At 31.5% G+C, this 50112-nt stretch carries 42 protein-coding genes and 1 rRNA gene (1 of these 43 cut by a window edge); 12 read left to right on the top strand and 31 right to left on the bottom strand.

The window, feature by feature from the left end; genetic code table 11:
- The 9 genes from Q4Q39_RS19555 to Q4Q39_RS19515 form a co-directional block, all read right to left on the bottom strand.
- Positions 1-308 (bottom strand): 16S ribosomal RNA (locus tag Q4Q39_RS19555); the annotation flags it as partial.
- 978 nt (positions 309-1286) lie between these two features.
- Positions 1287-3257, bottom strand: coding sequence for a putative porin (locus tag Q4Q39_RS19550; RefSeq protein WP_303284273.1), 1971 nt, complete (start codon positions 3255-3257; stop codon positions 1287-1289).
- 178 nt (positions 3258-3435) lie between these two features.
- Positions 3436-4836 (bottom strand): DUF4302 domain-containing protein, encoded by a 1401-nt coding sequence (locus Q4Q39_RS19545; RefSeq protein WP_303284272.1) that lies wholly within the window; start codon positions 4834-4836, stop codon positions 3436-3438.
- 11 nt (positions 4837-4847) lie between these two features.
- On the bottom strand, positions 4848-5705 hold the full coding sequence (locus tag Q4Q39_RS19540) for a substrate import-associated zinc metallohydrolase lipoprotein (RefSeq protein ID WP_303284271.1): 858 nt from the start codon (positions 5703-5705) through the stop codon (positions 4848-4850).
- A 27-nt stretch (positions 5706-5732) separates the two neighbouring features.
- Positions 5733-7238 carry a RagB/SusD family nutrient uptake outer membrane protein gene (locus Q4Q39_RS19535; RefSeq protein WP_303284270.1) on the bottom strand — a complete coding sequence of 502 codons (1506 nt, stop codon included), beginning with the start codon at positions 7236-7238 and terminating at the stop codon, positions 5733-5735.
- An 11-nt stretch (positions 7239-7249) separates the two neighbouring features.
- On the bottom strand, positions 7250-10861 hold the full coding sequence (locus tag Q4Q39_RS19530) for a SusC/RagA family TonB-linked outer membrane protein (protein ID WP_303284269.1): 3612 nt from the start codon (positions 10859-10861) through the stop codon (positions 7250-7252).
- A gap of 153 nt (positions 10862-11014) precedes the next feature.
- A complete protein-coding gene (locus tag Q4Q39_RS19525; protein WP_303284267.1) occupies positions 11015-12223 on the bottom strand; it encodes a FecR family protein in 1209 nt (402 codons plus the stop codon).
- A gap of 203 nt (positions 12224-12426) precedes the next feature.
- Positions 12427-12570 (bottom strand): hypothetical protein, encoded by a 144-nt coding sequence (locus Q4Q39_RS19520; RefSeq protein WP_303284266.1) that lies wholly within the window; start codon positions 12568-12570, stop codon positions 12427-12429.
- A 613-nt stretch (positions 12571-13183) separates the two neighbouring features.
- Positions 13184-13798 carry an RNA polymerase sigma factor gene (locus tag Q4Q39_RS19515; RefSeq protein ID WP_303284265.1) on the bottom strand — a complete coding sequence of 205 codons (615 nt, stop codon included), beginning with the start codon at positions 13796-13798 and terminating at the stop codon, positions 13184-13186.
- 560 nt (positions 13799-14358) lie between these two features.
- Here Q4Q39_RS19515 and rnhB point away from each other — a divergent pair.
- The 4 genes from rnhB to Q4Q39_RS19495 all read left to right on the top strand — a co-directional run bounded on the left by rnhB (position 14359) and on the right by Q4Q39_RS19495 (position 19389).
- Complete coding sequence (gene rnhB / locus Q4Q39_RS19510) at positions 14359-14961, top strand: ribonuclease HII (RefSeq protein WP_303284264.1); 603 nt, start codon at positions 14359-14361, stop codon at positions 14959-14961.
- A 155-nt stretch (positions 14962-15116) separates the two neighbouring features.
- The gene (locus Q4Q39_RS19505; RefSeq protein WP_303284263.1) at positions 15117-17462 is read left to right on the top strand and encodes a ribonuclease HII; all 2346 of its coding nucleotides are present in this window, start codon (positions 15117-15119) and stop codon (positions 17460-17462) included.
- Positions 17463-17827: 365 nt separating this feature from the next.
- Positions 17828-18877: a nucleoid-associated protein gene (locus tag Q4Q39_RS19500; protein ID WP_303284261.1), complete on the top strand. Its 1050-nt coding sequence runs from the start codon at positions 17828-17830 to the stop codon at positions 18875-18877.
- Positions 18878-19020: 143 nt separating this feature from the next.
- Positions 19021-19389 carry a hypothetical protein gene (locus tag Q4Q39_RS19495; protein WP_303284260.1) on the top strand — a complete coding sequence of 123 codons (369 nt, stop codon included), beginning with the start codon at positions 19021-19023 and terminating at the stop codon, positions 19387-19389.
- Here Q4Q39_RS19495 and lipB read toward each other — a convergent pair.
- From lipB to Q4Q39_RS19480, 3 genes are read right to left on the bottom strand one after another with little or no spacing between them, the layout of a single operon-like run.
- A complete protein-coding gene (gene lipB, locus Q4Q39_RS19490) occupies positions 19386-20084 on the bottom strand; it encodes a lipoyl(octanoyl) transferase LipB (RefSeq protein WP_303284259.1) in 699 nt (232 codons plus the stop codon). The genes Q4Q39_RS19495 and lipB overlap by 4 nt on opposite strands.
- Positions 20085-20088: 4 nt before the next feature.
- Complete coding sequence (locus Q4Q39_RS19485; RefSeq protein ID WP_303284258.1) at positions 20089-20847, bottom strand: hypothetical protein; 759 nt, start codon at positions 20845-20847, stop codon at positions 20089-20091.
- Positions 20848-20892: 45 nt separating this feature from the next.
- Positions 20893-21051, bottom strand: a complete 159-nt coding sequence (locus Q4Q39_RS19480; protein ID WP_303284257.1) for a YqaE/Pmp3 family membrane protein — start codon at positions 21049-21051, stop codon at positions 20893-20895.
- Between the two features lie 252 nt (positions 21052-21303).
- Here Q4Q39_RS19480 and lysS point away from each other — a divergent pair, with 252 nt between their 5' ends.
- Together lysS and Q4Q39_RS19470 are read left to right on the top strand one after the other, a co-directional pair.
- The gene (gene lysS, locus Q4Q39_RS19475) at positions 21304-22995 is read left to right on the top strand and encodes a lysine--tRNA ligase (RefSeq protein ID WP_303284255.1); all 1692 of its coding nucleotides are present in this window, start codon (positions 21304-21306) and stop codon (positions 22993-22995) included.
- 408 nt (positions 22996-23403) lie between these two features.
- A complete protein-coding gene (locus Q4Q39_RS19470) occupies positions 23404-25881 on the top strand; it encodes a TonB-dependent receptor (protein ID WP_303284254.1) in 2478 nt (825 codons plus the stop codon).
- On the opposite strand, the gene Q4Q39_RS19465 is transcribed toward Q4Q39_RS19470, so the two are convergent.
- From Q4Q39_RS19465 to yiaA, 8 genes are all read right to left on the bottom strand, one after another.
- Positions 25878-26591, bottom strand: coding sequence for an alpha/beta hydrolase (locus tag Q4Q39_RS19465; RefSeq protein WP_303284253.1), 714 nt, complete (start codon positions 26589-26591; stop codon positions 25878-25880). The genes Q4Q39_RS19470 and Q4Q39_RS19465 overlap by 4 nt on opposite strands.
- A gap of 70 nt (positions 26592-26661) precedes the next feature.
- Complete coding sequence (locus tag Q4Q39_RS19460) at positions 26662-27540, bottom strand: alpha/beta hydrolase (RefSeq protein WP_303284252.1); 879 nt, start codon at positions 27538-27540, stop codon at positions 26662-26664.
- 44 nt (positions 27541-27584) lie between these two features.
- Entirely contained in the window at positions 27585-28163 is a 579-nt protein-coding gene (locus Q4Q39_RS19455) for a GDYXXLXY domain-containing protein (RefSeq protein WP_303284251.1), read from the bottom strand.
- 4 nt (positions 28164-28167) lie between these two features.
- Entirely contained in the window at positions 28168-28818 is a 651-nt protein-coding gene (locus tag Q4Q39_RS19450) for a DUF2459 domain-containing protein (RefSeq protein ID WP_303284250.1), read from the bottom strand.
- Positions 28819-28820: 2 nt separating this feature from the next.
- The gene (locus tag Q4Q39_RS19445; RefSeq protein ID WP_303284249.1) at positions 28821-30098 is read right to left on the bottom strand and encodes a DUF2157 domain-containing protein; all 1278 of its coding nucleotides are present in this window, start codon (positions 30096-30098) and stop codon (positions 28821-28823) included.
- A gap of 5 nt (positions 30099-30103) precedes the next feature.
- Positions 30104-30799 (bottom strand): CPBP family intramembrane glutamic endopeptidase, encoded by a 696-nt coding sequence (locus Q4Q39_RS19440; RefSeq protein WP_303284248.1) that lies wholly within the window; start codon positions 30797-30799, stop codon positions 30104-30106.
- Positions 30800-30813: 14 nt separating this feature from the next.
- Positions 30814-31164 (bottom strand): hypothetical protein, encoded by a 351-nt coding sequence (locus Q4Q39_RS19435; RefSeq protein WP_303284247.1) that lies wholly within the window; start codon positions 31162-31164, stop codon positions 30814-30816.
- Between the two features lie 118 nt (positions 31165-31282).
- Complete coding sequence (gene yiaA, locus Q4Q39_RS19430) at positions 31283-31765, bottom strand: inner membrane protein YiaA (RefSeq protein ID WP_303284246.1); 483 nt, start codon at positions 31763-31765, stop codon at positions 31283-31285.
- A 156-nt stretch (positions 31766-31921) separates the two neighbouring features.
- Here yiaA and Q4Q39_RS19425 point away from each other — a divergent pair, with 156 nt between their 5' ends.
- From Q4Q39_RS19425 to Q4Q39_RS19415, 3 genes are all read left to right on the top strand, one after another.
- Positions 31922-33442: a hypothetical protein gene (locus tag Q4Q39_RS19425; protein WP_303284245.1), complete on the top strand. Its 1521-nt coding sequence runs from the start codon at positions 31922-31924 to the stop codon at positions 33440-33442.
- Between the two features lie 35 nt (positions 33443-33477).
- A complete protein-coding gene (locus tag Q4Q39_RS19420; protein WP_303284244.1) occupies positions 33478-34695 on the top strand; it encodes a hypothetical protein in 1218 nt (405 codons plus the stop codon).
- A 142-nt stretch (positions 34696-34837) separates the two neighbouring features.
- The gene (locus Q4Q39_RS19415; RefSeq protein WP_303284243.1) at positions 34838-35287 is read left to right on the top strand and encodes a DUF4890 domain-containing protein; all 450 of its coding nucleotides are present in this window, start codon (positions 34838-34840) and stop codon (positions 35285-35287) included.
- 86 nt (positions 35288-35373) lie between these two features.
- On the opposite strand, the gene hemL is transcribed toward Q4Q39_RS19415, so the two are convergent.
- Genes hemL through Q4Q39_RS19395 form a run of 4 tightly spaced genes read right to left on the bottom strand, consistent with a single transcriptional unit; the run spans position 35374 to position 38714 of the window.
- Positions 35374-36660 (bottom strand): glutamate-1-semialdehyde 2,1-aminomutase, encoded by a 1287-nt coding sequence (gene hemL, locus Q4Q39_RS19410; RefSeq protein ID WP_303284242.1) that lies wholly within the window; start codon positions 36658-36660, stop codon positions 35374-35376.
- A gap of 18 nt (positions 36661-36678) precedes the next feature.
- Complete coding sequence (locus tag Q4Q39_RS19405) at positions 36679-37482, bottom strand: glucosaminidase domain-containing protein (RefSeq protein WP_303284241.1); 804 nt, start codon at positions 37480-37482, stop codon at positions 36679-36681.
- Positions 37475-38386 carry a 1-aminocyclopropane-1-carboxylate deaminase/D-cysteine desulfhydrase gene (locus Q4Q39_RS19400; protein WP_303284240.1) on the bottom strand — a complete coding sequence of 304 codons (912 nt, stop codon included), beginning with the start codon at positions 38384-38386 and terminating at the stop codon, positions 37475-37477. Before Q4Q39_RS19400 ends, Q4Q39_RS19405 begins: the two co-directional genes overlap by 8 nt.
- Positions 38376-38714, bottom strand: a complete 339-nt coding sequence (locus tag Q4Q39_RS19395) for a hypothetical protein (RefSeq protein WP_303284239.1) — start codon at positions 38712-38714, stop codon at positions 38376-38378. Before Q4Q39_RS19395 ends, Q4Q39_RS19400 begins: the two co-directional genes overlap by 11 nt.
- Before the next feature lie 97 nt (positions 38715-38811).
- Here Q4Q39_RS19395 and Q4Q39_RS19390 point away from each other — a divergent pair, with 97 nt between their 5' ends.
- Positions 38812-38964, top strand: a complete 153-nt coding sequence (locus Q4Q39_RS19390; RefSeq protein ID WP_303284238.1) for a C1orf53 family protein — start codon at positions 38812-38814, stop codon at positions 38962-38964.
- Positions 38965-39091: 127 nt separating this feature from the next.
- Complete coding sequence (locus Q4Q39_RS19385; protein ID WP_303284237.1) at positions 39092-39661, top strand: DUF4136 domain-containing protein; 570 nt, start codon at positions 39092-39094, stop codon at positions 39659-39661.
- 37 nt (positions 39662-39698) lie between these two features.
- Here the strand turns inward: Q4Q39_RS19385 and Q4Q39_RS19380 are convergent, their stop codons facing one another.
- Complete coding sequence (locus Q4Q39_RS19380) at positions 39699-40802, bottom strand: bestrophin family protein (RefSeq protein ID WP_303284236.1); 1104 nt, start codon at positions 40800-40802, stop codon at positions 39699-39701.
- Between the two features lie 131 nt (positions 40803-40933).
- Between Q4Q39_RS19380 and Q4Q39_RS19375 the strand changes: the two genes are divergently transcribed.
- Entirely contained in the window at positions 40934-42691 is a 1758-nt protein-coding gene (locus tag Q4Q39_RS19375; RefSeq protein ID WP_303284235.1) for an aromatic amino acid hydroxylase, read from the top strand.
- Positions 42692-42698: 7 nt separating this feature from the next.
- On the opposite strand, the gene Q4Q39_RS19370 is transcribed toward Q4Q39_RS19375, so the two are convergent.
- The 6 genes from Q4Q39_RS19370 to alaS all read right to left on the bottom strand — a co-directional run.
- Positions 42699-43451, bottom strand: coding sequence for an enoyl-CoA hydratase/isomerase family protein (locus Q4Q39_RS19370; RefSeq protein ID WP_303284234.1), 753 nt, complete (start codon positions 43449-43451; stop codon positions 42699-42701).
- A gap of 122 nt (positions 43452-43573) precedes the next feature.
- Positions 43574-44512, bottom strand: coding sequence for a pyridoxal-phosphate dependent enzyme (locus Q4Q39_RS19365; RefSeq protein ID WP_303284233.1), 939 nt, complete (start codon positions 44510-44512; stop codon positions 43574-43576).
- Positions 44513-44521: 9 nt separating this feature from the next.
- Positions 44522-45136, bottom strand: coding sequence for a DUF4230 domain-containing protein (locus tag Q4Q39_RS19360; RefSeq protein WP_303284232.1), 615 nt, complete (start codon positions 45134-45136; stop codon positions 44522-44524).
- A gap of 472 nt (positions 45137-45608) precedes the next feature.
- Positions 45609-46574, bottom strand: coding sequence for a GSCFA domain-containing protein (locus Q4Q39_RS19355; protein WP_303284231.1), 966 nt, complete (start codon positions 46572-46574; stop codon positions 45609-45611).
- 68 nt (positions 46575-46642) lie between these two features.
- On the bottom strand, positions 46643-47038 hold the full coding sequence (locus Q4Q39_RS19350; RefSeq protein ID WP_303284229.1) for a GxxExxY protein: 396 nt from the start codon (positions 47036-47038) through the stop codon (positions 46643-46645).
- A 551-nt stretch (positions 47039-47589) separates the two neighbouring features.
- Positions 47590-50112: the 3' portion of an alanine--tRNA ligase gene (gene alaS, locus Q4Q39_RS19345; RefSeq protein ID WP_303284228.1), read on the bottom strand. The gene runs 93 nt beyond the window's last position; only the last 2523 of its 2616 coding nucleotides appear in the window; the start codon falls outside the window, past its right edge; its stop codon occupies positions 47590-47592.

Raw genomic sequence — 50112 nt, 5'->3', positions numbered from 1 at the left:
GGGGATCCCCCTCTCAGGGCCCCTATCTATCGCTGTCTTGGTGTGCCGTTACCACACCAACTAACTAATAGAACGCATACTCATCTTATACCGTGACCTTTATTGCGGGCATGATGCCATGTCTGCAAACCATGGGGTATTAATCTTCATTTCTAAAGGCTATCCCCCAGTATAAGGTAGATTGTATACGCGTTACGCACCCGTGCGCCGGTCGTCATCTGGTGCAAGCACCAATGTTACCCCTCGACTTGCATGTGTTAGGCCTGCCGCTAGCGTTCATCCTGAGCCAGGATCAAACTCTTCATCGTTAATTTTTGTGTGTCCGTTATATTATAGATACAACAGACAGCTTTTAACGACCAATAGGGATTTCTAGTACTCAAAATGGTCTATTCTCTTTGTTCGATTCCAACCGTTTCCAGTTGAAATCTTACGCTGTCAATTCAATATGTTTATGAACTTTTTTTGTCTTCTCTAATCTCGTTTCCTCGTTTAGCGGGTGCAAATATAAAACCCTTTTTTTATTCTCACAATACTTTTTGATTTTTTTTTCGGAAAATATCGAACTCTTTTTTCTTCTTAAAATACCAATGGACTTATGAACTTTTTGCCTCAGGACTACTGCCCGTTTTAGCGGCTGCAAACATACAACCTTTTTTGTTCCCACAATGCCTTTTTTGATCTTTTTTTGAAAAAAAATTTTAAGCCTTTTTCCCTACTCCAAACCTCAATGTTTTTATGAACTTTTTGCCTCAGGGCCACTGCCCGTTTTAGCGGCTGCAAACATACAACCTTTTTTCTTCTCTAAAAGCCTTTTCTAAACTTTTTTTAATTTGTTTTTCTTTGCCTTTAATGAACGTCGCTTAACTCCCAATTCTTACTGTATTAGCCGCTAAGCGGGTGCAAAGATACTACTCACAATGACATATCCTAGCCTTTTTTTGATATTCTTTCTGTATTCTTTTTTATACCCTGAACTACAAGACTTTATAACCGCCTTTTTTATGCCCCTGTTTTCGTTTTTTACACATCAGATGGAACATGCTCATTCTTATAACATGTCCTTATTATTATACCTACTCTTTTTGACCCCTTATTTGACTAATACATCTCTATAATCTTATCCTTTTAATTACTCTTATTAAAATGACTACTTCCGGGAATGAAATTATACCTGTGTATTCTTAAATCGTACTAAAAATTAAGGCATTGTTAAGCCTCCTCATAAAGTGAGTAATGAAAAAGTCTCCTTACCTTAGAAAGGAAATCGTTAAAATATCTAAATTTTATAAAAAGAAATTCCAAACGACACCAAAGCGAATTGTAAAATCTCTATACGGATAGTTTGGTGCTGAATAAAAATCATAACCAGTGAAGGATGAATTAAAGTGTTCTGCTTTTAAATAGATTCTGGTTTGTCTAATTTTTGCATTTATAAAGAAATCTAAACGTGGAAACTCACCATACTCTCTTTCGGTTTGCACATAAAATTCGGCTAATAACGGATTATAAGCATTCATGTAATACTTAGTAAAATAATTAAGGGTCACTCCAGTTTGTAAGAACATGGCCTTTTTAAATAAATGACTAGAGAAGTACAGAGTACTACGCAACGTAAATTCTGGGACATTTAAGGTGCTGTCTTTATCTTTTACGTTCTGATATAATATGGTATTATTTAAGGCCAACTTACCTACTTTTATCTCCCTTTCTAATTTAACTCTTAAATAATTTATTGTATTGCTATTTTGAAATGCTTGTACCTGATTACTTGTTTCATCCTTTTTAAAATAAACGTAATCACTAATTGTAGAATAATCGGCTGAGATATTTGCTATTTTCTTAGATTTTAATTGAAATGCTAACTGTTCTGTTTCTATATTATTAAAATTGTTTCTCCAATTATAATTTATATAATCACTTTGATATAATAATGTATTATAGTTTGGTGCCTTTGAGCTATGCTGTATCGATGCTGTAGCCGATATATCATCGTTGAGTTTGAAAGTTGCTTTTCCTTTTATAAAATTACCATCGAAGTCACCAGAAATATTTATACCTAACTCGCCATCTAAATCGAAACCTTTGTATCGTTTATGATATTTCCCCCCGGCAGAATAAATATCTCCTTTTAATCTGTTGGTTATTGTGTTTCCATTTAATACCACCAGCTTATCATATCCATAATTATAATTATTGTTAGTTATATTAAATTGCAAATCACCAATAATATTATTACTATAATTTAATTGTATTTGATTATAAAAATTTTCTAAAGTTGCTCGGTCTTTAATACCTGTAGTCTTAAATGAATCCCCAAAAAAGGTATTTGAACTAGATTGATCATATTGATAGTATTTATCTTCAAACGAAATTACATGACCTATGCTTAGTTTGTTTTTAGATAATGAGTCTTTGCTTCTAATAATTTTATAATTATGCTCTAAATGAAAGCGCTTACCTCTTAATATACTTTCAGCATTTTCAAAGTTTGGTCCAAATATAGAACGGTCCAGAAATTCTTCATCTCCTTCTTCAAATTTTATAAGGTCTTCGTCTTTAAGTCCTCCATTTTCTTGGTTGAGCAAATCTTGTGTCACCATATGACCTCTAACATTATAACGATTATTTTTAGTTTTATAGTTTGCTGTAAACCTGAAATTCCCTGTACTTGTTAATATGTGTTGATATTTCCCTATAGATCGCAATCCTTTATACGCTATTGAAAAATTGAATTGTGGTGATGTATTTACTGTAAAGAATGAATCTGCTAATTGACCTTGTTCGAAAGCACTTTTATAAAATAGTTCTGTTAGCGGAGTAGGTACACGGTAATAATTAATATTTTTTATCTCCATGTAATTAAAATGCCTAGCACGTGCACCAAAACTTGGCATTGTGCTCGTATTTTGAAAATCGTGTGTTAAACTATTATATGTTTGTCCTAGATTTGAAAATGGTATTAAACCAAAATTATCCCTCCTTAAGTAATTAAACTTATATTCTTTTTGAATTGTTAAGGTCGTATCTACAAAAGTCGTATCATTTTCATGAGATATTATTAAGTAATCTTGAATTTTGGCTTTCGCTTTTTTAAAGTCTTTAGGGGCTATTTTTTTTTGACTTCCTCTAATTGAATCTAACTCTTTAGAACCTATTGCTTTTGGCGACTTTATTTTTGAATTAGGAGGAGTCACTTGAGCATCCAATTGATTAAAAAAGCAAATTAAAAAAAGGGCAAAAAATAGTTTCTTCATAATTATATATAAACGCTGCAAATGTAAATACAAAATATGATAACGTGGAAAAATGGGAAAATTATATTTTAATTTTACCATATTTTTCGAACAAAAAAACCCTACACTTACTTCTTGTAAGTGCAGGGTTTGATTATTACTAGTTATTTCTTGATACTTGTATTATCAAATAATTTTATTAAAAAAACAATCCATAAGCTCTAAGCGATTGGTTATCCAAACTAGTAAAAGCTCCTGCAGCATTAGTATAACTATTTATACTTCCTCTGAATGACCCTTCATTAGTGTAAAGTAATCCTTGAGCACCACCGAAAAAGTCTATTAAAGGTTGTACGTCTGCTTCAAAAAATGCGTCGTTAGGGCCTGCAAATGGTCCTTGATAGTCTAAAAACAATGTATTATCTTGAATATTAGCTAAATGACAATAATTTGCTCTAAAATTATTACCGCCACCATCTTGCAACCACACAGCTAAATTAGTACAGTTACCATCAAAATCTAAGAAAACTGCAAAAAAAGCAAATCTTAATGTTCCTGGACCAAATCGATTATCTAAATTAGTATTAATTTGATCTAAGACCTGTTCTTGAAAACAAGGACTTAATAATGCATTTGTTCCGTCTGCTGTATCGTAAAAATATGTTAAACCAGGTAACTCTAAAATATCTTCTCCTGTAGGAGCAGACAGCGACGTTTGAAATATTCTTGCAGTAGCGCCATTTGCAGTTGCTACATATTGAACTTCAGGTATACTGGAGTCTAAGATAAAATCTTTGAAGCTATTATCTCCAACCTCTAATGCAGGGCTAATTGATATTGCTTGCTCTCCTCCAATTAACGTAAAAGCTGCTCCAAGACTTTGCCTTGAACTAACACCATCTGCATTTGTAGTTTCTGCATCAAAGAAAATATTATTTGGATCGTAGTTCAAAATATAATTAATGGTTTCTCCTCCGCTATTTATTTCCATCACAAGGTTATCGTACACGGATGCAGTTGCACAATCAACATCTGTAAAAGCCTGTCTATTAGCATAAGTGATATCTGCACTAGCAACACTTTCTATATCAAAATTTGTAAAACCTGAAGGAGAAATGACAAAAACACCATCGCTACGTATATCTTTAAAAGTAATGACACCATTTTCCTCACCTGCATATTGAAATGAATTACTCCCAAAAAAAGTATTAAATCCTGCCGCTCCATCTTGGACTAAATCTGTTATATGTCTCGAGCCAGTTGTAAACACTAATTCTGCCGAAGTAGTTCCTGTAACAATATCGTATCTAGTGTCTGTAAGATCCGTAGTGTTTTTGAAATCTGATGTTATTTTAACTCTAAGGTTCTCAGTAAAATTCATGTGAAAGTTAATTCCTCCAACAACATCATCATTTGGAAAGTAAACACCCGAAAAACCTTGTGTTTGTGATAACAATAACGTTCTTAATTCACTTATTTCTTTTTCTATTCTCACCGTTGGTGAATCGTCAAATATTTCTTCAGTTCTATCTACTTCACAGGAGTTTAAAACTAGTGTTAGCGTTAACAAACTGAATATGTAATTAATTATTTTTTTCATTTTTATTTTTTTTAGTCTAAACTATCTAAAAGTGCTTGATACGATAATTCCTGTAATTCATAAAGGTCTATACCAAAATTCTCTTGAAAATACGCTAGCACTATTCCTAACTTTTCTCTTATAATCGCCTGTCCAGATGGGCTAGCGTTATCAATAATTGCTTCAAAATTTACTCTAGAATTTGTCAGCATAGTCGCTATAATTTCAACAAAATCTTCACCCTCTTGACTTGATGCATAAGGTGTTATAAAACCCATATCTAATGCATTTTGTGCAGACAAATTAAACCACTGAGCAGTATAATCAGCAGGTGTAATTAAACCAAAATCATCAGTAAAAGGAAATTTTTGGTTTAAAATATGTGCATATTCATGATGCAACGTTTGTAAAGGTCTTCTAATACTATTCTCATCAGAGTAATCCAAAAAGTCTAAATTAAAAAATGTAATTCTAGTCCCAGCTTCAGCAATACCTAATGTTATTGTTGGACTGTTTGGATTAAAATTAAACCCTCCTGAATATACTATTTGGCGTGGCGTAATTTTTGCTATAAAATCTTTACCCCCTAATTCGTTATAAGGGTCAATCCAAGCTCTTTTTATTGTTTCAGACCATCGTTGCACATTATCTTCTCGCACAGGATATAAAAATCTAGCAATATCCGTATTACTTGCTCCCCATAAATATGATATTTCAATATTATAAGGCGAAACAAAATTAGACCTTAACCATATATCTAAATCTGATAGAATTGGTGTACTTGCATCTATTTGGCTTTCTTGTATTCTATCAGAAGAGTCGCTACATGAACTTATTAGCAAAGCAACTAATACAAGATTTGCCCATATTATATTTTTTATGTTTTTCATTTTAATCATTTTAAAAGTTTAACAAGACTATCTTGGGTTGGGTAAAATACCTCTAGATTGAGCCTCTGTTGGGATTTGTAATGCCCTTCTATTATCACCTTTAGGCAGAGTTAATGTTTCTGTAACACTTGGTGTCACTTGTCTTTCGTGTTCAACTACTATATCGTGCCTTTTTACATCGAACCAACGTAAGCCTTCATTATAAAATACGGATCGTTTAGTTTCTAAAATGACATTTACAAAGGGTAATGCATCTGCTGGTATTTGATAAAATGGTGTGTAAAAATTTGAGTCAGCTCCAAAATTCGCTGTAATATCATCAGTAGATAATACTGCTGCACTGGTATATCCCTCAGACTTTACGGACAATAATGTATTTAAATCATCAGCTGCTAGTTGAAATTCTCCAAGCATCGCATAAGCTTCTGCCCTATTAAACAGCGTTTCATCTGTTGTTAAAATTGGCGTTTGCACAAAAGGAAGCCCTATCCCAGCTGCTTGGTTTGTTGTTCTGAAATATTCATCATATTTCGGAACGTTGAAAAACAAATCTTGACCAAACACTTGTTCTGACCATGCCAATCCAGCAGCATTACCATTGAAAAAAAGTTCTCTGGCCAGATCACCACTTAATTGAAAACGTAAAGAAAAGTGATTTCTATTATACACTGAGGAACCTACTGTAATTAAAAGATTTGCAGGTTCTATAGTTGAAGAAAATCTAAAAGCTCTTTCGCTATAACTTAAACCTGCCCCTCTGTATTCATTCGCATAGTCTCTAAGGTCATTTATACCTGATCCAGACAAAACTTTATTACTGTGATCTATTACCTTTTGCCATTCTCCAATAACTAGATAGAAGCGAGAAGCAAATGCATTAGCTGCTTTAGAAGTAAAGTGAAATTTTGCTATTCTAGCATCCTGATAATCATTATCGTTCCCAGTATACTTGAGTCCTTCTACTAAATCAGCCTCAATACTATCATAAACTTCTTGCAGGGTATTTCTTTCATATTGAGGTAGCAATGTAATTTCTGGTTCTGTTATATATGGAATTCCTAAATCTGTTGAAGCTGTTGAAGGATTGTAGGCTTTAGCAAAAATATTTACTAGCATAAAGTGTGCGTAGGCTCTAGCTATAAGTGCTTCTCCTCTTTGTACAACATCTACTTGTCCCAATTCATCTAGAGAAGCTAAAGCCTGGTTTGCTTGAGATATAGCTTCATAAGCCTCATTCCAATAAAAGGTTGGGGTGTCTTCATCATCATCAAAAAAATTGCTCCATTCATACATCAAATCATTTAAGCGGGTTTGATCAGCAGAGAAACTTTTATCATCCGCGTTGTCGGACATTGGTTCTAAAAAAGGCGTATATAAAGCTTGTGGGTAAGCATTAACTAAAAGCTCGCTTATTTTTTCTAAAGAATCTATCTCAGTTCTATTGTCTGGAGATTCGTCTAATATGTCATCACATGATACTAAAGCTAAAACTAACGTAATGACAGATATTTTTATTAAATTATATTTTTTCATAATTCTTCTTATTAAAATCCAACATTAACTGTAAACGTATATAATCTAGTAATTGGGAATGCAACACCACCAGACCTTATAAATTCTGGATCCTGTCCGGCCAATTTTTTATCAGAATAAAACAGAAATGGATTTGTAGTTTGTAAACTTAACCTTAAGCGACTCATCCCTAACTTTTGCACAACGTTATTATCCAATGAATATCCAAGGGTAATATTTTTCATTCTAATAAAATCTCCATCAGCTATACGTTCTGTAGAGTAATTGTATGCATTATATATCTGTCTAGAATCCGTTACCCCACGTCTTTGTATAAGTTGTCTTGATGGAATCGCTGGTATAGTAGTGATATTTTCATCTCCAGGGGTTAACCATCTATTGAGAAATTCAGTAGGAAAGACTGATAAATCGGAATAAGTAGATGAGTATGCTGGATCTAATCTAATTTTATTACCTGCGGAAAACGAAATAAAGAAACTAAAATCCCAATTTTTGTATTTGAAATTATTAGCAAAACCACCAGTAACACTAGGTAAGGTTGGCCCTTCATATTTAAGATAAGACAGAGGATCATCGGTTGACTGAAAATCTATACCACCATCTGGCAAAGTAAATGTAGGGTATCCATCACTGTCTAATCCTTCAAAATTATATGAAAATAATGAATTAGGAGCAAAACCTACTGCATTACCAAACTGTCCTCCTGTAATTAAATCAAATACATTGGGCTCTTGCTGTAATTCTGTGATTTCCTGATCAAGTACTGATATATTAAAACCGGAATTCCATTTAAATTCATCGTTTGATACATTTACCGTATTAAGCTGAAATTCTATCCCTTTAGTTTCTAAAGAAGAGAAATTTCCTAATTTTATGGATTCTCCACCAATTCCAGAAGTTGTTATAAAATCTATTAAATCTTTACCATCTCTCAAATAAGCATCAACATTCATAGCTATTCTGTTATTGAATAAACCAATATCTAGTCCTAAGTTATATTCTATTTGCTTTTCCCAGGTTAGTTCTGAGTTTTGTAGATCTATTATATCAATGGCATTTTCTCTATCTGATATAAGACCTCTATCGGTAACTTGATTTCTAAATATAGCTTCATTGTTAGAAGCTGTATTAGCAATTAAAGCAGATAAACCATAAGAGCCTCTTAGTACTAAATTATTAATAATGCCTGAGTTATCTATAAAATTTTCCCTATGCACGTTCCATCTTCCAGAAACGGTATATGTTGGTAACCATCTAGTACCGTCAGATTTACCAGCTCTATTAGATCCTTCATAATTCCCTGAAAGATTCAAAACATATTTCTTGTCATAATCGTAAGTTGCATTGGCAAAAAACGTAATCTCCCTGTTTCTAGTTTCTTGAAAACCAAAATAATCATCTCCTTCTAGAACTACTTTTCTTATGATATCCGGGTCTGTAAAAACGGTCCCTCCTCTTGAGAATTGGTAACCATAACCCGTATTAAATCCAGCAGATCGATCTGTATGCCTATATTCCTGACCTCCATAAAGTGTCAATCCATGTATATCATCTTTAAACCTCCTCTTATATTCTAAAGTATTCCTAAAAGTATATGTAGTAATTGTATTTCTATTACTTCTTAAAATGCCACCAACTGGCAACACGACTCTTGGACTTGAATTTGGAAGTTCTGGATCTTGAAACAAAAATGTGTTTGCATCTCTTACTAATGTATTTTCATTTGCTCTGTAAGCCTCAGCTGCATTTGAAAACTCTGTAGTAGAATGATCACTTGTTGAATTTGCATAACGCGCTGTTCCTAAAAAGGAATATTCAAGATGATCATTTATCTTGTAATCTAATTGCGCTTGAAAACGAACATCGTTAACATTTAATTCAACAGAATTATTTTCTATTTCTTGTAAAATATTGAATGGCGCCCAATTGTTTCGAACAAATTCTAAATCACCATTATTATCTCTTGGACGTATTGCTCTACTTGTATTAAGAGCATAATTAAACGGATTTGTATCAAATTCTCTATTGAATGAACCAAAAAAGTTATCTGATTCTCTATCTAAGGTCCCTGGTGCATTTTGATTTCTTATAGAAGCATTTAACTGCGTAGTTACTTTTAAGTTGTCATCATCTCCTAAATAGAACGTGTTCCTTAAATTACCTGTTAGCCTTCTTACTCTATTAGCTATAGTCCAACCTGGATCTGTAAAATAACCTATGGAAGCATACGTAGTACTTTTTTCGCCACCTGCAGAAAAACTCATCGTATGTGTTTGGGTAGGTGTTGGCCTAAACAACTCTTTGAACCAATTTGTATTTGCCAATTCGTATTGTTGTAAAAAACGAGCTCTAGATTCTGGCGTGTTTTCTAATCCAAACTGCCCAGACGTTTCGTTGTAAGCATCTATAGCTCTATACATTAAATTATATATGCCTCCACTTCTTCCATTTATAACGTCTGTATTTGTTATCTGCCCTACTTGCTCGCTAGCTAATTGTCTGTAAATTGAAACTGTTTCTTGCGAATCCAAAAGGTTATACTCATTGTAATTAGGAATGGCTCTAACAGCATATTCTGAAGTATAATTAAAAGCTGGTTTTTGATTTCTCTTACCAGACTTTGTAGTGATCACCACAACTCCATTTAAGGCTCTTGCACCATATTGAGCACTTGCAGAAGCATCTCTTAAGATCTCAAAACTCTGTATATCATTAGCATTTAATCCTGCTAAAGCAGAACTTAATAAACTATTAAGATCACCAGCAACCAAGTCTTGGAATGATATATCAACAATTTCTTCTTGTATCGCGCCATCTACAACCCAAATAGGTTTTGTGTCTCCTAAAATAGAAGATGACCCCCTTATGGTAATTCTAGGTGCTGCACCAAAAGTTCCTGTTACGTTTTGAACACTCACACCAGCAGCTCTACCTTCTAAACTTCTTGTTAAATCTGGGACTGCATCTAGTTTAATATCAGCTGCTTTAATAGTTTGTGATGCTCCTGTAAATAGTTCTCTATCTACATTTTGATACCCAGTGATTACCACCTCGTCCAAATCTTCTGGGTTCTCTTCCAAAACAATATCAATAACATCATTTGAACCTACTGTAACATATTTAGTTTGCATCCCTACGAAACTAACCTTAAGAATGTCTCCTTCGCTAGCATTAATAGAATAAATACCATTAAAATCTGTTTGAGCTCCTCTGGCTGTTCCTTCTATAATTATATTAACACCTGGTAATGGCATATCATCAGTTGCGGAAGTAACTGTTCCCGAAATTTGACGCTGTGAAATAAGCTTAAGAATTTCTTCCTTTTTATTTAAAATTACTTGGCGCTCATTTACTGAGTAACTAAGCCTTTTGCTATTTATAACTCTATCTAAAACTTTATAAATAGATTTGTTTTTAATTTTAATACTACCTAAAGCTTTTTTTAGTTCAGGTAATACTTCATCATTGTAAATAAATACGAATTCGCTTTGATTTTCTATAGATTCAATCATACTCATTAATGTGGCCTCTTTTATTTCTATTCTCAATTTTTTGCTTTGAGAATATGAATTTGAAAAAGAATACAATGAAAATAGCACTAAAAAGACTGTTAGACTCTTCATTACGAATAGAGTTTTATTTCTAAAATCCAAGAAGAAATCATAGAAACGTTGGTTATTTTTCATAAATTTGAATTAGTTTTTAATTAAACATTAGCTGCTCTCTTATAGCAGTTTATTTTAGTCAGAGGATGTTGGCGCATTCTCTGATTTTTTTTACTTCAATACATATTTTTTATCATTTATTATTTCGAATTTAAATTCTGTTGTAATCGTTAAATTTTCAAGTGTTTGCTCAATTTTATCGTTTAGGTCTAACTTCCCGCTTACATTTATATTTTTTGCATCTGGTAAGTTTTCAAAAACTATTTTTACATTATAAAAACGTTCAATTTTTCTAACAATATTTATTATAGATTCGCTTTCAAAATATAAAAGCCCTGAGGTCCATAATGTATAGTTATCTGTATTAACATCTTCTACATCAATACTTTCATTATTTTTATTCCACGTAGCTAATTGACCTGGTTTTAAAATTGTTTTTTGCGTTCTAAATATATTTTTCTCTGAAACAACGACCTTACCTTCTGTTAAAACCGTTAAAATATCTGAGTCTATTGGATAAGCAGATACATTAAATTTTGTACCAAGTACTTCTACTGATACTTTATCTTCAATAGTTTTTACAATAAAAGGTTTCTCTTTATTTGATGCAACTTCAAAAAATGCTTCTCCCGAAAGAAAAACCGTCCTATCATTAGATTTAAATTTTTTAGGGAATATGAATTTTGTACCAGCATTAAGATGAACTATAGAACCGTCTGACAATATTACTTTACTTCGTTTCCCAAAAGGTACAATTAATTTATTAAAAAGTAGTATTTTACCTTCATTTTCTGTATCAACACTTATTGTGTCTTTCTCATTTATGATAATATTGCCTTGTCTAGTATATTCAATTAGAGATTTTTTTTCATCTAGTAATAACGGTTCCGCAGATCCAAAAATTAATTGTGTATTTGCATTCACTACAGAGTCTAAAGATATTTCACTTATGGGATCAAAATTGAAATCATTGGAGTTTTTAAAACCTTTATTTATAAAAACATTGACTCCTATTATTGCTAATATTAATATTGCTACATATTTATATGCTCTTTTATATAGGTTAAACACCTTGCTTGGTTTCTTTTTGCTATCAATTTTAGTTAGAAGTTTAATAAATATTTCTTCCTTTTCTTTTTCTGAAAGTTTAACGTCTTCAGGTTTTATGTTTCCTAAAATTTCTTTTAAGGCATAAATTATTTCTTTTTCTTTTGGGTTTTTAAGGATATAATCTTGCCAAAAACCAGTTGTTTCTGGTGTTGGATTATATACCCAGCTTAAAAAAGAATCATCTTCTATATATTTAGAATAAAGCTCCATAATTTTACTTTTATTTTTTATAGGGGAAGAAGTCACGTTTTTGTGGACACTTTTCTACATGTTTTTTTAAAAAAACTTCAACGATTATAAAAAAACACAGTGATTATGGGAGTTTTTTATTTAAATTATTAAATAAAAACTTATAAAACACACTAAACCTTGCTTGAAATACAATGTTAGATATTGAACTCATTTAGACTTTTTCAATTTGCTAAAAAATTGCTGTTTTCAGCTCTGTTTTTGCCTTTTTTTCCTTTCGTATCTCTGCTATGCAACTCAAAAAAGTCTTCAACATAGGCTAAAATTTCTAATTTTCGCTTAAATCCAAAAAGTCTAAATGAGTTCATTAGTAATTTACAAGGGATCAAGATTAATTGTTGTGTTTATAATTAATTCAAAATTTCGCATTTTAAATTAATTATACTGTTTAATGATTTACTTTTCTTTGCTCGTCCAAAGAAAAGTAACAAAAGAAAGGACACCCCTTCGTAGGAATTTCTTCTTTTGCTGTCGCTCAAGAAGAACCAAGCCCAAAATTTTGCGTCGCTCCATCGCTCTACCCAATGCTATGCTCCTGGTTTTCAAAATTTTGTTCTTTATTCTTACCAAGGGTCTGGGCTAGCCTCTTTGGTCTGTTCTTAACGATTATCTTAAAGCCTTGTAGAACGCAAGAAGAAGGATAATACCAGAGTGCTTTTAATCGTAAACAGCAAGACACCGTCTTTGCGAGGACGATAGGACGAAGCAATCTGTTTAATAAAGAACCCTTGGAGGTATTTATAAATAATATAAGGCTTATTAAGAGAAAGTAAAATACAGAATACGGATCACACACAACTTTTGTGCATGATCCTTTACAAGAATGAATGTTTAGAGCAATGATTTACTAAAACCAACAATTTTTAATGCAGAATAATAAAAGTTTGTTAACTCAATACCATTAATTCAAAGGAACTCTTTTCAATTAATCGCTACTAAAAGAGAATAAACACTTATATGTGTCATGTTATTTAAGTCAAGGGTTTTTCGTAGTTTTTTTATAGCCCTATAAACCTGTTTACGTACAGAGTCATGATTAATATCTGTTATTTCAGAAATCTCAATATAATTGAATCCTTTAGTAAATCTTAAATATAGAATTTCTTGCTGCTTAGGAGTTAGTTCTTTAGTTATCTTTGCAACGAGTTCTTTTTGATGTTTTTTAACCTCCTTGTTAATAGTTTTAGTCTCTATATTATACTCTGTAAAAAAAGACAGGTTTTCAACTTCTGGCAAACTACTTTTCTTTCTTTCTTTTTTTAACTCGCGAAACATGGTACGTTTGAGCGCTTTGAATAAATAAAACTTAGCATTTCTAGGCATAGAAATTTGCTGTCTATGCTCATAAATATCTAAAAAAACATCTTGAATACAATCTTTCACAAAATTCTTATTTGAATTTAGTTTCATACCATATGAAAACAAGGCGTCTACATTTGAATTGTAGATAGATGTAAAGGCTGTTTTATCTCCATTTACAAATTCAATCCAAATTCTTTCAAATTCTTTTTGTGTCGTTTCGCTTTCTATACTCATTAGTTATAACAATATGGATATGTTTCAGATTAGTCTAATCCATATATTAGTCGATACATTTTTTTCCTTTTTCAACTAAAAAGGTTAAGATAAATTATTAAACACTTTATTTTAAACAAGTTTAAATATTTAACCAATACAACCAAGTTTAATTTATTTGAAGATTTTTAACGCTCAACTTTAAACAATTTAATAAAAAATATTTAAAATAAAGAAAGCCAGCAATAACTGCTGGCTTTCTTTTAAATATTTTAGTCATCCTAATTAAAAGATGAGCTTAGAATATTTATTTTGAGTTAGTCGGCTGCAAACATCTTAATATTATATTAAAAAAACAAAAAAACTAATAAAAAAAGCTACAAATCATCATTAGCTCATGTTTTTAACATTATAAAATATTTATTACATTAATACATTTAATGAATTATTATCAAAATAATATCAAAAAAAAGAGTATTTAATAATACTTGTTGTTAATTTCATGTAAAAACGAATAAATTTATTAGGCATGCATAATAATTATTACGTAAAATTATAAATTTGACAATATTTCCATTCAAATGTTATTAATAAATCATTCCAATTATTCTTTAGAATGTGGTACAGATGAAGCTGGACGCGGTTGTTTAGCTGGTCCGGTTACTGCTGCAGCCGTTATCTTGCCTAAGAAATTTGAAAACTCCATACTAAATGATTCTAAACAGCTTAGTGAAAGCAAAAGAGACATTTTAAAACCAATTATAGAAACGCAAGCTTTAACTTTTGGTGTTGCACATGTATTTCAAGAAGAAATTGATAGTATAAATATTTTGAATGCTTCTATTTTAGCTATGCATAAATCTATAGATCTACTAGCAAAAATACCAGAATTTATAATCGTTGATGGCAATAAATTCAAACCTTATAACGATATTCCTTTTGAAACCATTATAAAAGGAGATGGAAAATATTTAAGTATAGCTGCAGCATCCGTTTTAGCAAAAACACATCGTGATCTGTACATGAATACTATTCATGAAGAATATCCAATGTATAATTGGAGACAGAATAAAGGATATCCTACCAAGGAACACCGAGCTGCTATAAAAAAGTATGGTATTACAAAATATCACCGAAAGTCGTTTAGGCTACTGCCCGAACAATTAAAATTAGACATTCAATGAGTTACTTACCGTATTTATATGTCCTATAAAATGAAAAATATGTAGGTTTGTAAAAATTAATTCATTTTATGAGAGTTTTTTGTTTTTCCCTCCTTTTTATATTGTTTTATAACTGCTCAAATACAAAGAAAAGTCGCTCCGAACTTATCGCCTTTGTGCCAGAAAACACATCTATAGTACTAAAGGCTTCGAATTTTGAAGGCCTAAAAAGCAGCATTAACAATAGTGATTTTTTACAAAAAATTTCTAAAACAGATTCATACAAAAATTTAGAAAAAACATTAAATAACTTAACTTATTTAAAACCTAATGGTAATATATTAGTTTGTTTTTCGAAAGATTTAAAAGATAGTTTGCAATATTCAATTATAACAAAACACCATCATCAATTATTTGAAACTGATTCATTGCCAAACTATATTGAGGAAACACTTACATATAAAAACAAAACAATAACAAAATCCACTTTAAATAATAGCATATTTTATAGTACCGTTATAGACAGTGTCTTTTTCGCGTCTTCTTCAAAAAGTATTGTTGATACTTCATTTAATAATACTGTAATAGATCTAGAACTAGAGAAAATATATAACATAACCAGTAATGACAAAACGGTCTCTGCTATTCTAAAGCCTAACAATACGTTTTTAAAATCATTTTTTATTGAAGATTCGATTTCTTTAAAAACATTCACTAATTATACAGCTGTAGATGTTAGTATAAATCAGGATGACATTATTTTTAATGGCATCACAAGAGCCTTGGATTCGTCTAAAAGTTTAATCAATATTTTCAAGAATACTATACCTCAAGAAAATCAAACTCATACGATCACCCCTTCTAATAGTGATGGTTTTATGAGTTTTACTTTTAACGACTTTAAAATATTTGAGACTAATTTAGCAAAGTTTAATAATAAAGATTCAATAACCAATAAGACGACACTTTTTAATGATGTTATTGAAATTGGAATAATTTATCAAGGTAAAAATCATGCTATAGCATTAAACTCTATGGATGTTATTGCTACCAAAGACGCTCTTTTAAGCGAAGAAAACAAGATTGATTCTTATAGAGGTATTGATATTTTTAGCTTTAGCACTCCACGCTTATTCACTGAGACATTTACTCCTTTAATATCATACAAAAACGCTAATAAATACTGTATACTAGATCATTTTTTCGTGTTTGCAGATAGTACCGATATGCTACAAAACATTATTGCTAATTATCAAAATAAAACAACCCTAAATAATAGAACTTATTTTAAAGATATAAAAAACCACTTAAGTGATGCTTCATCATTAATTCATGTGGTAAATGCTGCTGTTTTAAAGACTATTTTAAACAAGAATCTTGAAGGGGGGACAAATTATAAGCTGAATAATTACAACACATCTGCATTACAATTTATTTATGAAACAAATTTCGCACATGTAAATGGTATTATAAAAAAGAGTAAATCTAGAGCATCATTAAATTCTGTGTCTGAAGAACTAAATATTAAATTAAACGCAGACATATTAACCAATCCTCATTTTGTAAAAAATCATATTACCAAACAAAAAGAAATCGTTGTACAGGATGTAAACAATAACCTTTATTTAATTTCTAACAAAGGAAAAATTCTTTGGAGAAAACAAATACAGGGTGCAATATTAGGATCTATTGAGCAAATTGACACTTATAAAAATGGAAGGTTACAACTTGCTTTTGCGACTTCAAACGCGGTTTATGTTATTGATAGAAATGGTAAGGATGTAGCCTCCTTTCCAATGAAATTTAACGGTGAAATTACCCAACCCCTATCTGTTTTCGATTATGATAAAAATAAAGATTACAGGTTACTAGTAACTCAAGGCAGCACTGTTTTGATGTATAATGCTAAAGGACAAACTGTAAATGGATTTACATTTAGATCTGCAAACAATACTATAATTTGTCAACCTAAACATTTTAGAATTGGTACAAAAGATTATATTTCATTTAAAACTAAAAGCAAACTTTATATTTTAGATAGAACTGGAAAAACTAGAGTCACTCCAAAAACATCTAGCACATATTCTAATAAGCCTATTTATCTATACAAAAACAACTTTGCAACCACCACCGCGAACGGAGATTTAGTAACTGTAGACACAAGAGGTAATGTGGCTATTAAAAATTTAAATTTATCCGATAAGCATCAATTAGCAACGACAAGTAAAACGCTAGTCGTGTTAGACGAAAATAAATTATCTATAAAAAGTAAGACTATAGAGCTTGATTATGGTGAGTATTCAATCCCTCGCCTATTTTATATTAACGACAAAATTTATGTGGCTGTTACTGATAAACAAGCACATAAAATTTACCTTTATGATAGTCAAGCTAAATTACTACCTAATTTTCCTGTATATGGAAACTCCTTAATAACATTAGATAATATTGATAAAGATAAAAATCTTGAATTTGTGAGTAAAGGAGAAAACAGTTCTATCATTTTATACCAAATCAACTAGCTTGTAGTTAAATTCTTAAAGTATTTAATTATTAGTTCATATATAAGCATAAACCTTATAAAATTTTTGTATATGAAAAACTAATTTTTATCTTTAAGGCAGCTATTAATCAATTATTTACAATAAAAATTTCAAAAATTTTTATGATACTTCTTAAATGGATATTAAGTAAAAATGAATATTTAAGAATTAACTAACAATAAAAATTCCATCAATGGGTGTATCCCTAATTTGATGAATTTAAAATATAACGGTAACCAAATCTGAAGTCCCCAGGTCTTGAACGTCAAAGCAAATGCTTTGGCGTTCTTTTTTTCGATTAATTCTAATTATTTTAATAGTATTGCATACTTAATAAACAACACATGATTTCAAGAAAAAACGCCTCAATTTCAAAATTCATTATTCATAAAGTTGGAAACAAGTTTAACGACACTAAAAATGCTTTTTCTGAGAATACGGTCGATTTTGACGAAGCTAGTTACGATTTAATGCTCCCTTTTTTACTCCGTCCTTTTGGTAACGTTGTACAAAGTTATAGGTTTAATCATCATGCCAGCATTGCTTTAAACGAGATAAATAGCTATTGTACACAACTATTTAAAGATGAAGAAGCTTTTATAGATGTTTCTAAGCATATAGTAACTCATTTATTCGAGCAATCTACTTCGTCCAATATAAAAACTGGTGATGTTTTAGTGGTCATGTTTGAAGGTATTGAATATCAAGACATGACGACCAATGCTATTGGTGTTTTTAAGATAGAGAGTAAAGTTAATTTCTTTCAAACCTATTTAGAAAATAAGACTTATGATGTCTTGGTACAAAAAGGGATCAGTTCTAAAAAGGTGGATAAAGGTTGCTTAATTTTAAACCAAAGTGATACGGAAGGTAACATTATTTTAAGTGTAGATAATAATAGTTATGATGCGCAGTATTGGATCAATCAGTTTTTAAATATAAAATATGCTGATGATTCCAATAATCACACCCAACAATATATTGAGCTTTGTAAAGAATTCTCAACAGAAGTTTTAAAAACCAGCTACGGAGCTCAAGAGCATAATACTTTTTTAGCAAAGACTATTGATTTCTTTAAGGAAAATGAAGTTGTAAATGTAGAACGTTTTAAGGAAGATATTTTTGAAGGTGAAAAACAAATAAGACAGTTTGAAGATTATAAAAAAGAGTATGAGGGTGAGCAAAATTTAGTTATCAGAAATCAATTTGATGTTGCGGAACGCGTGGTCAATAAAGAAAAGAAAAAGATTAAAACCGATATTAAATTAGACACCAACATACAAATAAAACTAGATATTGATGCCCCTGATGCGTCCACAGAATATTTAGAACGCGGTTATGATAATGAGAAAAAAATGCATTATTATAAAGTGTTTTTTAATTCAGAGGATTAACCGGATTGTTATTTAAAAATTATTGATTAGTCGGAAGGTTAAAATCTTGGATTCACTACCACAATATTTAAAAAAGCTTTACGCTTACGCAACCATTCAGATTTTTCTTCATCTATTAGACACTTAATATAATGTGACTCATTATGAAGAAATCTCTTTTATTCGTCATACTTTTATTATTCACTTTTTTTTCATGTAAAAGTGATGACGATTTTAATAATACTTGCAATGTTTCAAACCCCATCGAAGAGTTAGGGTGGTTAAAGGAAGCCATTGAAGAATTAGAACAATCTAGTTTAGCTCAAACTGGAGAAGCATATGTTTCTCAAGCACATTATAGGTTTAATACTATATTTATTTTTGGTAATTGCTGTGCACTTTGTAATAGTGTCCTTTCAGTTTATAATTGTGAGGGAAAGATATTAGGCTATATAGGCGACGATACTTTTAAACATAGTCTTTTAGATAAATCCGTTATAATATGGAAACCTGAAAACTTTATTTGTGACTAAAGAAACTCAGCCTCAAAAAGGTTTGTAAAATGATTTAGAAGTTTTTCTTTTACCTCAGCCATAGGGACTTCTTTTACACCAAGCTCCACATTTAGAGAGGTTACAGCTTTACCACGAATACCACAAGGTATAATATTATCGAAATACCCTAAATTGGCATTTACATTTAGTGCAAAACCATGCATGGTCACCCAACGACTGGCTCGAACACCCATAGCACAAATTTTGCGAGCAAATGGTGTATCCACATCTAACCAGACACCTGTTTCTCCTTTACTACGCTCCGCTTTTAAACCATATTCATCAAGAGTTAAGATAATCATTTCCTCTAAAAAACGAAGGTATTTATGTATGTCTGTAAAAAAGTTTTCTAAGTCTAGAATGGGATATCCTACAACTTGCCCCGGACCGTGATAGGTAATATCGCCACCACGGTTAATTTTATAAAAAGTCGCTCCTTTTTCGGTGAGTTGTTCTTCATTTAAAAGCAGATTAGACAAATCGCCACTTTTACCCAAGGTGTAAACATGCGGATGCTCTACAAACAAAAAGTGATTCTTTGTTTGTAAAGCTGCTTCCTCTCGCCTGTTTTTAATTTTGGTATCTACTATGGCTTTAAATAACGTCTCCTGGTAATCCCAAGTTTGTTTGTAATCTTTAAAACCTAAGTCTTGCAGCTCAATTTGTCTATTCAAAATACTAATCTTCTAATACAACATCTATATTCAAAGCTTCAGGGTTTGATAAATATTCCATAAAACCAAACTCAACTGTAAAGCTTTTTTTATCTGCACTAAACATGGCCTTTTCGTTTGATACAGATTTAATTGGCTTAGGAAAGTGATAGTTTAATTTATACATAGAAGATCCAAACATAACCGCCATCTCTCCTAAACTATCTGCTGCTTTTTTATAAGCTTCTTTGTCAATTATTTTGGCAACACGCTTAAATGTTTTTCCATCAAAATCATACTCTAACGTCGTACTTTTACCAAGTTCAGGGGACGAGAACGGATTAGCAGGACTATTAGATTGCTTACCTTTCTTTCCTTGCTCTAAATCACTAAAGCTATTCATTGCTTTAAACATATCCTGAAGTTCACTTACTTCTTTAAAATCTGTAAACATATCAAACTTCATTTCTGAAGTTTTTGGGTTCATTACCATATGCATGTTAAAAGGTTCTAAATTTTTTAATTTTAATTGCTTTTCCTCTGGTAATTTAGAAATACTATCTCGCTTTAAATCGAACAACTCTTTAAAACTAAAGGTTGAATCTATTGCTTCTTCTTGGGTTTCTCCCATTTTATCTCCTGCCATTTGCATAAGCTGAGTTCCGTCAAAAGAAAATTCCATTCTTCCTGTACCATCTTCATTTATATAAATATTTTCAGAAAATTGGCAGCTAGTAAAACCAATAGAAATGACAATTACGATAAGGGTGTACAATCTGTTCATGTTGATTAAATTTTGGGTTATAATTCAGGAAGCAAAGATACACTTTTATCTATTTGGATTATTAAGAATAACAAGCGCCGCAATAACACCAGGTACCCAGCCACAAAGCCATAATAAAAAAACAATAAAAATGGAACCACAGCCCTTATCGATAATGGCTAAAGGTGGGCAAATAATAGACAGTAAAACTCTCCAGATACTCATACTTTGATTTATTTATAATACTGAAATAGGTTCAGTACAGATTGATGATTTAATTATTTGACGTTGTCGTTTCTATTTTGTTACAATTTACGTTATTCATCTCAAAGAAAACCCTTTTATCCTCTGCTAGACAGAGACGTTTTAATAGATAACCTAACCATAGCGATGCTAAAAAAATCGTAAATCAATAATCGTAAAACGCAAATCAAATGATTATCTTTGTGCCTTTAAAATTCACTCAGTATTTAAAATATGTCGCAATTATCAGAGCAAGAGCTTGTAAGAAGAGAAAAGTTAACAAAGTTACGTGCATTAGGTATTAATCCATACCCTGCAGATTTATATCCAGTAAACCATACCTCCAAACAGGTAAAAGATCAGTTTGAAAATGGTAAACAGGTTGTTATTGCTGGTAGATTAATGATGATAAAGGTACAAGGAAAAGCAAGCTTTGCACAATTACAGGATGCCGAAGGAAAAATACAAGTGTATTTTAATCGTGATGAAATCTGTCTTGGAGAAGACAAAGAGAAATACAACGAGGTTTTTAAAAAGCTTATAGATTTTGGTGATTTTATAGGTATTGAAGGCGAATTATTTACAACTCAAGTAGGAGAAAAAACAGTTAAAGTGAAAGATTTCACTTTACTAAGCAAAGCCTTAAAACCGTTACCATTACCTAAGGAAAAAGATGGTGTAGTATATGATGCTTTCACAGATCCCGAACAGCGTTACAGACAGCGTTATGCCGATTTGGTAGTAAACTCGCATGTAAAAGATGTTTTTGTAAAGCGTACCAAATTGTTTAACGCTATGCGTCAGTTTTTTAATGACTTTGGTTATTTTGAAGTTGAAACACCTGTATTACAACCAATTCCTGGTGGTGCAGCGGCACGCCCTTTTATTACGCATCATAATGCTTTAGATATTCCGTTATATATGCGAATAGCTAATGAGTTATACCTAAAACGATTGATTGTTGGTGGTTTTGATGGTGTATACGAGTTTTCTAAAAATTTTAGAAACGAGGGCATGGACAGAACACATAATCCAGAATTTACGGCTGTGGAAATCTATGTAGCTTACAAAGACTACAACTGGATGATGGACTTTTGCGAGCGTTTATTAGAGCATTGCGCTATCGCCGTAAACGGAACAACGAAAGCCACTTTTGGAGATCATGAAATAGACTTTAAAGCACCATATGCCCGTGTGACAATGGCAGATTCTATTAAGCATTTTACAGGGTTTGATATTACTGGTAAAACTGAAGATGAGATTAAACAAGCAGCTAAAGACTTAGGCATTGAAGTGGATGATACAATGGGAAAAGGCAAATTGATTGATGAAATTTTTGGTGAAAAATGCGAAGGAAACTATATACAGCCTACCTACATAACAGACTATCCGAAAGAGATGAGTCCATTATGTAAAGAACATAGAGAAAACCCAGAACTAACGGAACGTTTTGAATTAATGGTTTGCGGTAAAGAAATTGCGAATGCTTATTCTGAACTTAATGATCCTATTGATCAGCGTGAACGCTTTGAACATCAACTTAAATTAGCTGCCAAAGGAGATGATGAAGCAACAGAGTTTATTGATCATGACTTTTTACGCGCCTTAGAGTATGGTATGCCTCCTACATCTGGTATGGGTATCGGCATGGATAGGTTGATTATGTTTTTAACCAATAACCAATCGATACAAGAGGTTTTATTCTTCCCACAAATGAGACCTGAGAAAAAGGCCATAGCAATTAGTGATGAAGCAAAAGCTGTTTTAGAGGTTTTAAAGAAAGCTGAAAAATTAGGCTTAAATGACTTAAAAGCTCAATCTGGATTATCAAACAAAAAATGGGATAAAACCATTAAGGAATTAACAAAAAATAGTTTAGCTAAAGTTGAAAAAACAGATGATGGTTTGTTTGTTGAGACAACTTAACAGATCATCGCATAAAAAAAGCCAGCAATTTTATAATTACTGGCTTTTTTACTAACTAACAACTAACAAACTAACTATGTTTAAAACTAAACTTTAGGTTTCTTTAAATTTGTAAACATTCACATTACTAACACATCAAATAATGTTGTATTTACATTGCAAAATTGCAACCTTTTCCTGAGGTCCTTATATAGATTTAGAAACATTTAACACTGTAAATTTATCTTTTATGTTTTATTTAAGAAACAGAGAAAGAGATGTTAATTTTTTAAGAAATAAGCATGGCTTCTATCCAAGCTAATAACGACCCAATCAAGCCTAATATTCACTATTTCTTAACACATTATTAGCAATTTAAACCTTATTTTGGTCATTTTAAGCAACCTTTTTTATTTTCTCCTATAAAATATGATTAAAAAAATCGCCTTATTGTTTGTAATTATCATGCTTTTATCTTTCTCGTCATTTAATAATTTCAGAAAGCTTTTAATTGAAAAACTAGAAGATTACACGAACTATTATCCCGAAAAAATATATGTACAAACAGACAAACCTTACTATGCTACAGGAGAAGATATTTGGTATACGGCTTATTTAGTTAATGGCATTGATCATAAAAGATCGGATAAAAGTCGTGTTATTTATGTAGAGTTAATTAATGAAAATGATAGTATTGTTTCTAAAAAGCAACTGTATACAAATGATATTAGTGTTCCAGGTGACTTCAAAATAAGAAAAGAATGGACTCCGGGAAATTATATGCTTAGAGCGTATACCAATTATATGCGAAATAAAGATACCGATTACTTTTTTCAGAAACAGATTCCTATTTTGAATTTAGTAGTAAACGATAGTTTAAACGACATAGTAGTCAGCTTAGATAAAAACAAAAAACCTTTATTAGAAAAAGAGTTAATTGAAAAACCTGAAATTAACTTTTATCCAGAAAGTGGTTATTTAATTAACGGATTAATTTCTAAAGTAGCACTTAAAGTTAAAGACAAACAAAATAGGCATATAATTGTTAAAGGCACTATTAAAGATTCTGATGGTACTACAATTTGCCCATTTGAAACTTTTGAGTTCGGTTTAGGCTATGTAACCATGATACCTGAAGCGAACAAAAGTTATTATGCGAGCGTAATTATTAACAATCAGGAAATAAAATACCCATTACCAAAAGCGCTTCCACAAGGATATCATTTAAGCATTGTAAATAATGGTCATCAAATTATTCTAAAAGCCACCGCCAATGTAGATTTAGGGTTAAAAAATTCCTTTTTGGTGGCACATCAAAGAGGCAAACTCTTTTTTGAAAAACTAGAAACTGAAAATAAAAACACCTATTCTATAAAATTAAACACAAACAATTTACAAAATGGTGTGGTTAATTTTACTTTATTTGATAATAACGGAAAACCTGTTTGTGAACGTTTGGTATACATAAATAACCCTGCAAATAATATAAATATTAATGTTAGTAAAAACAAGACAGTTTATAAAACCAGAGATAAAGTTAGTATCCAAATTGACTTAGTAGATAAAAATGGCAATCAGGCTCTCGGAAATTTATCAATGTCTGTAAGTGACTTAGATGCTGTTGGACAAAATTCTAAGAGTGAAAATATTAAAACATATCTTTTATTGAATTCCGATTTAAGAGGGAACATTGAAAATCCTGGTTATTTCTTTGAAAAAGAAAATGACATAAAAAGACATTATTTATTAGATTTGGTTATGCTTACGCATGGTTGGAGACGTTTTACCTGGAATACTATTTTGTATAATACCGCAGCAGAAAAAGCACACTTTAAACCAGAAACAGGAATTTATATTTCAGGACGTACAATAGCTTTAAAAGGAACCAAGCAGTCGTTTTCTGCTGCTACCAGACTTACTTTTATGGGGAGTGATCTTTATCAAGACAAAAAACAATCTAATGCTAACGGGGCATTCAAATATGGGCCTTTTGTTTTTAATGATTCCATTCCCATACTTATTGAAGCACGTGTTAAAGATTTTAAATCGGATGACAATAAAAAAAACCGCTTTGTTAATATCCTTCTAGATGACGATTTTAATAATAGCCCAAAAGTTTCACGAAATACACTTTTAAGACCAAATGTAAATGACAAGCAGAAAATAATCAATTTTATAAAGCAATCTCAATCCATTACAAAAATAGAATCTGAATTTGAAGAATCCGCCAGAGTGCTTGATGAAGTCATTATTACAGCACAACGAAAATCGGAACGAGAAAAAAGAAATACACTATTAAACGAGAGAACCAGTTATGGGTTTCCGTCAAACAGGATAGATTTAAATGATTATCCCAATAGTGAATCACTAACTATTTTTGACTTATTAGCTATGATTCCCGGAGTCTTAGCTTATAATGGTTCAATCTCCATAAGAAATGGAGGAACTCCTCGTATTTTTTTAGACGGAATACCTGTTGAAATAGGTGATATTTCCTATATGAATAGTGGTCAGATTGAGTTTATAGATGTATTAAAAGGAGCAGATGCTTTCTTTTTTAGCAATAGTGGAAATGGTGTTATCGCAATATATTCCAGAACCGGAGCTGGCATTAGAAATATAAATGTTAAACGTAAACCAGGCATTATAGATTTTAAAGCTTTAGGGTTTTATACAGCCCGGGAGTTTTATGCTCCAGATCATTTAAATGGTTTTGATGAGGCTATTAAACAAGATATTAGAACCACTTTGCATTGGGAGCCCAAAATAAAACTTACCAGAGACACTAGTAAATCTGAAGTTTCTTTCTTTACTAGCGATACTCGAAGCAATTACGCCATTAAGATTGAAGGGATAACTGATACCGGAATTCCTGTATACCATTTAACAACACTTGAAGTTGATTAAGGTAATAATTTTGCCATTTGATTGTGATAGGCTTTAAAACGATTTAAATTAGTATGTCTTCCTCCTTCAATTCCTATAAATGTTGCTAACGCTTTAGGAGCGGCATTAAAAAGTCTTTTACCCGATTTAAAAGAGATAACAAAATCGTCGGTTCCATGAAATATTGAAATCGGACATTTCACATTGGAGATATACTTAAAACTAGGAAACTTGTATTTTAACATCCCTTTTGTCGGATATATAGGAAACCTACGGTTCGCAACATCTTCAACACTATGGTAAGGAGCTTCTAAGATAAGTTGTTGCGGGCTATTTTCTGAGGCCAAAAAAGTAGCTATACCTGTTCCAATAGAACGCCCATAGAGTATAATATCCGATTCATCATAATGCTTTTTTAAATAATTATAACAATATTGAGCATCATTGTAAAACGCTTCTTCGTTTAATACACCAGTACTTTTCCCATACCCCCTGTAATCCATAATTAAAACCTCATACCCCTTTTCTATAAAATATCCTGAAATTTTCTCCAAACGAGGTAAATTGCTACCATTTCCATGGAAGTATAAAACGACTCCTTTAGGGGTTTTTACTTTAAAATGAACCGCATTAATGATCGCATCTTTTTCAGTTTTAAAAAATAATTCTTCAAAAGGATATGAAAACGTATACGTGTAATCTTGAGGCAACTCCATTTTATAAAACAGCATTTTTTCCTGTGTAAAATATATTAAGGCTCCAACCAGAATATATAAGCCTATTAAAAAAACACCTACCCTTTTAAACCTCCGTATTACTTTTCTTTGACGTATGTTTGACATGTATACTTGTAGTTGATAAATCTATTTCTTCGGGAACTCTATTTAAAATTTCATGAATCATTTTATGATACGATTCAAAGTTATTTAAATTTTTATGTCCACCGCCAATTACCGAATGTAATTTAGTAAGTTTTGGATTCACTTTAGATAATTTCACACTCGTTTTATATGGAATAAGTTTATCGTTAGTACCATGGATAATATGTATCGGACATTGCACATATTTTAACCATTTATAAGTTGGTAATGGGTATTTTATTAAAATAGACAAAGGCATAAAAGGTGCGTAACGAGCTGTTACTTTTGTTAGGCTATAATAAGGCGCATCCATAATAAGCATTTTGGGCTGATTCATCGAAGCTAGTTTAGCAGCAAATCCAGAACCTAAAGATCTCCCGTAAAGTATAATTCTATCCTCGGTCGTAAGCTCTTTTATCTTATCATAAACCTTTTGCAAATCTCGTTTGATAGCTTTCTGTGAGCGTCTCCCTGTGCTTTTTCCAAAACCTCGATAATCCACCATTAAAACGTTATAACCATGTCTGGTAAAATCTACAGCAAATTTCCCCCAGCCTTTAATACTTTTAGAGTTTCCTTTTAAATAGAGCACAACCCCCTTACTTTCTCCTTTCGGAAAAAACCGAACGCCGTTAATTATCGCGCCATCCCTTGTTTCTAAATTATACTCTTTAAATGCTTGATTTTCATAATTAAATTCAAAATCCTCAGGAAGTTTTTCTGGTTTAAACAACATATAATCCTGTAGGTAGTACAAAGCAATACTTATTGCAACATAAGCAATCAAAACAAGTATCGTAATGTACAACCAATAAGGCATAGCAAAAAAACGTTATTATACTAAGATACAATAAATAGAGCTAATTATTCAGAGATCCCTTTTTCTACGTAATCCTTAATAGACATGTCATCAATTATGACATCATCTAAAACAGCTTCTCCATCTTTAACATAAACTAACGCATACGTGTTATTTGGCAAAGAATCGCGTTGCCTATTTCTAACTGCTACCTCAGCATTATACGCTTTAGTTTCTTCCATATAATAGCGATTAAAAGGAAGCTCTATACTTAGTTCCTTTGAATACTTTGAATACCATCTTGCTTTAGCTTTTATATAATCGTTACCATTGTTTAACAGGACCTCCTTATTAATAGCTGCTATTTTAGCAAAGCCCAGACTATCCTTTGTTAAGTAAACATAGATGGCTTCATTTCGTTCCCATAAAGAATCATTCGTTTTATATCTGTTTATCTCATAATTAAGAGTTATATATTTACCTTTAAAAGGATCTGTTGGATCAACTGGTTGTGTTTTAAACTTATAAGCTTTTCCTTTTTCCAAAATTGTTTCCTGATTAAAAATCATTTGAAAAGGAATAAATAATTGTGCTAATACTACAATTATAAATATTATGAATATGTGTATTGTTTTTATTTTCATCTTTTTAGTCTTCATATTTATTAATTAACCCAAAATCGAACGGAGTCCAATAACAGCTTTTTAATCCGCTAGTTTTAAATGCTGAATTAACCCAGGAGTTACATGTTTTGAAACATGAATAGCTGCCTTTTGCACTATAAAAATCATCATTTGTAGAATAACCTTTGCCTTTTAAAATAACCTTTTCACCATTACTGTCTAGTTTAAAAGAGCTCAATAAATAATGATTTAAAGTCGTTAATTGGGCTCTAGTAACATTTAAAGCAACCCAATCTGAACGATTCTGAGAATACCTCGTTAAATGAATCAAAGAGTTACTTTTAAGAAACAAAGCACCAAACGCATTCTTAAAGGTTAAATCTCCCCATGTTGGGGTGTTTAGATAAAAGTTTTCATCGCCCCAACCAAAAGCCAGGTATTTAGCCTCATCTTCGACATTTAATCCTTCCATTAATTTTTTATCTATTTGATCTTTTGGAATAACCACATCTAAATGGACTCCATTAGTATTGAGATATATTGTATTTACAGCATGTACATTATCCGCTATTTTATTGACTGTAATTGAAGTTAATAGCAATGATACAATAACATAAACCCCAGGAATTATTAATAAATACAACATGTATTTAAATAGTTTCTTCAAGAACTTCATAGCTATTTTTTTAAACTTTTTTGTTTTTTCAACATAACATAATTGGTTAAAAAGAAACCAGCACCAACACCCACAAACAATACCCCTCTAATTACAAAACTCATGTTTGTGTCAAAAAAACGACATGTAACAAGCGCAGTAATTATCAATAAACCATAATTTAAGACGCCAAAATGAAATGTATCTGCTCCAATTTTCACAGCCATAATTCCTAATATTAAAACCAGCAAGTTTATTAGTATTACAGTCGTTGTGATAGTAACTAAGCTAATCATAAAAAAAAGCGTAAAAAATATAAAAGCATATTGAAACAGGTTAAAATCGCGAATCCATTTTTTTGAATATGAATACATCACCAACACAAGCACCGAACACAAAAGTATTAACGCTATATAAAACGCTTGTGAATTAAAATTTAATTTATCTATAAAAACATCTTCCCATAGCCATTTAAAACTGGTCAAAAGCAACATATAAACAGTTCCTAAAGAACCCAAAACCAAATAACCATTTCGCCTTATTTTTTGCTCATTAAAGCATGGTGTTTTCCCTATGTTATAGAATAATCCAAATAAAATCACATAAATTAAAAAACCAAAATGGCCATCGCCTCTAACAAAAGCACCTATCACAATTATTACGCTTAAAGGGAAAAGCCAATTTAAAACTGAGGTTATATTATGTAACTTTTTATGTTTTAATAGCTTATAGTAATGTGGCAATAATGATGCTAATAGTATTAAATACAACCAAGGTGTTTTATTTCCTGAGAAATACCCGAGACTACATGCATAGCTCGTTATAAAAATAATTTGTAAAAGGACTAATGCATTCGATCTTAAAAGATAAATCAATGGTAAGCATAGCAAAATCCATGTTAGCAAATAATCACTCAAATCTCCAGAAATATTGTAAATCTGACTGACTAAAGCAATACTTGCTCCTACTGCGAAAAATAGAAATACTCCAGAAGCTTCTTTCCAAGTAGCACTTTTATTTTTTAAAATTGAATATCCAACTATTATCTGTCCAATAACTAATGGTATAAAGGCAAAAATAGTTTTTATACTTCGTGAAAAATCATCCCAATTATGAGCCAATATTAATATAATACCAAGCCCCACCAACGTAGATCCTAATACCGCAAAAACGGTAAACAATCTATTTGGTGAATCACTCTGCTTTGATTGATAATAGGACGCTATTTTTGAACCAACGTCTTCGGAAATTACTTGTTCTGCAACTAGCTCTTTTATATCTTTTTGAATTTTTGAATTCATTTTTTTTAATTTAAAAATATTAAAAATACGTCTTGAAAAGGGTCTTGGTTAACTACCGTATAATAAAATAATGCACCTAACCACCCATGAAATATTCCCATCGCATATATGTTTTTCACTTTTAAATATACATATCCATAAAACAATGCCAGAATAAATGTTCCTATCATAAGCCACATGGATGGAAAATGTACTATAGAAAACAAAAAAGCAGTTATAACTATTATTAAACTTTTATTTAGCTTTTTACTATTTAGATCGTTTAAATTCCCAGCAACTAAACCAATAATTAAAAACTGCTGTACACTCCCCCAAATAGGGTATGTAATTAAAAGCGGTAATATGTGCCATGTTAGGTTAATAGTATTTTGAAAATATCCTATACCTATAATTAATATAAGGGAAACGATGCTAAAAGGTACCATTAATTTTAAAGCCTTCTTAAAATTATCGGTTCTAAATCCCCAATACTTAATAACCCCCTTTTCCTTTTTATATCTAAAAGAAATATAGAAGAACCATAATATTATTGCAATAACAACAAAAGGTAGCCTCCAATTGAGATAATCCATAAAAATAAATTTCCCTATCGCTGTTAAAACAACTCCTAATATTTCCAACAACCTCGTCTTATTAGAAACAGGTCTTTTCAATTTAGTTTCTGAAAACTCTATTAAATCTTTAGTGAGATTATGTTTCATTTTTTAGTTTTCTTCTAATTAAAATTCAAAAACCAAAGAGCTACAATTAAAGACAATATAACTATTGCAAAACCTAATAATAGATACGATTTACAATAGTCTATAATCATTTTGCTTCTTACTCTATTATAAAAAACATATAATAGTAGAATCAAGTCGATTGTAAGTATGCTAAATAAAGTAACATTGGAAGCTATAAAAGATCCAATAGAAGGTACTATACGACTCTGCCATCCTAATGCTAAGCTTAGTATAAATATTCCAAAAATCAACTCTAGCATTAATGCTAAAGAAAATAAAAAACGACCTGAATTAAGCTTTACTTTTAATATGTTTTGAAATTCTTTTTTTAAAGTATTAATCATTTTAAAAAAGTTTTTAAAACCTCGCAGCATCTAACTGCGAGGCCTTGGGTTATCTAAAACTAACCAACCATCAAAACAACCCTTTAAAATTTCTGTTTTGACTAACTAACATATTTATCTATTTTTCTTGTTCAGGACTTCTATTAATAAACTGCACATCTCTGGTGTTCTTTTGTACAGCAATGGCAGAAAATAGACTTAAAAGAAACGACATGCCATAAAATCCTTTTTCACTTAAAAGCAAATCAGCATTCCAAAGCCCTATAACTAATAGCACAATAGAAGTAATGGTTGTGAACCAACTAATACCATAATAAATTTCTGTAACTGGAATGTCTTCTAGTTTATCTCTCACAGCTTTTTGTACAGATATAACTGAAAACAATCCAAAAAGAAGAATTGTAAAATAATACCCTTTTTCATTTAATAACATCTCTGCATTCCATAAACCAATACAATATGACGTCATGCCTATTAATAAAGCAAACCAAGATGCTCCTATAAAAGCTGGTGTTGGCTTTTGATCGTAAACCTTCTTCTCTTTTTTAGTTTTTGTTTCTTTTGATTTTTCTTCAACTGAAACTGATGTTTGATAATTCATAATTATTGTTTTAATGATTTGATTACAAGGCAAAATTGCAACACTTGTCTGGAAATCGAAATACAATATTTCCATAAAACTGACGATATAATTTAAAACAATGCATTATATTTAACCATATTTATTAATATACAACTAATATAAACTGACGATTTAATGACTAATTTAAATGATATAATTTCTACTTTTTCTTCTGAAGATCAACAGAGATTCATAGCATATCTAGACAAAAAAAATAAACGTAGTGACGCTAAAAACATTCAACTTTTTAATTATTTATTAAATAATGAGTTGAGTTCCAACGAAATCTGCCTGAAGCTCTACGGAAATCTAAAAAAAGATGCTTATCATGCTTTAAGGAAACGCCTATATCAATCCATCATTGATTTTATCGCAAATAATAGTCTACAGGAAGAAAACTCAATAGACATGCAAATCATTAAATACATCTTAGCCTCCAAGTCATTCCTACAGCATAAGCAATATCGAGTAGCATATAAGGTTTTAGACAAAGCAGAAGTACTCGCTATAGAACATTATTTATTCCCTCTACTCAATGAAATTTATCATACCAAAATTCAATATGCATATACAAATCCTTCCATTTCAATTACCGAACTTATTACAAAATTTGAAGCAAATCAAAAGAACCATCAATTAGAAGATCAACTTAACATTGTTTATGCAAAAATTAAACAAACCTTAAATAATATTAGCTATAAAGGAGGCATTGTTGATTTTCAAACGGTTTTAAATCAAACTTTGCAAGAGCATAATATTAGTATCAACGAATCCATGTCCTTTAAATCCTTATATCAATTAGCAACAATTGCAAGTATTTCGGCTTTCGTTACCAAAGACTATTTACAAATAGAACCTTTTTTAATAAATACCTACAATATTATAATCACCCATAAAAACAAAGAGAAGCAGCTCTTTTATCATATTGAAATTATATACCTGATAGCTAATACACTATTTAGAAACAAAAAATTTGACACGTCTTTTCACTATTTGAAACTCATGCACAAGCACATGCTTTTAAAGCAGAAAAAATATTATAATACTTATAGATTAAAATATAATTTACTAACAGCCCTAAATTATAATTACTCTAACAAACAAAAAGATGCTATTGCCGTTTTAGAGCCCCTTACATCCAGTAAACATCCAGATACAGAATCATTATTAGATATTTATTTGAGCCTTATTATGTTTTATTTTCAGAAAAATGATTTAAAAAAAGCATTTACGCTATTTTCTAAATTTTATCACACAGACCAGTGGTATACTGAAAAAGCTGGAAAAGAATGGGTTATAAAGAAGAATCTTATAGAGATTTTACTTCATATAGACCTTAAGAATATTGATTTGGTAGAATCTCGACTTCTTAGCTTCAAAAGACACTATTACAGCTATTTAAAAGGTATTAATCAACAAAGAGTTATCACATATTTAGGTTTTGTTGAATCGTATTATAAAACCCCAGAAATGGTCACCTCAGCTAAATTTAGGAATACTGTACAACAATCTTTCGACTGGATAGACATACATAAAGAAGATATTTTTGTAATAAGTTTTTATAGTTGGTTGAAAGGTAAGATGAATAATCAAGACTTATACACAACCACTTTAGATTTAATAAACAAATCCCAACAAGAATTAACAAACTCATAACAATTCATTACTTATACTTTAATTATTTTTACCCGATGCTAAAAAAGGGGTTTTTTATTGTTTTTTGTATTTACAACCATTTTATTGTTGCCCAACAAAAAGATAGCTTATCAATAAAAAACGGCATTGATAACCCAAGCCTTTTAACCACACATCATTTTGGTATTTTTAGCTCGAGGATTAACTCAAATTTTAAGCTCGCTCCTCCCAAAAAACCAAGACTCACTATAAACTCTATAAGTGGAAACAATTTCCATCCCTTTGTTGAAGCATTCATCCCAAAAGACCCAGCAGTTAGAGAACAACAAAGTAAACTCCTTTGGTATGACAGGAATTTTACTTTTATAGATCAGGAAATTACTCCCGCAGAATACTTAAACATTGTTATAGATGCTGTTATTAAGGAATTTCGATTAAGTATAAATATCCCGCTAGCCAAAAAGCATGAATTAGGCGTTACGCTACGCTCATATTTAATAACAAAAGGAAAGCACCCCTTTTCATTATTTACCGGAGATGAAACTATTGAATGGTTTCATAGCAATATACATGGAGGAGAAGATCCTTTTGGCAGACGTTTTTATGGTTTAAATCAAGTTAATTTTAGATATGTTGACAGAAACGGAAATATTCTTCAACTTAATAATAATGATTTTTTTATTGGAGGTATTGAATTAGATCATTATTATTACCCAACGTTTTCAATAAATAAAGCCCAAAATATATTTATCAATTTTGGAAGTCACTTAGGTATTAATACTACTAAATTTAATTCATCTTTAGACTTTGGCATTTCATTAAATGCTATTAAGAAAATAACGTTTAAAAATAGTTACGAACTTAATATAGGGTTTGGAGGGAATGTTTTACACAAAAACCTCATCGACTTTAAAGAAGTTATCGATTTAGGAAACAACCCTTTTTTGGCTACTGCTGAAGGAAATATCGAAATAGCCAAATACACAAAAAAAGGTCATTTTAATGCTTTTGGAATAAACTATCAAATTCAGTCTCGTTACAACAAAGTTGAAGAAAGCGACTACTACAGACTTGTAGGTAACTGGCAAGAAGTAAATGGCGGCTGGCATCATGGCATAGCAACTTTATACAAGGCACATTCTAACTGGTCTTTTATCTACACACATGGCCGTCCCAATTATAAACTATCCATATACTTCAAGGAAGATTTTTTGGTTAACAATGCCCCAGACTTTCAAACTGGTCTTTCTCTAAAAATTCCTGTTTTTAAATAATTAAAATGTATCCTTCTCATTCTTTTCTGTCTTTACTGCCTTCGCAGGAATGACATTGTTAATATTTGGTTAAAATCAAAAAACAATTTAAACCTTTTAAAAAAACAAAAGTCCAACTTACAAATAACATAAAAGACTTAAAATGAGAAAATTAATAGTAATTGCTATAGCTTTGATATCTATTCAAGCCATAGCACAGACAGACAAAAGAGACCGACCAGAAAGATCACAAAAAATGAACAATCTTTCTGCTGAAGAAATGGCTACTTTGAAAACAAAAAAAATGACTTTGTTTTTAGATTTAAATGAATCACAACAAACTAAGGTTCAAAAAATAAATCTGGAAAACACTACTTTACGTAAAACAATGATGGAGGAGCACAAGGCTAGAAGAGCAAACGGAACTGCTCAAAGACCTACTAAAGAAGAGCGTTTAAAAATGGAAAATGCCAAATTAGACCACCAAATAGCTATGAAAGCTAAAATGAAAAAGATACTAAATAAAGAACAGTATGCTAAATGGGAAAAAGCGCAACTAAAAACGGCTAGCAAAAGAAACCATAAAAAAAAGAGCATGAATAAGAAAAAATAAATTTAGTTTGTTGATTTTGATTTGATTGAAAGAAGACTATCTAGAAAGTTGAATTTTATTTAACTTTCTAGGTAGCTTTCTTTTTTTTACAATGTTTTTGCAACCGTATTTACAGCTCTAATAGTAAAATCTAAATCTTCATAGCTTAAAGCATCGGTAACAAACCATGTTTCAAAAGCACTTGGCGCGATATAAACACCTTCATTTAGCATACCATGAAAAAATGCCCTAAACGTATCATTATTTCCTTTTGCAGAGGTTTCAAAATCTACAACTTCAGAATCATCAAAATGAACCGAAATCATAGAACCAATTCTGTTTATAGTATGAACAATATTATTAGCATTTAAAACTTCAGCAATACCTTTATGTAAATATGCCGTTTTTTCAGCTAAACGATTAAAAACCCCAGCATCATTATTCAATTCATTTAGCATCGCTAAACCCGCAGCCATAGCTAGAGGATTACCACTTAAAGTCCCAGCCTGATAGACGGGTCCTAAAGGTGCTAGATAATTCATAATCTCATTTCTGGCAGCAAAAGCTCCAACAGGTAAACCGCCTCCAATCACTTTTCCGAAGCAAACAATATCTGCATCAATATTAAACAATTCTTGCGCGCCTCCTTTTGCTAAACGAAACCCCGTCATAACCTCATCAAAAATCAGCAAAACATTATGAGTGTCACACAAATTTCTTAAGGCTTTTAAAAATCCTGCCGTTGGCGGAATACATCCCATGTTTCCAGCAACTGGCTCTATAATAATACAAGCTACCTCTTCTTTATTTGCATCAAGTAATTGCGTTACGTTTTCAATGTCATTATAACCAGCCAATAAGGTATCTTTAGCGGTGCCTTCTGTAACTCCAGGACTATTAGGTGTTCCAAATGTAATAGCGCCACTACCCGCTTGTATTAAAAACGAATCACTATGTCCGTGATAGCAACCTGCAAATTTTATAATTTTGTCCCTGCCCGTAAAGCCACGAGCCAAACGTACCGCACTCATACAAGCTTCCGTTCCCGAATTCACAAATCGTATCTTGTCTATATTTGGTACCATTGAAACTGCCAACTCTGCAATTTTAGTTTCTATTTCTGTTGGCATTCCAAACGATGTTCCTTTTTTTGCTTTTTCTACTACAGCATTAACAACAGGCTCATAAGCATGTCCCAATATCATTGGGCCCCAAGAATTAATATAATCTATTAATCGGTTATCATCTTCATCATACAAATAAGCTCCTTTTGCTTCTTTTACAAAAATAGGAGTACCTCCCACTGCTTTAAATGCTCTTACTGGTGAATTTACACCACCTGGAATAACCTTTTCTGCTTCTGCAAATAGAGAGCTGCTTCTTTTATAGTTCATAAATTTTTGATTGATTCTTTATTGTTTTACAACTAATACTTGTCCAATGTTTAAACCTGTACCATTTAACTTGTTTAATTTTTGAAGTTCTTTAACTGTAACATTATATTTTCTTGAAATAGAATATAAAGTATCTCCTTTTGAAACGATATATCTAATAGGTTCTGTCTCTGAAGTCGTTGGCATTTCAAATTCTTCGTACGAACTCCCTAATACTTCTTTATCGAACTTATATAATTCGTAGCGTTCGATAATACTAATTAATTTTTCAGGATATCTTTTATCAGTAGCATAGCCTGCTGCTCTTAATTCCTTAGCCCAACCTTTATAATTATCTTTTTTAAGTTTGAATAATTTTGCATAACGCTTTTTCTGAAGAAAAATCGAATGGTCTCTAAATGAATATTTTGGATCTTTATATTTCCTGAAACATTCTTGCGCCTTATCATCATCATGATAAATTTTTGCGCCTGTCCAGCCATGACATTTAATGCCAAAATGATTATTAGCTTTTACAGAAAGACGCCCATTACCAGAACCTGACTCCAGAATTCCTTGAGCCAAAGTAATACTCGCAGGAATATCATATAAACTCATTTCCTGTTTCGCAATGTCTTTATAAACGTCAATATACCTCTCGGTTGCATTCGCATACACTTTAGTCGAATTCTCAGGAGTTTTTTTTATTTCCTTTTCACCGTTATCACCTATTATTACCTTAGTATTTGGTCTTTTTGTAATGATTGATTTTTTAGAACGGCAACTAAAAAGAAAACACCCTAAACATAATACTAACGCTATTTTACTTATTTTTTTATTCAATTATTGCTAAGTTTTTATTTTTTAATACACTATTCATTCCTTTAATACCCTGCAAGCCACCTGTATGGATTGCTAAAATTTTTGAACCTTTTTTAAAATAACCCTTATTAATTAAATCAAAAATCCCAAACATCATTTTACCTGTATAAACAGGGTCTAACGGGATGGCATATCTGTTTTTAAACTGATTTATAAACGATACGAGTTCTTCATTTATTTTGGCATAACCGCCAAAATGATAGTCGGTTACAAGATCCCAATTCGTTTTAGTTACAAATTTACTAATATCTTGTCGTAAAAAATCACCTTTTAAGGCTGGAAAACCTAAAACTTGTTGACCGAGTTTTGAACAATTTATAAGTCCGGAAATCGTTCCGCCTGTTCCAACCGCACAACATATATAATCAAAAGTTTCATCTTCTTTGGTTAATATTTCTTCGCAACCTTTAACAGCTAAAGTATTTGTACCGCCTTCTGGAATTAAGTAAAAATCGTTGAATGCATCTTTTAATTTGTCCAAAAAAGCCTGGGATGTTTTATCTCTATATAACTCTCTAGAAACAAACTTAAACGCCATGCCATTTTGCTTAGCAAAACTTAAGGTGTCATTATCAGAAATTTTATTTTCCAACTCCTCACCTCTAATAACACCAATTGTTTTAAAACCTAATAAATGTCCAGCTGAAGCTACTGCTGCTATATGATTAGAAAAAGCACCTCCAAAAGTAAGAAGCGTTTTAAAACCCTTTTTCTTGGCTTCATGAAGATTGTATTTAAGCTTTCTATATTTATTTCCAGACACAAAAGGATGAATTTCATCTTCTCTTTTTATAAACAACTCGATCTCTTTATTATCAAGTAAATTTACTTGCTGATTTATACTATGTCCAAGCTTAAATATCATTGCTGCGAATATAATTTAAAAATCCCCAAAATGGTCGATGTTTGAGATAAACTAGATTAAATTCATTAGCATAAGCTTCACGTTCAAAAGAAATATTTCTATACGCTAAATTCCAATTTTTATATTGAAATAATCGTATTAAAAATTCGATCATATAAATCAAATAAAAGGGAATCACCAACATTTCAGATTGTTGTTTCAAATGAATTCTTTCATGATTGATTAAAACAACATGATTTTTCAAAGCTTTCGATTTTAAAAACACAAAAGGAAAAATAGTCAACCCGGTATATCCGTTCGGCACCAAATATTTCAAAATTAATATCATATACTTACCGTATTCAAAAATCAATCCAAATTACATTATCTTTGCTATAAATCAAATGAGTCAAGTTATTTTTAGCACTCATAATGATATTATTTAGATGAAAAAAATAATCCCCATTGAGGAAGGTGATTACTACTTAACACCAGAAGGTTATCGCTGTTTTACACAACAATACCATTTAAGAAGAGGCTATTGTTGTGAGAGCGGATGCAGACATTGCCCTTACGGGTATGATAAAAACAAAGGCTAGCAAATACGGCTATAACGCAATATACCAAAGGCTTGGTATGATTATTGATACTATTACAAATAAAAAAACACTTAAAATCATTGATTTTAAGGCTCATTGTGTATTGTAAAACTAAAACAAAAAGGCTATGAAAAAACTATTAAACTTTTTACCACTTTTAGTATTGCTTATTGTGATTACTTCGTGCAGCTCTGTGCGCGTTGCAGCAGATTATGATAAGAATGCTAATTTTGGAGAATACAAAACTTTTGCATTTTTTAAAACAGGTATTGACAAAGCTGAAATTAGCGATTTGGATAAACGAAGAATTCTTCGTGCTATTGAAGCTGAAATGCTAACTAAAGGCTTTATAAAATCTGAAAGTCCCGATTTACTAGTAAGCCTTTTTACAAAATCCCAACAACGTGTAGACGTTTACAATAACTCTTGGGGTTTTGGAGGCTGGGGCTGGGGAGGCTTTGGTCCTTGGGGTGCAGGTTTTGGACCAGGTTGGGGCTGGGGCTGGAATCAGCCTAGCGTATCGACTAGTACACAAGGTGTTTTATATATAGACCTTATCGATTCTAATAAAAAAGAATTAGTTTGGCAGGGCATGGGAACTGGTTATTTAAGCAGAAATATGGAGAAAAAAGAAGCTCGTATTAAAGAGTTTGTTACAGAAATTATGACGAAATATCCTCCAATAGCTCAGCAATAAAAAGTAAAACAGCGACTCAATTGAGTCGCTGTTTTTATTACATCACTATATTATTTGGCCAAACATACGGATCTGGTATATTAGTATCATCAATAAGTTGTCTTATGTCTATCTCTATACCACGGCTTAAATCTGTAATAGGCACATCATTAGGCCCCCCTTCGAAAGGGTTCTCTGTATTCTCACCAATAGATTCCATAGTATGAAATACCCATGAAATTAAAGCACTAAAAGGTACAGAAAACCATACAAAATGCCTTGCAATAGTTTCTTGAGCTACATGCATTAAAGAGTCTCGTTCTTCATGCCTACTTAGCAACCCTAAAATTTTATCGCCAAAACTTTCAAATTCTTCCATAATTCCATAGGGAATTAATAAAATAAAAATCCATACAAATAAATAATTAAGTGTTGCAAATTGTCTTGGGTATGGAAAGTTTTTAATACGCTCACTTTTACCTTGAAGTGAATAAAATTCGACCAACATATTGGTCATTTCCATATGTCTAAAATCCTCTATTAAACCCTGGTTCATTAATTCTTTTAGGCGTCTGGATTGAATTCCTAATAATTGGGATGCCTGATTTCCTTTTGCAAAAACTTCTTTATATTCTGCTTCTGAAATATATGGCTTAATAGCGCCATCAAGATCTTCTACATCTTCACAAACTCTATACTTTGAAGCTCTAAATTCTTTATTAGATTTCCCCGCTTTAAGATGCATTTCCCATGGTTTGTCCTCTCTAAGCTGATATCTCAACGCTGTTAGCCAAGCTATATGTCTATGTACCAACTCTCGTTTAATAGAATACATTTCGTCTTCTGTTCTATCTTCTAGGGTATGATTATTATTTATAAAATCCTTTACCATAATAGTCCAGGAACGTGATGCATTAACAATACCTCCCCATATTTTTCTAGCTTCCCAAAGCCTGTCATAAGACGCATTATTTTTAAAACTCACAATAAATGCGACGGCAGTTCCTAATACCCCAAGCGGTAACCATGGTACATGTAACCATTTTAATCCCAATACATCAAATAAAAGTACAGGTATTAAAGCTAGAAATATAAATAAAAAAATGTGCCTTCGCGTCCATTTCAAAATTCCCATTACAGGAAATATGCGTCTTGTGTACATAGTTTTCAGATTTAAAAACCTAAAAGTACTAAAATATGCCTTTAGATTAACATTGTTAAAAACACATAAAAACAAGCAATTATTTATAGATTTCGTATTTTTACTTAACAAAACCTTATTCTAAATCAATTATGTCTAACGCTATTGAAACTAATCCTATTTTAAATCGTTTGCCCAAGCATTTAATGCAGTTTATAAAACCTCAAAACTATGAGGACTATTCTGCTATAAATCAAGCAGTTTGGCGCTATGTAATGCGTAAAAATGTTGACTTCCTAAGTACTGTTGCACATAAATCTTACTTGGAAGGCTTAAACCAGACAGGTATTTCCATTGATAGTATCCCTAATATGTATGGCATGAATAGGATTTTAAAAGACATTGGTTGGGCGGCAGTTGCTGTTGATGGTTTTATCCCACCAAATGCATTCATGGAATTTCAAGCATACAATGTATTAGTTATCGCTAGTGATATTAGGCAATTAGAGCATATAGAATATACACCAGCTCCCGATATTATTCATGAAGGCGCTGGGCATGCTCCTATTATAGCGAATCCTGAATATGCAGAATATTTAAGGCGTTTTGGAGAAATTGGTTGTAAAGCGATTTCTTCTGCAAAAGATTATGAATTATACGAAGCCGTGAGGCATTTATCTATTATAAAGGAGGCTCCAAACTCTAACGAAAGCGACATTGCTACTGCAGAAAAGAAAGTAGAAGATTTACAGCAAAACATGGGCAAACCAAGTGAGATGGCACTTATTAGAAATCTACATTGGTGGACCGTTGAATATGGCTTAATTGGCTCTCTAGAAAACCCAAAAATATATGGTGCAGGTTTATTATCCTCTATTGGTGAAAGTGCTTGGTGTATGACAGATGAAGTAGAAAAGTCACCTTATAACATTGATGCTACTTATAAAGATTTTGATATTACCAAACCACAACCTCAGCTTTTTGTCACACCTGATTTTGCACATTTAAGCCTTATTTTAGAGGAATTTGCAAATACGATGGCTGTTCGTAAAGGCGGGCTTTCTGGAGTAACTAAATTAATAGACTCTAAAGCTTTAGGGACTGTAGAATTAAGTACTGGAATACAAATTTCTGGAATATTTACTAATGCAATTGAAAATAACGGACATCCCATTTATATTCAAACTACTGGAGAAACAGCTTTAGCTTATAGAGAAAAAGAATTGGTAGGACACGGTACTAGAACTCACAATAAAGGTTTTGGATCTCCCATAGGCAAACTTAAAGGAATCAATTTGGCTATTGAAGACATGAGTCCGCGCGACTTAAGTGCTTATGCTATTTATGAAGAACAAAGCATTGTTTTAGAGTTTGAAGGCGGCATAAAAGTATCTGGTGAAATTATTACCGGTAAGCGCAACCTTCAAGGAAAAATAATACTCATTAGCTTAAAAAATTGTACCGTTACGCATAATGACACAGTATTGTTTCAACCAGAATGGGGTATTTATGATATGGCCATAGGAAAAGAAATTGTTTCTGCATTCTCTGGCATTGCAGATTTAAATAGCTTTGATTTAATTACACATGTTCCTTCCACCAAAACAATTCAAATAAAAAAATCTGATCAACACATACAATTAGAAGCACTTTATCAGCAAGTTAGAGATTACAGAGATCATAAAAATAAAACCATTTCCAGAACTAAAGTGCTGGAACAATTAATCGAAAAACATCCTAATGATTGGTTATTACCAGTAGAACTCTACGAATTAGCAGCTATAGGTAACGAATCTAACCTTTGTGAAAGTATTTTAAATCATTTAGAAACCATAAAACAAAACAGACCAGAAGTTGGTCATTTAATTGATGATGGCTTAGAGATTGTTAGGCAAACAGTAAATGTTTAACTCAAGGTTACCGAAACCGCTTCAAGGTCTTTTTTGTAAATTTACTCAACACTAGTTTACCACTTATTTCGGCACGTTCGGTTAATAAAGTATCCCAGTGGCCGGTACCTTTCCAAAAAACGGTTTTCATTTCTTTTAAAGCTTCAGGATTATAGGATGCTATTTTAGTAGCCAAGCTTTCAACAGCTTCATCAAGTTCTTCCACTGTTTCAAAAACATCTGCATACAATCCTTTTTCTTTAGCAAATTCTGCTGAGAAAAACGTTTCAGCATCTATGGTCATTTGAGACATGGCAGTTAATCCTATTTTTCTAGTAACAACAGGTTCTATTACAAAAGGGCCAATACCAATACTTAGCTCACTTAACCTAATAGACGCATATTTTGTAGCCAAACAATAATCTGTCGCAGCTGCCAAGCCAACACCGCCTCCTACCGTTTTTCCTTGAACACGACCAATAATTAATTTTGGACATTTACGAATCGCATTTATCACATTTGCAAACCCTGAAAAAAAAAGTGCTCCTGTTTCTTCATTTTCTATGGATATGACTTCATTAAAACTGGCTCCAGCACAAAAGGTTCTATTGCCTCCACTTTTTAATACAATAACATTTACATCTTTATTATTCCCAGTTTCTGTAATAGTTTTTGATAACAATGCTAAAACATCACTGGGCATAGAGTTTCTATTAGGATGGAAAAATTCTATATATCCAACATTTTTTTCAACTCTTAACTTTACGTATGATTCGTCCATATTTAATTATTATTAAAACAAAAATACAATTCGTAATTCTCTTTTATTTTATAAAAATGTAAAAAGAGTGTTTATTAATGTAAATTTTTATTTCTCTTAAGAAAACCTGTAATAGATTTCTATCATTTAAAAGATAAGTTAGATAAATCTACATTGCCTCCAGATAATATAACTCCAATTTTCTTATTCTTAATATCTGTTTTTTCTTTTAAAACAGCAGCAAAAGCAACTGCAGCCGATGGTTCAACGATAATCTTCATTCGTTCCCAAATTAATTTCATTGCTTTAATAATGTCGTCTTCCTCAACTCGTATTATTTTTTCAACATGCTCTTTTATAATTGGAAAATTTCTATCCCCTAAATGAGTTCGTAAACCATCTGCTATGGTGTTAGATGTTTCATTTTTTTCAATATTTCCAGAAATCAATGATCTATAAGCATCATCAACTTCCTTAGGCTCGCCAGCAATGACTTTACATCCATTCGAAAAATGATTTGCCGCTAGAATAGTTCCTGCCAATAAACCACCTCCTCCTACTGGTGTGAATATATACTCTAAATCATGATAATCTTCCAACAACTCTATAGCGGCCGTTCCCTGACCATAAATAACATGATCTTGATTAGAAGGATGAATAAAGGTGACTCCTTTTTCTTTTTGAATTCTTGCTGCTTCAGTTTCTCTGGCTTTCGTACTGGAATCACATTCAATAATTACACCTCCGTAAGCTTTAACAGCATCCTTTTTAACTTGTGGAGCATTCTTAGGCATAACTATGTATGCTTTCACATTAAGTGTTTTAGCTGCCAAAGATAATGCTTGTGCAAAGTTTCCAGAAGAATGCGTAACAACTCCTTTACTTTTTTGTTCTTCTGTTAAATTCAAAATAGCATTTACCCCTCCCCTCATTTTAAATGCTCCCATTTTTTGAAAGTTTTCACATTTAAAAAACACTTCCGCTTCACATATATCATTTAATAACTTTGATGTTAAAACTGGAGTTCTGTGTATGTAGGGTTTTATAAGATTATGAATTTTTTGTAAAGTAGATTTATTCATTACCAATAATTATAATTTTAAATCTTGTAAAGCATCTATTGTAGATACTGGGTTTTTGTTATATTCTAAAGTCCAACCTAAAGAATTTGTTAGGATATAAAATTTTGAAAGTTCACTTATTAACCTATTCTTGGCATTTGTTTTTAAATCGGAAGCTTCTATTTTTTTGTTCAACGATGCTTTAACAATTTTCTTAATATCATTATAGTCTTTAGCCTCAAAAGGGTTTAAGAAATCGGACTGTATATCATAATATTCTAAATCTGGACTAATTTTCACTTCTTCCTTTGGAATATTTATAATCGTTAATGTTTTATTAGCTTCATCTATTTCAAATTCAATTTTACTTAAATCATAAGCTATTGTGACTTCAGCATTAACAACAATCAGTGCCTTTTTTTCTGATGTAAAATAATCTCCAAAAATATCTTTAGAGTTCTTATAATTAAAGACCTCACTAAAATGACCTTCGGTCACTACTAACTTTCCAACATTTTTAATTTGTTTTTGAATTAGAGCTGAACTTTCCTGAAGTACTACTTTCTCATTCTGCTTATCTCCACAGTATTTAAAGGAGAACAGGATAATCAAAGTAATTACAATACCAAATAGAATTTTACGCATGCACTAATTTAAAAATAATTCTATTGTATTCTTGAAGTTTATTTTATAAAACAAAAAAACATTAGTTTCCTTCGACATAAGAAGTCTAACCAATGCATTTTATGGAATTTAAATTAACAAGTCAAAAATAGTGAACTTGCTTAGAAGCAACATTAAAAGAAAGTTAAACTAATATTAAATTCAAGGACTGATCTCTTAGAGCAAAGAAACAGTATAAAAAAAACACCAACTGCTAATCATTTTACTGATTATTACAATTGATGTTTTTTATACGAACTGATTAATAGCATTTTAAATCTACAATTATTAGATTTAGAATTCATAATTTTTCGATAAACCGTTATTAAAAAAGATTAAAAGTAATAATACAATTTTGGGCATCCTAGTCAACAAATATCAACACAGATTTAGCTTTCAAAACCATAAACACATGTCGTTTTTTCTTTAAAATCTCTTTTGAATTATATACATTTTAAAATACAATGTATGAAAACTGCGTTTTAATTTGAGCTTTTTTAGCTTCTATATTTTGAAGAAACCTTTGATGTGCTTCAGAGTTTGGATTAAATGGTTTGTGTTGTAATCCTTTTTGAATAACATCAATATCTTTCATGGTTTTATCTGCTTTTAAAGACATCCAAACCTCTTGAAAACAATTCCAAATATAATTAACAGCTGTTGTATTGGGATGAATCATATCTTCTTTATAAAAACGATAATCGCGGAGTTCGTCCATCATGATTTCATAAGAAGGAAAATAAAATGATTGACGATTAACAATTGATGATTTTTGACCTAAGAACTGGTGTATTCCAGTTATTAAATGCGCTTTACTCTGTGTGTTTTCAATAAATCCGTCTTTTATATGACGTACTGGAGATACTGTAAAAATAATTGAAGCTTTGGAATTAACACTTCTAATTAAACTCACTATGGTTTCTATTGATTTAGAAATTTCACCAACAGAAAGCAACTCCTTTGTAAATTGTTTTTGAGGAACTTTATGACAATTCGCAACTATTTCTTTAGTATCAACAAAACGATATACCCAAGCCGTTCCCAAGGTAATTACAATATGTGTTGATTCTTTAATTTGTTGATTTGTTAACTTAATATTTTTATTTAAGTCGTTTAATAGTAGCTCTTTAGAGGTATTACTAAATTTTGAATGCGCATTGAAGCAATGCCATTGTTCATTATGAAAAAAGATGTCTTCTTGAGAATATATTTTTTCGTTTATAGCATCAGAGATTAAACTTTCAATAGCCTTGGGATGAAATAAAATACCAAACGGGTTTTGAGTATTTCGAAATTTGAAGTAATCTAGTTTTTCTCCTATATTTTCTACAAAACATGAACCAATTAATAATATATTGGAATGATAGTCTATTAGTTTTTCAGACTGCTTTTGCAATGGTATTTTTGTTTGTAGTTTCATTTATTTCCTAATAAAGTCCTAAAGTTCTCTTTTTCTTGCAAAGACACGGAAACACAAAGTTTACTAAATTATAAGCCATTAACTATTCTGGTTATTCCTGTTTTTATTAAAGGACTATTAAAATTAATCAGTAATCCCAGTTTTAATCCGCTCAACTTTAAATACGTCAATAATTGTTTAGGGTGGACAGGATGAATTTCTTGTACTGATTTGATTTCAATAATCACTTTATTTTCAACAATTAAATCGGTTCTAAATCCCAAATCTAATGTTTTGCTTTTCCAAATAACCGGTAATTGTTTTTGGCGCTCTACTTTAAAGCCTTTTTCAGTTAATTCAGAAAACAAAATCTCTTCATAAACAGACTCCAGCAAACCTGGACCTAAATTAACATGAATATGATAACAACAATCAACTATTTTTGTTGCTAAATAATTTTCAAAAAGCTGTTCTTTATCAACCATATAACTCTGTATCTTTTATTGTTAGAATAATTCAATAAAGTTTTATTTTCTTACAATAATACAAAATCGCTAAGTTTTAAAAGTTACTTAATTTGTTTTTTTTGCGGATTAACATTTAAATCTAATCATAGATATTCATTATATATCCATATAACTTTGCGACTTGGTCCCTTTGCGAGATTAACCCAAATAACCCTTAGCCTTTATTAATGACTACGTGGTGTCTCTATCGCGCCTCATTTCGACATGACAACGAGATTCTATTTGTATTCCGAGACATTTCGACTAAAGGAGAAATCACATAACCAAGTACAACCCAATTACTATAAAAACCCCTAAACTTTGCGTCTTCGCGCCTTTGCGAGATCAGCTCAAATAACCCTTAGCCTTTATTAATGACTACGTGATGTCTCAATCGTGCCTAATTTCGACATGACAACGAGATTCTATTTGTATTCCGAGCCATTTCGACAAAAGGAGAAATCACATAATCAAGTATAAACCAATTACTATAAAGCCCCTAAACTCTGCGTCTTCACGCCTTTGCGAGATTAAATCACATACCTCTTCGCATCCTCTAAAGCCTCATCAATCCCAGCCGGATTCTTACCTCCTGCAGTGGCGAAAAACGGTTGTCCGCCACCGCCGCCTTGAATAAACTTCCCGAGTTCTCTAACGACTTGTCCAGCATTTAATTCTTTACTCGCAACTAGTTCTTTTGAAATATAACAAGACAATAATGCCTTTCCGTTTTGCTCAGCACCAAATAACAGGAATAAATTATCAAACTGACTTCCTAATTCAAAAGCAACATCTTTTATTCCGCCTGCATCTAAATCTAGTTTCTTTGCTAAAAACTGAATACCATTAATATCTTGCAATTCACTTTTTAATTCGCCTTTTATACTTTTAGCTTTATCTTTTAGAAGTGATTCTATTTGCTTTTTAAGATTCGTATTTTCTTCCTGTAAATTTTGTAATGCTTTTACTGGTTCTTTGGCATTATTAAGCAAATCTTTCATTTCAAAATAAGCACGATTATTTTCAAAATAAAAATCCTTAACAGCATCATTAGTGATCGCTTCAATACGACGGATTCCAGCTGCTACAGCTCCTTCCGATACTATTTTAAAATGCCAAATATCTGATGTATTCTTCACATGTGTTCCTCCACAAAGCTCTATAGATTGACCAAAACGAATAGCACGAACGGTATCGCCATACTTCTCACCAAACAAACTCATAGCTCCATCTGCAATAGCCTCTTCTTTGGGTATATTACGTTTTTCTATTAAAGGTAATTTTCCTGCTATTCTAGCATTTACAAAGTTTTCAACATCGCGTAATTCTTCAATAGTTAGCTTTGAAAAATGAGAAAAATCGAACCGTAAGTACTTTGAGTGTACAGCACTTCCTTTTTGCTCTACATGGTCACCTAAAACTTCTCTTAAAGCCTGATGTAACAAATGTGTTGCGGTATGATTACATTCAGTTCTATAGCGCTGCTTTGAATCTACAACGGCTTTAAACGTTTCTTCAATATGCTTTGGTAAGTTTTTAGCAAAATGAATAATCACATTGTTTTCTTTCTTAGTATCTAATATATAGATAACGTCACCATGTGCATCTTCTAAGTACCCTTTATCTCCTACCTGGCCACCCCCTTCTGGATAGAATGGTGTAACATTAAACACCAATTGATACATCTCACCATCCTTTTTTGAAACTACTTTTCTATATCGGGTTAATTTAACATTCGCTTCAAGTGTATCATAACCTACAAACTCTTCCTCTGCGTCATCAAATAAGACAGTCCAATCATCCGTTGACATTTCACTAGCTGCACGCGAACGGTTCTTCTGTTTTTGAAGTTCTGCATTAAACCCTTTTTCATCAAGCTTAAACCCTTTTTCGCTTAAGATAAGCGCTGTTAAATCTATTGGAAAGCCATAGGTATCATATAATTCGAAAGCTTTTTCACCAGATACAGTATCTCCTTTTGTTTCTTCAACAATTCTATTTAGCAATACCAACCCTTGATCTAATGTTCTTAAAAAAGATTGTTCTTCTTCTTTAATAACATTTTCAATAAGTTGTTTTTGAGCTTTCAATTCAGGAAAAGCATTTCCCATTTTCTTACTCAAAACATCAACTAACCTATAAATAAATGCTTCTTTTTTATCTAAAAAAGTAAAACCATAACGTACTGCACGTCGTAAAATTCTACGAATAACATAACCCGCTCCAGTATTACTTGGTAGTTGCCCGTCTGCTATAGAAAATGCTACAGCTCTAACATGATCGGCTATAACACGTATAGCCACATCAGACTTATCAAGCTTACCATACTTCTTTTTTGTAATCGTTTCTATTTCCCTAATTAAGGGAGTAAAAACATCTGTATCGTAATTAGATTGCACGCCTTGTAATACCATACACAAACGTTCGAATCCCATTCCTGTATCAATATGTTTGTCCGGAAGGTTCTCTAAACTACCGTTTGCTTTCCTGTTATATTGCATGAAAACCAAATTCCAAATTTCTACAACTTGTGGATGGTCTTTATTTACTAAATCTTTACCAGATACTTTTGCTTTTTCTTCTGCAGAACGAATATCAACATGTATTTCACTACAAGGGCCACAAGGTCCCTGCTCACCCATTTCCCAAAAATTATCCTTTTTATTACCTTTTAATATGCGATCTTCAGAGGTGTATTGTTTCCAAAAATCATACGCTTCTGTATCCATAGGAAGATCATCTGCATCATCACTTCCTTCAAAAACAGTAACATATAAGATATCTTTATCGATACCATAAACTTCTGTTAATAATTCCCAAGCCCATGCAATGGCTTCTTTTTTAAAATAGTCTCCAAAACTCCAGTTTCCAAGCATTTCAAAAAGTGTGTGATGATAAGTATCATAACCAACCTCTTCTAAATCGTTATGCTTACCTGAAACACGTAAACATTTTTGAGAATCAGAAATACGATTATTCTTTGGTTCCGCATTGCCCAAAAAATATTCTTTAAAAGGAGCCATTCCCGAATTTACAAACATTAAGGTAGGATC

This window comes from Flavivirga amylovorans (assembly GCF_030540875.1).
Lineage (GTDB): Bacteria > Bacteroidota > Bacteroidia > Flavobacteriales > Flavobacteriaceae > Flavivirga > Flavivirga amylovorans.
This window is presented reverse-complemented; position numbering and strand designations above follow the sequence as displayed.

Bases quoted from the DNA above. Each gene is read 5' to 3' on its own strand.
- Q4Q39_RS19485 (WP_303284258.1), bottom strand. From the start codon at position 20,847: ATGAACAGATTGTACACCCTTATCGTAATTGTCATTTCTATTGGTTTT.
- Q4Q39_RS19440 (WP_303284248.1), bottom strand. From the start codon at position 30,799: ATGAAACATAATCTCACTAAAGATTTAATAGAGTTTTCAGAAACTAAA.
- Q4Q39_RS19520 (WP_303284266.1), bottom strand. From the start codon at position 12,570: ATGAACTCATTTAGACTTTTTGGATTTAAGCGAAAATTAGAAATTTTA.
- Q4Q39_RS19450 (WP_303284250.1), bottom strand. From the start codon at position 28,818: ATGAAGTTCTTGAAGAAACTATTTAAATACATGTTGTATTTATTAATA.
- Q4Q39_RS19385 (WP_303284237.1), top strand. From the start codon at position 39,092: ATGAAAAAACTATTAAACTTTTTACCACTTTTAGTATTGCTTATTGTG.
- Q4Q39_RS19460 (WP_303284252.1), bottom strand. From the start codon at position 27,540: ATGCCTTATTGGTTGTACATTACGATACTTGTTTTGATTGCTTATGTT.
- Q4Q39_RS19350 (WP_303284229.1), bottom strand. From the start codon at position 47,038: ATGGTTGATAAAGAACAGCTTTTTGAAAATTATTTAGCAACAAAAATA.
- Q4Q39_RS19365 (WP_303284233.1), bottom strand. From the start codon at position 44,512: ATGAATAAATCTACTTTACAAAAAATTCATAATCTTATAAAACCCTAC.
- Q4Q39_RS19355 (WP_303284231.1), bottom strand. From the start codon at position 46,574: ATGAAACTACAAACAAAAATACCATTGCAAAAGCAGTCTGAAAAACTA.
- Q4Q39_RS19435 (WP_303284247.1), bottom strand. From the start codon at position 31,164: ATGATTAATACTTTAAAAAAAGAATTTCAAAACATATTAAAAGTAAAG.
- yiaA (WP_303284246.1), bottom strand. From the start codon at position 31,765: ATGAATTATCAAACATCAGTTTCAGTTGAAGAAAAATCAAAAGAAACA.
- rnhB (WP_303284264.1), top strand. From the start codon at position 14,359: ATGTTATTAATAAATCATTCCAATTATTCTTTAGAATGTGGTACAGAT.
- Q4Q39_RS19480 (WP_303284257.1), bottom strand. From the start codon at position 21,051: ATGAGTATCTGGAGAGTTTTACTGTCTATTATTTGCCCACCTTTAGCC.
- Q4Q39_RS19540 (WP_303284271.1), bottom strand. From the start codon at position 5,705: ATGAAAAACATAAAAAATATAATATGGGCAAATCTTGTATTAGTTGCT.
- Q4Q39_RS19525 (WP_303284267.1), bottom strand. From the start codon at position 12,223: ATGGAGCTTTATTCTAAATATATAGAAGATGATTCTTTTTTAAGCTGG.
- Q4Q39_RS19375 (WP_303284235.1), top strand. From the start codon at position 40,934: ATGTCTAACGCTATTGAAACTAATCCTATTTTAAATCGTTTGCCCAAG.
- Q4Q39_RS19455 (WP_303284251.1), bottom strand. From the start codon at position 28,163: ATGAAAATAAAAACAATACACATATTCATAATATTTATAATTGTAGTA.
- Q4Q39_RS19360 (WP_303284232.1), bottom strand. From the start codon at position 45,136: ATGCGTAAAATTCTATTTGGTATTGTAATTACTTTGATTATCCTGTTC.
- Q4Q39_RS19400 (WP_303284240.1), bottom strand. From the start codon at position 38,386: ATGATATTTAAGCTTGGACATAGTATAAATCAGCAAGTAAATTTACTT.
- Q4Q39_RS19380 (WP_303284236.1), bottom strand. From the start codon at position 40,802: ATGTACACAAGACGCATATTTCCTGTAATGGGAATTTTGAAATGGACG.
- Q4Q39_RS19370 (WP_303284234.1), bottom strand. From the start codon at position 43,451: ATGGACGAATCATACGTAAAGTTAAGAGTTGAAAAAAATGTTGGATAT.
- Q4Q39_RS19425 (WP_303284245.1), top strand. From the start codon at position 31,922: ATGACTAATTTAAATGATATAATTTCTACTTTTTCTTCTGAAGATCAA.
- Q4Q39_RS19445 (WP_303284249.1), bottom strand. From the start codon at position 30,098: ATGAATTCAAAAATTCAAAAAGATATAAAAGAGCTAGTTGCAGAACAA.
- Q4Q39_RS19470 (WP_303284254.1), top strand. From the start codon at position 23,404: ATGATTAAAAAAATCGCCTTATTGTTTGTAATTATCATGCTTTTATCT.
- lysS (WP_303284255.1), top strand. From the start codon at position 21,304: ATGTCGCAATTATCAGAGCAAGAGCTTGTAAGAAGAGAAAAGTTAACA.
- Q4Q39_RS19515 (WP_303284265.1), bottom strand. From the start codon at position 13,798: ATGAGTATAGAAAGCGAAACGACACAAAAAGAATTTGAAAGAATTTGG.
- Q4Q39_RS19415 (WP_303284243.1), top strand. From the start codon at position 34,838: ATGAGAAAATTAATAGTAATTGCTATAGCTTTGATATCTATTCAAGCC.
- Q4Q39_RS19535 (WP_303284270.1), bottom strand. From the start codon at position 7,238: ATGAAAAAATATAATTTAATAAAAATATCTGTCATTACGTTAGTTTTA.
- Q4Q39_RS19395 (WP_303284239.1), bottom strand. From the start codon at position 38,714: ATGATATTAATTTTGAAATATTTGGTGCCGAACGGATATACCGGGTTG.
- Q4Q39_RS19530 (WP_303284269.1), bottom strand. From the start codon at position 10,861: ATGAAGAGTCTAACAGTCTTTTTAGTGCTATTTTCATTGTATTCTTTT.
- Q4Q39_RS19500 (WP_303284261.1), top strand. From the start codon at position 17,828: ATGATTTCAAGAAAAAACGCCTCAATTTCAAAATTCATTATTCATAAA.
- Q4Q39_RS19550 (WP_303284273.1), bottom strand. From the start codon at position 3,257: ATGAAGAAACTATTTTTTGCCCTTTTTTTAATTTGCTTTTTTAATCAA.
- hemL (WP_303284242.1), bottom strand. From the start codon at position 36,660: ATGAACTATAAAAGAAGCAGCTCTCTATTTGCAGAAGCAGAAAAGGTT.
- Q4Q39_RS19545 (WP_303284272.1), bottom strand. From the start codon at position 4,836: ATGAAAAAAATAATTAATTACATATTCAGTTTGTTAACGCTAACACTA.
- Q4Q39_RS19495 (WP_303284260.1), top strand. From the start codon at position 19,021: ATGAAGAAATCTCTTTTATTCGTCATACTTTTATTATTCACTTTTTTT.
- Q4Q39_RS19390 (WP_303284238.1), top strand. From the start codon at position 38,812: ATGAAAAAAATAATCCCCATTGAGGAAGGTGATTACTACTTAACACCA.
- Q4Q39_RS19420 (WP_303284244.1), top strand. From the start codon at position 33,478: ATGCTAAAAAAGGGGTTTTTTATTGTTTTTTGTATTTACAACCATTTT.
- Q4Q39_RS19465 (WP_303284253.1), bottom strand. From the start codon at position 26,591: ATGCTGTTTTATAAAATGGAGTTGCCTCAAGATTACACGTATACGTTT.